This is a genomic window from Allomuricauda sp. M10 (genome assembly GCF_020782875.1).
GTDB lineage: Bacteria > Bacteroidota > Bacteroidia > Flavobacteriales > Flavobacteriaceae > Flagellimonas.
Window position 1 is genome coordinate 288,017 of the sequence record NZ_JAJGBN010000001.1, and the last position, 57,671, is coordinate 345,687.

The following is a 57,671-nucleotide window of genomic DNA, read 5'->3' on the forward strand; positions in this document are numbered from 1 at the left end:
CAACAAGGGTGGGTATGACGGGGATTATCTGTATGGATATTTGAACATTGGGGATAGCAAGGAAGTAGTGGTAAACCAAACGTTGATGTTCAATTTTAACCAGGATGTCATCAAAAACCTCAATTTGGATGCACAACTCGGCATCAACTCCCAATTGACCCGATATGCAGGGAATTCTTCCAACTCTGACGGACAAATTGTTTACGGATTTTTAAGACCGACCAACTACACTACTACCGAAGCCGATTATGGCACATCGGAAGAAAACTTAGCGGGTGCGTTCGGGCAGTTACAATTTGCTTACAAAAACTATTTCTATGCCACTTTTTCTGGAAGAAATGATTGGGGCAGTACCGTAGAAGTCGCCAACCGGACCTTGTTCTACCCAGGGGCTTCGTTTTCCTTTATTCCTACCTCCGCATTGAAATTTGGAGGGGAAACCATCAATTATTTGAAATTCAGGTATGCCTATGCTACCTCTTCTGGATATCCACCACCTTACCGCACCCGAAGCACCTTGGTCATCGATCCCTTACGATTTGCTGCCGAGGATGGTGTGTATCCCGTCACCAACCGATACAGTACCCGTTATGCCAACCTCAATTTAAAACCTGAGTTGCACAAAGAAGTGGAAGTTGGTATGGAGGCCAAGCTTTTCCATAATCGGGTCACTCTTGAAGCATCGGCCTACATGCGGGTTTCCAAAGACCAAATAGTGGAATCCCGTTTGGCGCCTTCTTCGGGATATGATGATCAGTACATCAATTTGGGAAGAATAGATAACGAAGGTGTTGAGGTGGACTTGGGCGTGGATATTTTTAAGGGTCATAATTTTAGATGGAACCTTAGGAATATTTTTACCGCCGATGAGTCCTTGGTCGTGCAGACTACCCCAACAGGTGCCGATATTTTTATCACCGAGGACCGATATGCTGTGGAAGGGCAACCCTTTGGGGTCATCAAGGGGGATTATGCACTTCGGGATGAGGAAGGAAACTTGTTGATCAGCGGTAATGGTTCCTCAACCCGGGTAGGGGAGGTTATCACAAGTGATGATGTTGGGTTGGACACTAAAGTTATAGGTGATCCCAACCCCGATTGGAAACTAACGACCATCAACACTTTTGGATATAAGGACTTTTATCTTTCCGCCCAGATGGAGTATACCCATGGTGGAGAAATTTATTCTAGCAGTGTGGTAAATATGCTGCAGCGCGGCTCCGCCAAAGAGACCGAGAACAGGGAAGGGACCTTTATCATTCCTGGATATTTGGCCGATGATGATACTGGTGAAATCTTGCTCGATGCCAATGGAGATCAAATCCCAAATACCATTCAATTGAATGCCAGTAGGGTGGGGTTTTCCAATTATTACAATGCAAATGACCTTGGCATGTGGGATACCTCCATTTTCAGATTGAGGGAAGTTTCCCTTGGGTATACCTTAAAACCCATTAAAGGTCAAAAACTGCCTTTTAAGAAAATGGACATTACCCTGTCAGGAAGAAACCTTTGGTACAGGGCTCCCAATTTTCCAAAGTATGTGAATTATGACCCGGAAAGTGATGGCTGGGAAGGAGATAGCACTGTGCCATCTACCAAAAGGATTGCCTTTGGCGTGTCGGTAACATTTTAACCCAATCAAAAGATTAAAAAATGCATAGAACAGGAAAATATATAGGAAAAATGGCTTGCGTGTCCCTTTTGGTTTTTGGGTGCGAGGTTTCCAACTTTGATTTGCAGGAGAATCCAAATTATTTGACTCCCGAAAGTGCCGACCCGGAATATCTGTTGAATGAGATTCAGTATCGATTCCAGCATTTTATGGGCAACATGATCGTGAATACCGATGATGTTATGCGCTACGAGGCCATGACGGATACTTACCCTTCCATTGTTTCAGTGGATGTGCTGGATGGCAGTACCAGCAAGGAATGGGAAGGGTATTTTGAAGCATTGAACAATTCCAGGACCATTTCCGAACTTGCCGAAGGGGACGAAACGCTGTTGCTCCATAACGCCATCAATAAGTTGTTGGTAGGGTATATGACCATCACCATGGTGGATTATGTGGGGAAGATACCCTATTTCCAAGCGGTGAATCCATCTGAATTTCCCAACGCACGATTGGATGATGGGGAAGATGTTTACATGAGCGTTTTGGAGGACATAGACCAAGCCATTTTGGATATTGAAGCATCTACTTTCAAATTTTCCACGGACCTATTTTACGATAGTGACAGGGACAAGTGGATTGCCTTTGCCCAGTCATTAAAACTGAGGATTTTGGTCCAGACTCGCTTGAGCAGCTCATCTATAGGTAATGCCAATCCGGTTGCAGAGATCAATGCGCTTTTAGAAGGAAATTTGATAGACACCGAAGAAGAAGATTTTCAATATACCTATGCCAACGTGGTGGAACCCGAAAGCAGGCATCCCTATTTCCAAAGAGGATATGTGAGCGATTTCGGTCAGTACATGGGCAACTATTTTATGTACATGTTGAAAGACTCCAAAAGCCAAAAAGATCCCCGAATTCGATATTACTTGTACCGACAGGCAGCTGCCGATCCATTGATTATTCCCTACAACACCTGTATGGATGAACCCAATGTGGTGTATTGCTATCTGGGGGAGTATTACAGGGGGTTAGATCACGGGGAGAGCCGCACAGGTTACGGCGACAACAAGGAAAGAACAGTGTATGGGCTATATCCAGCAGGTGGCGCTTTTGACGACGATCAATTTGTTACGGCATCAAAGAGTACCAATTTAAATGGGACAGGAATCCTTCCTTTACTTACTACATCCTTTGTCAAGTTTTTATCCGCTGAATCTGCATTGACCCTTGGAACCAACGGCGATCCGGCCGAACTTTTGGAACAGGCCATTCGCGCTTCCATGCATAAGGTTTTGACTTTTGAAGATATCAAATCGGATTTTTTGGCTACAGACGAGAGTGTGGATGCCTATGTGGAAGAAGTAATGACCAATTATGCCAATGCCGCGTCGGATGAGGAAAGATTGGACATCATCATTACCGAATATTATCTGGCAGCATTCGGGAATTCTATTGAGGCCTACAACTTTTACAGGCGTACGGGTTATCCTTCCAATATTGAAGTACCCATCGATGATAACAACCCCACTTTCCCCAGAAGTTTTCCTTATTCTGCAGATGAGGTGGAAGTAAACCCTTTCATAAAACAAAAGAAAAATACGGAGCGTGTCTTTTGGGACACCAATCCCGAAGGTTTCATTAAATGATCTGAAAAGTTATGACCATGAAGAAGAATTTGAAAATCATTATCGGTTTGGTATTGGCCTTGGGCTGTACAAACGAATACAATACACTGCAGGATATTACTTTTCAGGGGGGGTATGTGGCTTTTACTGAGGAGCCTGATTTAAGTTTTAATATTTTGAAACTAGACACGGAATCGTTCACAGGAACCCTCTATGATTCCAACGAAAATGCAACCAATTATACCTTAAAAGCTGCTTTTGGGGATTTGGAAACAGAAACCTTGGTGGATATCAGTTCCTTTCCGGCTACTATTTCATTTACCATTCCTGAGATCCTTGCAAAATTTGGGTTGACCATTGATGACGTTGACCTGAACGACAAAATCACCTTTACGGCCGTGGTGACTACTCCTACGGGAGTGTTCGATGGCCGGTCCCCAAATTATGACGTTAACAATATCAATCAGGGCGGTAATACTACCGATCGGTTGAAATTTCCTGGTCATTACAACGCCATGGATTTTTCCTTTACTTTTTTTCAACCTGAGGGAGTGAAAATCAGGGGAACCTCATTTGAAGAGGTTCCCATCGGTTTGGAAGATGCCGTTTATATACGGAATGGGGGTAATGATGAAACGATTGATCTTGTGAATGGTGAAAACCCACCTTTTGTGGATTATGTGGCAAAGGGAACGGGTAAGGAAGATGAACTGGGATTTGATTCCGAATACATCTCAATTACCAATATAAGTGATAACAGTTTAGGTTTTTCGGAAGAACGGATCGGGGTGTTTTCACTACTGGAAGATTATGAGGCATATCCTGATGGGGTTCAAGGGTTCCATTCCGAGGATGCCGATGGAGCCATAAGAATCACCTTTGATACAGTACATGTGCCAGCAGGACAAGAAAATTCTGGAGTTTCTTTTGAAATCTTTTTTGGGATTACTGGTTGGGAAGAATTGGATGGACTACATGCCTATGCCAATATTACCACCGACGAGGAAGAAGGGGTTTTGGAACTAGCCAGCATTTTCAGTAACGAAACAGAAAACACTGCTGGTCAGTGGCTAAAAATTGATAGTGGCTACCAAAAGGGGATACGTTCCTATCAGCTGGTCATCCAGATTCAATCAGGTGCCACCCCGGAATCCTTCGATTTGGACAACATCATTATCTATGAGGCTCAAGAAGAGCAATAGCTTAAATCCGCAAAATTGTGGATTCATAAAAATGAAAATACCAATACTAATATTGATTGCAACGGTTTGTTTGGGAGGATGTAAACCCAAGGATGAGGAAATGGATATCCTGATCAAAAATGGTATGGTATACGATGGACTGAACAAGGATCCACAATTGGTGTCCATTGCCATAAAAGAAGATACCATTGCTTATATCGGAAACCAAGATGAGGTAAAATTTTCAGCAAAAACTATAATTGATGCCACGGGATTGATCGTTGCACCTGGATTCATCGACCCACATACCCATGCCGATAGGGATTTGAAAAATTCAAAAGAATCCCATAATAAACCTTTTCTGTATCAAGGAATAACAACCGTGGTTGTTGGTAATGATGGTAGCAGTCCTTATCCAATTTCAAAATATGCAAACTTGTATAGGGAGCATGGCATTGGAACCAATGTGGTTTTCTTGGTGGGGCAAGGTACCATTCGGGAACAGGTAATCGGAAAAGTGGACAGGCAACCCAACCATGATGAATTGGAACGAATGAAAGCATTGCTACAACAGGAGATGCAATCTGGCGCATTTGGGATGTCCACTGGACTTTTTTATGCGCCGGGAAGTTATGCCACAACCGAGGAAATAATCGAGTTGGGTAAGGTGGTGGCCACCTTCCACGGTATTTATGACACCCATTTACGAGATGAAGGAACCTATTCCATTGGATTGGCAACATCAGTGAAGGAAGCCATTGAAATAGGCAAGGAGTCTGGGATGTCCGTACACATATCCCACATCAAATGTTTAGGGAAAAAGGTCTGGAAACAGAGTGATTCCATTATCCAAATTATCGACAATGCCATCAAGAGTGGATTGGAAGTAACCGCAAGTCAATATCCCTATTTGGCAAGTGCCACTGGATTGCAGGCGGCCGTTGTGCCTCGATGGGCAGAAAGTGGGGGAAAGGATTCCCTGTTCATTCGATATGAAGATGCCAATCAGAGGTCATGGATATTGGATGAGACGCAACAAAATATCGAACTGAGGGGAGGTCCTGAAAAATTATTGATTGTCAATGCAGGACAAAAGGATTTTGTGGGAAAAACAATAAAGGAACTCTCCGAGTCCATGGGATTGCCGCCCAATGAAACCGTTTTTGAAGTCCTAAAAAAAGGATATGCAAGGGTGGCCTCTTTCAGTATGGATCCCTATGATGTGGAAAATTTCATGAAACAGGAATGGGTAGTCACTGCTTCCGATGGAAACACGGGACACCCAAGAAAATATGGCACTTTTCCCAGAAAATATAAATATTATGTGAAGGGCGGGGCTATCAAATTGGCTGATTTCATTAATCGAAGCTCCTCAAAAACAGCCCAAATATTTCGGATAAAAAAACGTGGATCCCTTGTTTTGGGCAACTATGCCGATATCATCATTTTTGACCCGGAAACCTTCGGCGACAAGGCAGATTATGAAGATGCCTTTCAGTTATCCGAGGGATTGAAGTTCAGCATCATCAACGGAAAAATGACCATTGATAATGGAACTTTCACTGAAAATTTGAATGGAAGAATTTTAAAAAAGAATGATTATGAAAACAAATCCCAATTTTAAAAACCTATTGAAAACATATGTATGGTTCATGGCTATGGCAGCCATTTCCTGTTCCTCCAATAATGATGAAAGCCAAGTGCCGGAAGTGGATGCCGAATCACCATCAAAACCAACGGGATTAACAGCAACCAATATCACCCAGCGTTCTTTGGACCTGACTTGGGAACCCTCCACGGATAATGTAAAGGTGAAGAACTATTGGCTGTATCAGGACAACCAGTTCTTAGTAGGTTCAGGTAAGGCTTCCTACTATTTGGACGATTTAAAGCCTGGTCACAAGTACACCTATCAGATACAGGCCAATGATACTGCTGGCAACGCATCGGAATTGAGTGATCCCTTTGAGGTCTCCACCATGGATCTACTGACAGCCGAACTGCAATATGATTCCGGTAATCTGGAGGTTTATTTAGGCGCTTTGATGGATGCGGTGCCTGGTGTTTCTGGCAATAATTATAAAGTGCCCACTGATAATGATTTGGATCAATGGGGGCTAATTATACAGGCTATTTTGGACAACAATATCGAAGAAGCCGTGGCCCAAGCGGTGTATGTAAACTATCAACTGGTTGAATTTACGGATACTGAATCTACACCAAATCAGGTATACTATATTTTGAAGGAGTTCAGCATCAGGACGAATTATTGGGGAACCTTTGTTTTTAGTAAAACCCCTAAAAAACAGAATTTGGTTTTGGCCGCACCTCACATACTTCATGATCAGAATACGGGATATCAGGCGGCTTACGTATTTAGACAAAATGTGGCAAAAGCACTTTTCATCAGCGGCGCTCACCGGTGCAATAGGGAGGAGCCTACAGACTGTTCCGGGACTACTAGGGCATGTAGTTCCAATTACGCCCCATATCGCGTTTCGGATGTACCGCACAATATTTACTCGACATTCCAGAGAACAACGGAAATTATGTATGATGAATTACCGGGCAGTGTCTTTGTGCAGCTTCATGGATTTTCAAAAGAAGCCACCGATCCTTATGTGATAATTAGCAATGGAACCAATAAAACCCCGGCCAAGGACTACGTTTCCCTGATTAAAAATGCGCTGTTGGAAGAGGATAACTCCTTAACCTTTAAAATTCCTCATATAGATATCAATTGGACGCGGTATGCTGCTCTTGATAATACACAGGGACGTTTTATCAATGGGTCGCCAAACCCGTGTAATGTAGAGGCTACCAATGTTACGGGTAGATTTGTGCATATTGAACAGGAAAGTTCCAAACTACGTTCCAGTAAAACAGGATGGCAAAAGGTAAGTAATGCTTTAGGTAAGGTATTCTAATATAAAAGCCGCGGTGCAATTATGCGCTGCGGCTTTTTTACAGTTCATTTTTTTGAAGGCTTTAAAACTTTCAATTTATCCCTTCATTCCAGGTTGTAGGATCTTGTAATTTGATTTGGCTTTTGCCTCATCTACAATTTTTTTAACGTCCTCCAACAATTTCTTGGCATCGTAAATAATGCCATCTTTAATGGTATATTTTACGCCTCCTACCCGTTCCACGGTATTATCCTCCTGCAGTTTTATGGCTCCTGTGCCATACAATACTTTTAAATTCTCCAGTGGATTTTCCTCAAGAATTACAAAATCGGCCAATTTACCCACTTTTATAGTTCCGATTTGATCTCCCATACCCAAAGACTCGGCTCCGTTCAGGGTAGCGGCCTTGATCACTTCCAACGGATGGAAACCAGCCTCCCGCAATAGTTCCATTTCCCTAGGGTAGGCAAAACCATAAAGTTGATAGATAAATCCTGCATCGGTACCGACTGTGACACGTCCTCCACGGTTTTTGTACTCGTTCAAAAAGGTCATCCAAAGCTTGTAGTTTTCCTTCCAGGCAATTTCCTGTTCCGTTCCCCAAAAATGCCAGTACGAACCATGGGATTGTCGGCTTGGTGCGTAAAAATCCCAAAGCGTTGGCAAAGTGTAAGTTTCATGCCATTCTGCTCTACGGGCACGTTGCAGGTCGCGGTTGGCCTCATAAATGACCATGGTAGGTGATATGGAGAAATCAAGAGAAATAAGCTCGTCCATCACCTCGTTCCATTTTTTGGAATAGGGTTCGGCAGCTTGGGCCCAAAGTTGTCCGGCCTCCCCAAAACGATCCTGCTCATTCTGATAGTTGTAGTCCAAAGAATAGTTCTGTACCGTTCTATCATCGAACATGGCCTCTGGTAACCCATACCAGTGCTCCATTGAGGTTAAACCAGCTCGGGCACTGTTCAAAACATTCCATCTTCCAACATACAATTGGGCATGATGGGTTTTGGAACGAAGTCCCAATTTTTTGTTCTCTTCCAAGGCAGCTTGCATCACTTCGGGCAGTCCACCACCAAACTTGATGCCATCCGCCCCTTTTTTGGCATTTTCACGCACCCATTCACGGGCTGCCTCGGGAGAAGTGATGTCACCTCTACCGCGTTCCCCATTCAAACTGTTGCCAAACCAATTAAAGGCTTTTATACGTGGTGCCGTAATTTCATTCTTTTCACTTTTCTTCTTTTGATCCAATACCCAATCAATTCCATTTCCGCAACCTGGATCGCAAATGGTTGTGATTCCATGGGCCATCCAAAGTTTGAAAACATACTCTGCAGGGGTGCCTTGGGTGCCGCCACCAATATGGGCATGGGTATCCACAAATCCTGGTAAGAGATACATCCCCTCTGCATTGAGTTCCTTGCCACCTGGTTTCAATTTGGGTCGTCTTTCAGGGTTAATGTCCATCCCTGGAAACCCTACTACTTCCACAGAAGCAATTCGGTTGTTTTCCACAACAATATCGATTGGGCCAATAGGTGGGGAAAGGGTGCCATCGATTACAGTGACACCTCTAATAATGAGTTGTGACCAAGGTCCTTCGCCTTCGGTACGGGCAGGGGCTTTTTCAACTTGTGCTTGTGCAACGAGGTAAAACAGGACAAAGAAGCCCAATAAGAATTGAGTTTTGATTTTTTTCATGGGTGGGTGGTAAGGTTGATTATTAATTCAATAATGTTAATGCTTTCTTTTTGAACCATTCCGTTTAGGATTGTTAAAAATTAAGCTTAAATCAATAAATGCCAAGCTTCTGGTATTTATTGATATGCTAATTTAACCAACCTGAATGTTTTTTGTTAAATTGTTGTCAACTAAAACATTGCTAACCATTGAATTCTTGCTACAATCACTTTCATTTTTTAAAAGTGGGGATAAGTTTTGCGTTGCTCATCTTATGGTCTTCACTCGTATCCGCCCAAGATAACCGTATCGTCTTAACAGATGCTGAACGGACTCCTGCCGAGTTTTTCGCTGAATTGGAGAAACAATCAGGGTATTCCTTTTTTTATTTGAAGGAATGGATAGAAAATATCGATGTCAATAAAGCGTATTCCGGCTCTACAATAACCGAGGTGTTGGATGAACTTTTTGCCGATACCAACCTCAACTACTATACTCTGGAAGGGGAGAAACGCATTTTCCTTCTTCAGAATGGAATCATTTATGACGAATTGCCCACGGCTTTCTTAGGTTCACGGGATAGTTTGACTTCGAAAACGAACAATATTGTGGCGAAAAATATCCCTCCGCCTACCTTTTATGCAGAAACGAAGACCCAGGGTACGGACAAATTGCCACTGGTTCGCATTGGCAGGGCCGATGAACAAAATTTAAGGGAAACCTATACCTTATCAGGAAGGGTGGTCAACAACAGAACAGGGGAGCCCATTCCAGATTTGGCCATTAGGGTCAAGGGCAAGGGTATTGTGGCCGTTACCAATGAAGCAGGAAATTATACTTTGGAGTTACCTGCAGGTTATAACGTGATCACAACCAGCGCCATGGGAATCAAGGATTCTGAAAGAGAGGTGATCATGTATAACGATGGTATATTGAACCTTAATTTGGGAGAAAGCCTGGAACAATTGGATGAGGTAATCGTCGAGGCGGATGCCGTTAGCAATGTGGAAGAGGCCATAACCAGTAGCGAAGAAATTGAATCAGAAGAATCTAAGAACATTCCCTTGGTATTGGGGGAGCGCAATATTTTGGAAGTGGCCAAGGCACTACCTGGCATTTCATCGGCTGGCGAAGGAGCGTCCGGACTCAATGTGCGGGGTGGTAAAACGGACCAAAACCTTGTGTTGTTGGATGATGCGGTAATTTACAATCCGACCCATTTCTTCGGTATTTTTCAGGCCTTGAACCCTTTTACTACAGAAAAGGTCAACATTTATAAAGGAGCAGCACCTGTGGAATTCGGGGGTCGACTTTCTTCCGTATTCGACATTGAGACCAAAAACGGGAATGTGGAAAAAATATCAGGAGAAGGCTCCATAGGTCCTGTTACCGGCAATTTGGCTTTGGAAATCCCCTTAAAAAAAGAGGTGTCCTCATTGGTGGTTGGGGCAAGGGGAGCATATGCCGATTGGATTTTGCGCTCCTTGGATGATGAATCTTTGAGCAATAGTGAAGCTTCCTTTTTTGATGGAATTGTAAAATATCATCATCGATTCAATGAAAACAGCGAAGTGCGGGCAACTGCCTATTATAGTAAGGATAAGTTCAGTATCACCTCAGATTCACTTTACAATTATAGTAACCGATTGTTTTCGCTACGTTGGACACATCGGTTAAGCGATAAGAGTAGTGGGGTACTTACAGCGGGTAACAGCGATTATAATTTTGGGATCGATTACGAAAGTGAGGGTAACAATGATTTTGAACTGGATTATGCCATCAACGAATCGGAACTAAAATACAAACTGAGAACCCGTTTGAATGATGACCATGCCTTGGATTATGGTCTTTCGGCCAAATACTATTCCGTAAATCCAGGGGGCATTGCCCCTCAGGGCGATTCCAATGTGGCACCTATTGATATTGATCAAGAGCAGGCATTGGAGGGAGCACTTTTCCTTGGGGATGAGTTTAAGGTTTCCGATAAATTATTGTTGAGTTTGGGGGCCAGGTATATGTTCTATTCCGCCATGGGCAAGGCAACCCAGAACACCTATCAAGAAGGGGCTCCGCGCAATGAGGCCACCGTGCGGGATACGGTCAGTTATGACAGTGGCGAGTTCATCAAAATGTACGGTGGACCAGAAGCACGTATTTCTGCACGATATCTGTTGGCACCTGATTTTTCGGTCAAGGCAAGTTTCAACAACTCCTACCAATTTATCCATACCCTTTCTAACAATACAACAGTTTCCCCGATTGATACCTGGAAATTATCGGATTTGAACATAAAACCTCAAAAAGGGTATCAGGCCACTTTGGGATTCTATAAAAACTTTCAGGACAATATGTTCGAGCTAAGCCTAGAAGGGTATTATAAGATGATGGATGATGTGCTCGACTTTAAGACCGGGGCCGATCTATTGTTGAACGAGAATGTGGAGACAGAAGTATTGCAAGGGGAGGGAAAAGCTTATGGAGTGGAATTTTTGTTGAAGAAGAACAAAGGAGATTTCAATGGGTGGCTCAGTTACACCTATTCCAGGTCATTGTACAAATTTGATGGGGAATACCCTGAGGAGCGCATCAACGATGGGAAATTTTTCCCATCCAATTTTGATAAACCCCATGATGTAAGCTTGATTGCCAACTACAAATTGACAAGGAGGTTCAGCTTTTCCATGAACTTTGCCTATCAAACCGGAAGACCTATTACCTATCCTGTGGGAACCTACCGATTCAATAATGCAGACTATGTCATTTTTAGTGATCGGAACAAGTATCGGATTCCTGATTACTACCGATTAGATTTGGGAGTGAACATTGAAGGCAATCACAAAAAGAACAAATTGGCCCACAGTTTTGTCACCATACAGGTATACAATGTGCTGGGCAGAAACAACCCTTATTCTGTATTTTTTGTAACTGAAGATGGGGAGGTCAAAGCATTGCAAAGTTCCATTTTTGGTGTGCCAATTCCTTCCATAACCTACAATTTCAAGTTCTGATGAAAGCAAGGAGAACCATATATAGAATAATTTTCGGTCTTACCCTTTTAACGGCTTTGGGAGCTTGTATTGATGAGCTGGACATTGAAACCCTTGGAGGGGACGATGCTGATGGGATGCTCGTTGTGGAGGCTGTGTTCACCAACGAGATGAAGACCCAAGCAGTGTATTTGAGTAGGAGTGATGACCGATTGGATTTGGAAACCGATACAACCTATAATAAATATATTCCTGTGGGTACCCGGGCATATGATTCCGTGGTGGTTGAGACAGGGGCCTCGGTAAAGGTATTGGGGGGTAACGGTACGGAATTTGTTTTCACTGAAGGTCAAGGGGGTAGCTATTTTTCCAATGCCCCTTTTGCCCTTGAGATGGGTGTGGACTACTCTTTGGAAATAACGACCAATTCAGGAACGACTTATACCTCTGAAAAAGTAGGGGTAAAAGGTACCTCGGAAATCACTAATGTGTATGCAGAAAGAGCCACAAGCAATAGTGGTGTAGATGGTGTGGCCATCTATATCGACAGTGAGCCTGGGCTGGGCGCTTCGGAATATTATAGGTATACATACGATGAAACCTATAAGATTGTGGCACCGATGTGGAGCCCTGTCGATTTCAAACTAACCAATTACGATCCATGTGCGCTACCAGAACCCACCTATGATTTGGAAATCGTTCCTAGGGAAGTCCAGAATCAAGTTTGCTATAATACGGTATCCTCCAATACTATAGAATTGGCAAGTACTGCCGGAAATCCGGGCTCTAAGGTCTCCAAACAGATGGTTCGGTTTATTGGTAGGGACAATTTTATCATTTCACACAGATATAGTATCCTGGTAAAGCAATTGGTGCAATCGGCCGATGCCTATTCCTATTATGAAACATTGAAGAGTTTATCGCAATCCGAGGATATTTTTTCACAGGTACAGCCCGGTGCCCTATATGCCAATGTAAGTCGAAAGGATGGCAAGGATGAGAATGTATTGGGATATGTGGAAGCTGTGGGTGTTACCGAGAAGCGCTTGTTCTTCAATTTTGAGGATTTGTTCCCGGGAGAGGAACTTCCACCATACCCATATGGTTGTGGCCTTGAAACCGCTCGCGAGTCCCATCTGTCATATTGTTATGCAGGCGAGGGCCTACCAGAGGATTGCCCTCCGTCGGTTATTGAAAGAGTGGACCAAGGACTCATAAGCTATTATGCGCCGTATAGCGAATCACTTGTGCCGAACAGTTCCTGCCCAGGCCCTTATGTTTTTGTTACACGGGTTTGTGGGGATTGCACCTTGTTGGGTGCCAATGTGGTTCCGGAATTTTGGGAAGAATAAGAATGATTAACGGATTGAAACAATAATGACATTCGCCAAAGTAGAGATAGGATTACGAAGTGTAATGTACAGATTTGTCCTGGGGCTAATGATGGTTACGGTAATGAGTGCCTGCTTGGATGAATTGGATATAGAGACTTTGGCCGATGATGGTGCTAACAGAATGCTCGTGGTGGAAGCTGTGCTTACCAATGAACTGAAGACCCAAGAGGTGTTCCTGAGTAGAACGGATAGTAGGTTGGATTTGGAAACGGACACCATTTTTGACCGTAATATCCCAATAGGCATAAGGCCCTACGATTCGGTCAATGTAGAATCTGGAGCCATGGTAAGGGTCCTTGGAAGCAATGGCCAGGACTTTAATTTTACCGAGGGCCGTGAGGGAAGCTATTATTCAGATGAACCCTTTGCTCTACAAAAAGGGACTGATTATACCTTGGAAGTGACCTTGGCTTCTGGGGTATCCTACGTTTCGGACAATGTTGCGGTGTCGGGGACTTCGGATATTACCAATATCTATGCAGAGCGAACGAAAAGCGAATTGGGAGTGGACGGTGTGGCCATATATATAGATAGTAAGCCAGATTCCGGTGAAACGAAATACTATCGGTACACCTATGATGAAACCTATAAAATTGTGGCGCCTTATTGGTCACCTTGGGAGTTTAAGCTCACCAATTATGTTCCTTGTTCCAGTCCCCCCACCTATGATCTTGAGGTGGTACCCCGTGAGGTACAGAATCAGGTTTGCTATAATACGGTGACATCCAATGGTATTGTACAGAACAGCACAGTGGGTAATTCCGGTATCAATGTTTCTAAACAGATGGTGCGCTTTATTGGAAAAGACAACTATATTATTTCCCATAGGTATAGCATTTTGGTTAAACAACATGTGCAATCTGCTGCGGCCTATTCCCACTACGAAATATTAAAGAGTTTTTCACAGTCAGAAGGACTTTTTTCACAGATACAGCCAGGCGCCCTATATGCCAATATGCATAGAAAGGACGGGGCGACCGAGGAAATTTTTGGATATGTGGAGGCTACAGCGGTATCGGAGCGGCGTTTGTTCTTCAATTTTACAGACCTGTTCCCTGCTGAAGAACTTCCCCCATATCCTTATAATTGTGGCCCGTATTCCGCGCTTGAACCGCCACCTCCATGCGGGGGAGATGCAAGTGACTGCCCTCCTTCAGTGGTTGAAGGGGTGGATCAAGGTCTTATAACGTATTATGCACCGTATGATGATGGGATAGTGCCTGTTCCCTTTTGTATTGGCCCCTACGCCTTTACAGTACCTCCATGTGGTGATTGTACCTATTTAGGGAAGAATGTGGTTCCAGATTTTTGGGTTGAATAAAGAACAAATATGAAAAAACAACTGATTTTATTTTTGGCCTTGATAGGGGCGACCATGGCGGTCAGGTCCCAATATGTTATCAAAGATGTTGGCGAATTGATTGACTTGAAAAAACTTGCCCAAGAAAAGGTGTATGTCCATCATACAGGTCCCTTAGTATTTGCTGGGGAATATCTACACTATGCATTTTATTGTTTCAACGCGCAGACCAGTAGGCCTACCAATATAAGTGTTGTAGGGTATGTGGCTTTGGTGAGCGAAGAAGGAAAATATATTTTGGAACAAAAGATAAGGTTGGACAAAGGCCTGTCCCAAGGAGATTTCTTTATCAAAACCGATGTCCCTTCGGGAAATTACAAACTCCTTGGATATACCCAATGGATGAAGAACAATGGTGTTCAGCAAGTTTTTAAAGGTGATATTGTGGTCATCAATCCCTATCAGGTAGATCAAAGCAAGCTCTTGGAGGGCAATTCGCAAGGAGAGGAAACCGGGATATCCAATAAAGAAATGGAAAAACCCAGTGATAGCTCCATAGTCCAGTTGCACTTTGATAAGAAGAACTATGGAACAAGGGAGAAAATTCATTTAGCGGTAAAAAATTATAAAGGTCAGTTAGGGAATGGCAACTACACCGTTAGAGTTCAAAAAAAGGCAACCATACCAACTGCTTCGGCCATGAATGCCATGGAATATGGAACTGCTTATTTTAATGTGGACAAACAGATAGACAAAGAAGTGGGCGATAGCTTGTTTCTTCCTGAGCAAAGGGGGGAACTTTTTTATGGAAAGGCTATGGAAAGGGTTTCTGGAAAACCTGTGGAAGATGTTAGCCTGGCAATGTCCATTCCAGGGGATGAGTTCATACTCAAGTCCACAGTAACCGATAATAGTGGTAGTTTCTACACCTATGTTCGGGAAGAATATAAGGAGCCCAGAGTAATTGTACAGTTTATGGAAGACAGTCCGGGTTTGGAATTGGAATTGGACACGGTGCCCAAGTTGAATGTTTCAGGGGTCACTTTTGACCACTTTAGGCTAAAACCGGAATACGTAAGTGCCATTAAGGAAAGGAGCATTTACAATCAGATAGAGAACCATTTTTTTTCCGTAAAACCCGATTCCGTATTGCTGGGTGATCCCATAGATCCTTTTGGGGGCGCCATACCCGAAGTGATATCTTTGGATGATTATACCCGTTTCCCGACGTTACAGGAAACATTGGTGGAAATATTGGGCTATGTTGGATACCGAAACAATGGAAAAGGGGCAGATTATATCCACATTAATCAAGATGTGAAAGGGTACCAAAAGGAATATGACCAATACCCTGCCATTGTATTGATAGATGGGGTTTTTATTCCAAACCACGAAAGAATTAAAACTTTTGATGCCCGTTTGATCAAATCCATCAGTTTGATCAGGGACAAGTTTAGGCTTTCGGGAAAGGACTATCAGGGAATGATGGAGGTCACCACCTTCGATGGCAATTTTTACGAAACTTACGCGCCTGAATTTGGAATAAATGTTCCTGTCGGAAAACCCTTGCCCAAGAAGAACTATTATCGCCAAAATTATGATGGTGTCGATGCTGGATATCAAAAAATCCCGGATTACCGTTCCTTATTGTTTTGGGAACCCCATGTGGAACTGGAAGGTGATACTTTGGAGTTCGGATTTTACACTTCGGACCTTACTGGGGATTTTGATGTCATCTTGGACGGATTTACCACCTATGGCAAGCCCATAACCGTTTATAAAAGTATTTCGGTACGGGATGAAAGTCAATAACCTATCTTTGGTATATACTCAACCATTATTAAAAATAACATCATGAAAAATCCCTTTCGCGTTCTCGTTTTTAGTTTGATGATAGGAATCACCACCACGACCTTCGCCCAGCAAAAGTTGGATGCTTCCGTCGTGTCGGACCTGCAAAAAACACCAAAATATGCTTTTGGGGTCACCGATGATTTTCATTTTAGGGGTGTTTTGGGAATGTATGACACCTTGGTGGAAAATGGTGTGGAAATTGAGGCTTTCGAGATTGTGGTGAAGGGTAAAATTGTGTCTGAATTGGTCAAGGGATCCGAGTTGGAAACCTTTTTTGAAAAATATCAAGGTAAAGTTCGCGTAAGTGTCTGTAGTATGGCCATGAAGAAATTGAATGTTTCTGCGGACCAATTGTTCAAAGGATTGATTCCGGTGCCAACGGCTTCCATTCGGATGCTACAGTTGCAGGCCAATGGATACAACAGCCTATCTTACTAAGTAATTTATACAACAAAATAAAAAACCTTGCACATTCATGGAATGGCAAGGTTTTCTACTTTTTAGTGACTTATGTCTTGTGACCTCGGCAGGATTCAAACCTGCAACCTTCTGAGCCGTAATCAGATGCGCTATTCAGTTGCGCCACGAGGCCTTTTTAATGGGCTGCAAATATATTTCTTTTTAACTTTATCACAAAACCTTAGCGTACAAAAAAATGGATTTTGCCTCATACATTCGTGATATAGAAGACTTTCCAAAGCCTGGTGTTGTTTTTAAGGACATTACGCCTTTGCTCAAAGATCCACAGGTGTTCCAAAAAGCAGGCGAAGCTTTGTTGGGATTAACCTCTAACATGAAGATCGATAAAGTGGTAGGGGTAGATAGTAGAGGTTTCATTTTTGCGCCTCTATTGGCTACACGTTTGGGCGCAGGTTTCGTTCCTGTACGCAAATCGGGCAAACTCCCCTTTAAGACCTTGTCCGAAACCTACGCCTTGGAATATGGTGAGGATACCTTGGAAATGCATACCGATGCCATCCAGAAGGGAGAAAAGGTGTTGGTCCATGATGATGTTTTGGCAACCGGCGGAACCGCCAGTGCCGTTTGTAAATTGGTAGAAAAATTAGGTGGGGAAGTGGTACAGTGCAATTTTTTGATAGAGCTTACCTTTTTGAAAGGAGCCGAAAAACTGAACGGTTTCCCTATTAAGGCATTACTGCAATATTAACGTTCGTCCAAGGCCTTTGTGGTCACAAAATAACGCCAACCTATAATGGCCAATTGCATTTTGGTCGCCTTGGATAGGTCCAACCCCTTTTTGGAATAGGAAGGCAGTATCGCCTTATTGATCTTAGCCAGTGTCTTGTAGAGCATAGTATCCAAACTAGACTACAAATATAGTCAGGATGATCCTAATGGTCCCAAACACTGTCCGCCGGTTCCGATAATCCAAAAAATGGTTGGCCCAAAGCTTGACATATATAGGGAGGTTTAAATGAAAATAATGGCTATGATGTGGATGAGAATCATAACAAAAAACTTAACAATTGCGATCATGGTTTGATTGATTTAATGGTTAAAAAAACAACTATAAACCGGTTATATTTTTTGAAGATATAATGATAAAAGTCAAGCTTCCAAACATTTAGGCCAAAATCTATACAATTGCATACAAGATTGTAGTTAAAAAAACACTTAGCTCCTACGATAGTAATGTTATTCCTTGTAAAAAGTTATAAAATATAATTTTAAAATGTAATATCTATTACAGATTGATACATTTGTAGGAGTGTTTTAGGGGTCAATTTAAAAACCAAGGGACGTTTCGTTTAAAAATGGGGCATTTTTGGCCTTTCCGTTTTTTTGAGACACAAAAAAACCGCCAGATTTCTGACGGTTCCAACTCAAATTTTGGGTCGTTTAAATCAAGTTTAGTTGCCTTTTTTGGTCGTGATCACCACAACACCATCCTTGGCTTTTTTACCATATTTTTTGATAGCTTCATCTCCTTTGAAAACTTCCATGCTTTTAATGGTATCGGGGGAAAGTTTTCTTATTTCCTCAGCTTTCACTTTTTTGCCATCCAAATAATAAAGAGGTTCTTCACCATCATCAGTATTAATAAAAAAGAAACTACCGTTATTTCCCATAACTTCAATGTCATCCTCGTCATCGGAGTCTTTTACGATAAAAACATGCTTTCCTTTTTTAACCACACTTTTTTTATCCGTATCCCTGATCACCATGAAATTTTTCCCATCACCATCTTCCTCAATCTGGATTTCAACTTTCTTTTTTACATGACCATCTTTTGAATGGATTATAATTCCGTTTTCATCTTCCCCAAATTCGTCAACATCCACATTAATTTCCATTTCTTCAAATTCTTCAGGGCTGACCTCTTTACCATTGACTATGATTTTTTTGGTACCATCCACTTTTTTAATGATAATATCTTTTTCATCATCAGTGGTCCAATGGATTTTGTCCCCGTCCATTTTGTGGATTTTAATTTTCTTATGTGCCATGCTGCCAAAGGACACCAGATTGGCATCATCATCGTACAAAACAGCCACAGGATCAATAGGGCCATCAGAATTGGTGGTATAGTTGCCACTGAATTTCTCCCCTTTGCCGTTCTTACCGCTTAGTTGCAACGAAAGTTCCACAATTTCCTTGTTGTCGTTCCTAACTGCGGTGTAGCTAAAGTCTATACCATCCTTGGCCAGGTCGCTTTTGATTTTGTCCAACTCGTCATTGGAGGTATCCTTATCAATGGTAAGTTCCACTGATTTGTCCTCCAACGCACTTTCAATGCCGTCCTCGTTGGTGTACTGGTATACGTTTTCTATACTGAAACTGACAAGGAAAAGTCCCAACAAGGGTAGCACCAATAAAGTTTTAAAGACACTGATTCTTTTTGATTGATTTTGATTTAACATGACTATTCGTTTTTTGATTAATGAATTATAGAATGAATTGGTAAGCCTAAAATTTTGATGGTCCACAGCCTGTTTCAACATGAGGTACTGGTAGTCCTTTTTGTCGGCAGCATTTTCAAGCGTGTGCTTATCCGCTAAAAACTCCAGATTTTGTTTAATGGCCGGTTTGTAGAGCCATAATACCGGGTTGAACCAGAATACGATCTTTAATAGTTCCAACAAAAGAATATCTAAAGTGTGGAATTGTCTGGCATGTACTTTTTCATGGGCCAACACCGTATTCAATTCTGTTGGACTGAATAACTTCGGATTATAAAACAAGTAGTTGAAGAATGAAAAAGGGGTAATCTTTTTCTCTGTTTCTACATGTAGATATGGATGTTCCCGCCACATTTTGGCTTGGGCTGCCAGTTTTTTTAAGGAGCTCAACTGTAAAAGAAAACGAACCAAAAGTACCAAACAGACCAAAAGGTAGATGCCGAGCAAAATATTTTCAAGTGTGAAAGCAGTTTCCACAGGGTTTGCCAATGTGTTGGTTTGATTTCCTGTTGAAGCATTGATGATCAAAGGTTTAGTGGCAACAATGGTTCGTTGGATCTTAATCAAGGGAAAAATCAAGGATAACACCAAACCGGACAGAAGGAACAGCCTGTTTTCAGTAAAAAAGGTATCCCGCTTCAGGAACAGATGATAAATGGCCAAAAATCCACCGGAAATCAAGACTGACTGCGCTAAATAGGTAAATATGGACTCCATTACTTCTTCTTTTCGATTAAATCAATGATTTCTTTCAGTTCTTCTACCGAAATTTTTTCCTCGTTGGCAAAATAGGATACCAAACTTTTATAGGAATCGTCATAATAATCGGCAATGGCGGCGTTCACATACTTTTTCCGATAGTTTTCCTTGGTAACGGTTGGAAAGTAGCGATGGGTGTTTCCAAAAGCCTCATACCCTACAAACCCTTTTTCCTGTAGGTTCCTTACAATAGTGGAAAGGGTGTTGTAATGGGGCTTTTCCCCTTCAATTTCTTCAAGGATTTCTTTTACGAAGGCTTTTTTCATCTTCCAAAGAATCTTCATTACCTCCTCTTCCTTGTTGGTCAATTTTTGCATGTTCAACAATTTGATGACCCAAACATAGTACTAATAACATAGTTAAACAACTATTTTTGTAGTTTGTTAACTATTTTTATAGTTTTCATTGTGAAATGGTCCTTTTTTTAGACGGTAATCTTCCGTTATCTTTGTGCCAAGTTATATTCTTTGGGAAATCTACTATTTATTGTTTTGGGCCTTGCACTCCTGATTTTTGGGGGCAATTGGTTGTTGAAATCAGCTGTGGCCCTGTCCCTGAGACTGGCCATACCCAAAATCGTGATTGGTATGACGGTGGTTTCCTTTGCCACCTCTGCCCCTGAACTTATTGTAAGTGTGAAGGCTGCGCTGGACGGTTTTCCTGATCTGGCCTTGGGCAACGTAGTAGGCTCCAATATTGCCAATTTAGGGTTGGTGCTGTCCATAACGGTGATTATGGGAAGTATTGATGTTCGGAAGGGATTCTATGCCACGGACTGGCCCATGATGATGGTTTCTTCCTTCCTGTTTTTTGGCTTTATTTATTTTGATGGTGTTCTGCAACGCTATGAAGGCATCATCATGGTGGCTTTGTTGTTTGTTTTCCTGGTTTATTTATTAAGGTATCAAAAGCCAGCTGTTGTGGATGAAATGCCAGAAGACGATGTAATCCTGCCTTTGTATAAGATTGCCTTGTTTTTGGGAGTGGGAGGGGTAGCGCTTTGGGGAGGCTCCGAATTACTCATTAAAGGAGCGGTTGGCATGGCCTCTACCTTTGGTGTCAGCGATCGGGTCATTGGAATTACCGTGGTTTCGGTCGGCACCAGTATACCAGAGTTGGCTGCTTCCGTTATTGCCGTGTTGAAAAAGGAAAAAGCCATTTCGCTTGGGAACCTGATAGGTTCCAACATCTTCAATTTGCTGGCTGTTTTGGGTATTACCTCCATCATCACACCCATTACTGTAATGGATCAAGGGTTATTGACCAGTGATATTTTCTGGATGCTTGGGATTTCCTTCCTGATTTTACCTTTGGTATTCTTTCCGAAGGGACTTCGTTTGGGTTGGAGGGATGGGATATTTTTGTTGGCGGTCTATGCCGTTTTCGTCTATATGACCCTAAAATAAAAACCGCCCCAGTGAGCGGGACGGTTTTCATCTATAATCAACAACTAATTTATTTACAACTTATACTTTGGCGGATTTTACCGTTTTGATGATACGGGCCGCAACTTTGTATGGATCGGCGTTAGAAGCAGGTCTTCTGTCTTCCAACCAACCTTTCCATCCTTTTTCAACGGTCATGATAGGAATCCTGATAGAAGCACCCCTGTCGGAAACACCGTATTTGAAATCTTTGATGGAAGCGGTTTCGTGTCTTCCGGTCAAACGCTGATCGTTATAGGCGCCGTAAACGGCAATGTGCTCAGCGGTAACAGGTCTGAATGCCTCACAAATTTTCTCATATGTTTCTTTGGAACCACAAGTTCTCAAAGTAGTGTTGGAGAAGTTGGCGTGCATACCGGAACCGTTCCAATCCCCTTTGATAGGTTTTGGGTGGTATTCAATGTAGAAACCATAATCTTCGGTCAATCTGTCCAAAAGATAACGGGCGGCCCAAACTTGGTCACCAGCAGATTTACCACCTTTAGCAAAAATCTGGAATTCCCACTGTCCACAGGCAACTTCTTGGTTGATACCTTCAAAGTTGATTCCAGCTTCAAGGCACATATCGGCATGGCGCTCAACCAAATCCCTTCCGTGTGTATTTTTACCACCTACGGAGCAATAGTATAAACCTTGGGGGCCTGGGTACCCATTGATGGGGAAACCAAGTGGCAATTGGGTTCTAGTGTCCATGATGAAGTATTCTTGCTCGAATCCGAACCAGAAATCATCATTTTCATCATCGATGGTAGCCCTAGAGTTGGTCTCGTGTGGGGTCCCGTCTGGGTTCAAAACCTCGGCGATTACCAAATACCCATTGATCCTTCCTGGATCTGGGAAAATGGCAACAGGCTTAAGCAAGCAATCTGAAGAACCTCCCTCTGCTTGTTCAGTGGAACTTCCGTCGAATGACCAAATTGGACAATCTTCCAACTTTCCGCTGAAATTATCTTCAATCTTTGTTTTGCTCCTCATGTTGGCGGTAGGTTGATAACCGTCCAACCAGATATACTCTAATTTTGATTTGCTCATAATTCTGGTAGTTAATTGTTCTCAAAAGTAATGAGCCACAAAAATAAATTTTTCATTTAATTATCAATGTTTTAAGGGGGTAAAATCACAAACTTATCTTTATTATTTATATTACCCCTGTTTTAAGTGGGGATCAATGAAAAAAAAGTAAATTTTACTCTTTATATTATTAAATTGTTAATTGTAGTTTTGGAGTTTAAAACATTTAGAAATGCCGAAGATCAGATTTCAAGCTTTGGAAGAGAGCCGAAAAAGGGAGCATACCGTTATAAGTGAAACAGGGAAAAGGTCGGAACTGTTTGGTAAATATGTTTTCAATGAAGAGAAAATGCTCCAGTTTCTGACTAGGGATGCTTTCGAAAACGTAAAATCTGCCATTTTTCAAGGCAACAAGATCGATAGAAAAATAGCCGATCAAGTGGCCGAGGGCATGAAGGCTTGGGCCTTGTCCATGGGGGCAACCCATTATACCCACTGGTTTCAGCCACTGACAGGAGCTACTGCGGAAAAGCATGATGCTTTTTTTGATATTCTCCCAAATGGTCGTGCCATGGAAAAGTTTGGAGGGGCCCAATTGGTGCAACAGGAGCCGGATGCTTCCAGCTTTCCAAGCGGTGGTATCCGAAACACATTTGAGGCCCGTGGTTATACCGCTTGGGACCCGACTTCACCAGCATTTATATACAAGACAACGCTCTGTATTCCCACCATTTTTGTGGCCTATACGGGTGAGGCATTGGATAACAAAGCTCCATTGCTAAGGGCATTGCACGCCATTGACCAAGCAGCTACAGGAGTGGCACAATATTTTGATAAGAACGTACGGAAGGTCTATGCTACTTTGGGGTGGGAGCAGGAATATTTCTTGATCGATAAGGCCTTGGCCAAATCCCGTATTGATCTTTCCACTACGGGTAGAACATTGGTTGGGAGTTTTTCCGCCAAGGGACAACAATTGGACGATCACTATTTTGGGGTGATTCCACCAAGGGTGTTGAGCTTTATGAGCGACCTGGAAAAGGAATGTACCCAATTGGGGATACCTGTAAAAACCAGACATAACGAGGTGGCTCCCAACCAGTTTGAGTTGGCTCCCGTCTTTGAGGAGGCCAACCTTTCCGTAGACCATAATTTATTATTGATGGACGTGATGGAAGAAATTGCGGACCGTCATAATTTCTCTGTGCTTTTTCATGAAAAACCCTTCGCGGGCATCAATGGGTCGGGCAAACACAATAACTGGTCATTGGCTACCGATACTGGGGTGAACCTGCTCAGTCCTGGGACCACACCCATGAAAAATCTTCAGTTTTTGACCTTTTTCGTGAATACCATCAAGGCGGTGGATACCTATGAGGAATTGTTGCGAGCCTCCATTGCATCCGCCAGTAATGATCACCGATTAGGAGCCAATGAGGCGCCTCCGCCCATTATTTCCATATTTATAGGAAAGCAATTGAATGATGTGCTTGATGAATTGGAAGGTGTTTCCAAAGGAAAACTTTCCCCTGAGGAAAAAACCGAACTCAAACTGAACGTGGTAGGCAAGATTCCGGAAATTTTGCTGGATAATACGGATAGAAACCGTACTTCGCCCTTTGCCTTTACTGGGAATAAATTTGAAATGAGGGGAGTGGGTTCCAAAATGAACTGCGCCAAACCCATGACCATTCTCAACACCATTGTGGCCAAACAGCTTACCGACTTTAAAAAGGAAGTGGATGCGTTGATCGACAAGAAAAAGTTGAAAAAGGACGAGGCTGTTTTCAATGTGCTGCGTGAATATATCAAAACTTCCAAGCGTATACGGTTTGAAGGGGATGGCTACGGAATGGAGTGGCAGGAGGAGGCACGCCGACGTAAGTTGAGCATCAACAAAAATACGCCTGAGGCCCTACAGGTAATCACTGCTAAGGAAAGCGTGACCCTATTTAAGGAAATGGATGTGATGAACGAGGTGGAGCTTACCGCCCATCAAGATGTGGAACTTGGTGCCTATATCTTTCATATTCAGATAGAAGGCCGTGTTTTGGGTGAAATGGTGTACAATCACATTATACCGGCTGCAGTTAAATACCAAAATCTATTGTTGGAAAACATCAACGGACTACGAGAAGTGTATGGAGCTGCCCATAAAAAGGTGGCCGAGGCCCAACTCAACATTTTGGAGCAGATCGGGGAACACATCATCGAGATCAAAAAGCTTACCGATGAAATGACCGATGCCAGAAGACGGGCCAATGGCATGTCCATGCGGAACAAAAAGGCGCAGGCCTATTGCAACAACGTTAAACCTTATTTTGATTCGATACGGGAACAGTCCGATACCTTGGAGAAATTGATTGCCGATGAATTCTGGCCGTTCACCAAGTATAGGGAAATGCTCTTTTCCAAATAATACTTTTAGTTGAAAAGAAGAGGTTCCGTATCCATAATTTGAAGGGTTTCCGTTATTTTTGCCCAAACCTAATTTATGTCGTCCGACTCCAGTAAAAGATATGCGCAACGAGGTGTTTCTGCCTCTAAGGAAGATGTGCACAATGCCATTAAGAACATTGATAAAGGTCTTTTTCCCAAGGCTTTCTGCAAAATAGTGCCCGATTTTCTCACCGGTAGCGAAGACCATTGCTTGGTCATGCATGCCGATGGTGCAGGCACAAAATCTTCCTTGGCTTATATGTATTGGAAGGAAACTGGGGACATTTCAGTTTGGAAGGGAATAGCTCAGGATGCTTTGATCATGAACGTGGACGACCTGATCTGTGTAGGTGCCACGGATAATATCATGCTGTCCTCTACCATAGGTAGAAATAAAAATTTGGTGCCTGGGGAAGTGATTTCTGCCATCATCAACGGTACCGAAGAATTGATTTCCGATTTGGACAAACACGGCATTACCATCCATTCCACAGGGGGTGAAACGGCCGATGTGGGTGATCTGGTCCGCACCATCATTGTGGACTCCACGGTTACAGCACGTATGAAACGCAGCGAGGTCATCGATAATGCCAATATCAATGTTGGAGACGTAATCGTTGGCTTGGCTTCTTATGGACAGGCAACTTACGAAAGCGGTTATAATGGTGGTATGGGGAGTAATGGACTTACCTCTGCCCGCCATGATGTTTTCGGAAAATATCTGGCCAAAAAATACCCCGAAAGTTATGATGCTTCGGTCCCCGAAGAATTGGTTTATTCTGGAAACACAAAATTGACGGATTCGGTTCCCAATGCTCCTTTGGATGCGGGAAAATTGGTATTGTCTCCGACTAGGACCTACGCTCCGATCATCAAGAAAATCTTATCAAAATACACTTCCAAAGATATCCATGGAATGGTGCATTGCAGTGGCGGTGCCCAGACCAAGATCCTGCACTTTGTAGATCGTTTCCACATCATCAAGGACAATATGTTCCCGATACCTCCACTGTTCAAATTGATACAGGAGCAATCCGGTACCGATTGGAAGGAAATGTACCAAGTTTTCAACTGTGGTCATCGCATGGAAATCTATGTGAATGAGCAGGTTGCTGAGGATATTATCTCCATTTCAAAGAGTTTTGGCGTAGATGCCCAGATCATTGGTAGGGTGGAATCCTCCGAAACCAAAAAATTAACCATCCAAAGCGAGTACGGTAAGTTTGAATATTAGCATACGAATCTCCCTGAAATAGCGTTTTATTATAAACCTCACGCTATGGAAAGAAAGGAATTTTTGAGGAGTTTGGGTGCCGGTGCAGCTTTCGCCCTAATTTTTCCCTGTCTGCAAGGATGCTCCAAGGACGAAGTCGATGGGAATATTGTGGAAGAACCTACGGGCGTTGATTTTACAGTCGACCTTAATTCTGCCGAATCGGCAAACCTTGCCAATAATGGTGGTTTTATCTTAAAAAATTTGGTGGTGATCGCCAAAAACTTGGAAGGCGAATTTATTGCCGCAAGCCAAGTGTGTAGCCATCAATCCTATGATCAAGTTCGATTTGTGAACCAGAATGGGGGTATATTTTATTGTGATGTGCATGGTTCCCGCTTTGACCAAGATGGAACCCCTTTGAACCAAGTGGATAGTGCTCCTGCAAAGGCCATCAAAGTATACAATACCGAATTGAACGGTTCCATTCTGCGGATTTTTGAGTAAACCTTTTTGTCCCGAATTCATGAAAAAGATATTGTTCCTACTACTTTTTATCTGTGGCACTGTACTTCAGGCCCAAGAATGGCAGCCTAGTTTTTCTGATGCCGTTTCCAAAGCCGCTGAAGAGGACAAACCCGTTGTTTTGGTGTTTTCCGGGTCGGATTGGTGTGCGCCCTGTATCCGATTGAAGAAGCATATTTTTGATAGTGAGGCGTTTAAGGATTATGCTAAGGAACACTATGTGCTGTACAATGCAGACTTCCCTAGAAAGAAGCAGAACCAACTGCCTGAACCCTTGATGACCATGAATAAATCCTTGATTGAGAGGTATAACCCAAAGGGTTATTTTCCGTTGGTGGTGGTTTTGGATAAAAATGAAAAAGTATTGGGAGAAACAGGTTTTGTGGCCCGTTCTACCCCGGAAAAATATATTGCGACCCTCAACAAGTTCATCAAATGAAAAAGCTATTTGCTCTTTTGTTCAGCCTCTTCTGTATGCTGTCCCAAGGGCAGATGCTACAAAAAGATGTGACCGTTCGGAAAGTGCTGAAGTTGATGGGAACCCGGTTCGAGATTACCGTGGTGGCCCCCAATGAGGAAATCGGGTACATCAATATAGATTTGGCCGTTTCTGAAATTGAACGCATTGAAAAAATCATCTCATCTTGGGATGAGAACTCTGAAACTTCCTTGATCAATAAAAATGCAGGTATAAAACCCGTAAAGGTGTGTCCTGAACTTTTTGGATTGATAGAGCGTTCCATGAAAATCTCTGAAATTACCGATGGAGCTTTCGATATTACCTATGCCTCCATGGACAATATTTGGAAGTTTGATGGTTCCATGACCACCCTTCCAACCAAAGAAGAAATCCAGAAATCCATCGCCAAGATCGGCTATCAAAAAATTGTTCTGGATGCTGAAAAGGAAACCGTGTTTTTGCCCGAACCTGGCATGCGCATCGCTTTTGGTGCCATCGGAAAAGGATACGCTGCTGATCGCGCCAAGGAACTTTTGGTTTCCAAGGATGTGAAAGGGGGAATTATCAATGCATCAGGGGATTTGACCACATGGGGAACCAAGGCAACTGGTGAAAAATGGTTGGTGGGTATCGCCAATCCTTTAAGCAAGGATAAGGTTTTTAGTTGGTTGCCGATCATTGAATCCTCCGTGGCCACTTCAGGCAATTATGAAAAGTTCGTGACCCTTAACGGTAAAAAATATTCCCATATTATCGACCCACGGACTGGTTATCCCACTACAGGAATCAGTAGTGTTTCCATTTTCGCCAAACAGGCGGAACTTTGTGATGCCCTCGCCACTGCTGTTTTCATCATGGGAAGGGACGTTGGCCTACACATGATCAACCAAATTGATGGGGTTGAGGCAGTTGTGATAGACTCGGACAATAAAATTCACAAGACCACAGGTATTATGTTCGAAGTGAATCCGTAAATTTACAACATGCGAAAACCTCTATTTTTACTGCTCCTCTTGATTTTTTCAAGCTCTTGCGTCGCCGTTCGGGAATATGACAAGGTATATTTGAACGATGTGGAAATGCAATTGGGGGCTAGGGCCAACGAACGTTTTGAAACCAATTTCCATATTTATAGGGAGGCATCTTCTGGTGCCAATGGAGGAAAAACTGGTGGCGGTTGTGGCTGTAACTAACTCAATAATCATGAAGAGCAAGCCACAACAAATCAAAAGCATATTCTTTTTAGGAAATGTTCTGTTCATGGTTTTCATGTTGATGGGATCCATCGTTTTTGCCCAACAAAATGATACCTCTTACCAAAAACGGGTGTTGGAGACCAGTGAGGTGGATTTGTTGTTCAGTTATTACAATCAAAATGGAACCCACGCGGCCGTTACAGGTGGTGAGGGCACTGAGGAACTGACCGATGCCACTTCAACCATTGTGTTGCGCATGCCCATGAACGAGAATGATGTGTTGACCATAGATGTAGGGCTTTCGGCCTATACTTCGGCATCTTCCAGTAATATCAATCCGTTGGATGGCGGAATTAATGTAACTCCTTTTGATGCTTCTTCTGGGGAATCCAGAAAGGATTTGTTGGCTTATATCAACCCAACGTATTCCCACAGTTCTGAAGACCGAAACACCATTTGGAGTGCCAATGCCTATGTGTCATCTGAATACGATTATTTTTCCATCGGTTTTGGCGGTAGCTATACCAAATTGTTCAACGAGAAGAATACGGAAATTACGTTGAGCGGTAAGGTGTTTTTGGATAAGTGGAATGCCATTTACCCCATTGAACTTCGGGATGGATTTTTTGATAATCGCATCACGGGAAATGGAACCTATAATCCTATTTTTTCTGAATTCGATAAGGAAACTAGAAACTCCTATTCCTTGTCCTTGAGCTTTTCCCAAATATTGACGGAAAAACTGCAAGGAGCACTTTTTTTGGATTTGGTTTCCCAGAATGGCTTGCTCAGTACGCCTTTTCAAAGGGTTTATTTTGCTGATTTTGAGGATTTTTATATCGATGATTTTCAGTTAGCGGACAATGTGGAGCAATTGCCGGATACTAGGTTGAAGGTTCCATTTGGGGGACGATTGAACTATTACCTGAACGATTTGATCGTATTGCGTACCTATTATCGCTACTATTGGGACGATTGGGGCATAACCTCCCATACCGCAAGTTTGGAAGTGCCCTTCAAAATGACCGATAAATTCACCTTGTACCCAACTTATCGCTACTATACCCAGACCGCGGCGGATTATTTTTATCCGAAGGAAGTTGCGCTTTCTTCTTACTCCTTTTACACTTCGGACTACGACCTGTCGGATTACAGTTCCCATCAATATGGTATGGGTGTACAGTACCGTGATATTTTCACTACGGCACGAGTACTCAATTTTGGTTTGAAGACCATCGACTTGCGTTTTAGCCAGTATGATCGTAGTGATGGCCTCAATGCGTTCATCATCACATTGGGAACCACTTTTGTGGGCAACTGACCAAATTTTCTTAGAAAACAATCCAACTAAAAAATCGTAAATTCGCAGTCTTAAGGAGGACAGGTTTATGCTAGACAAACTGAATATCGTAAAGCAACGTTTTGACGAGGTTTCCGATTTAATCATTCAGCCCGATGTGATTGCCGATCAGCAACGATACATCAAGTTGAACAAGGAATACAAGGATTTAAAAGTCTTGGCCGCAAAACGCGATGAATATGTAACACTTACCAATAACTTACAGGAAGCGGAGGAGATCATTTCTGATGGAAGTGATCCGGAAATGGTGGAGATGGCCAAAATGCAGATGGACGAGGCCAAAAGTGCCTTGCCCAAATTGGAGGAAGAAATCAAATATTTATTGATTCCGAAAGACCCCGAAGATGCCAAGGATGTAGTGATGGAAATCCGCGCCGGAACGGGTGGGGATGAGGCCAGTATTTTTGCAGGGGATCTCTTCCGTATGTATACCAAATATTGCGAATCCAAAGGCTGGCGTACCAATGTCATCGACCTTAATGAAGGAACCAGTGGTGGTTACAAGGAAATCCATTTTGAGGTTTCCGGTGAGGATGTGTATGGAACTTTAAAATTTGAAGCAGGGGTGCACCGCGTACAACGTGTTCCGCAAACAGAAACGCAAGGAAGGGTGCATACCAGTGCCGCAACCGTAATGGTAATTCCGGAAGCGGAGGAATTTGATGTGCATATTGAACCCAAGGATGTCCGAATCGATTTCTTCTGTTCATCAGGACCTGGAGGACAGTCGGTGAACACCACCTACTCCGCGGTACGTTTGACCCACCTTCCAACGGGGATTGTGGCCCAATGTCAGGATGAAAAATCGCAGCACAAAAACAAGGATAAAGCCTTTAGGGTACTGCGAGCCAGGTTGTACGATATGGAGTTGGCCAAAAGACAGGCCGAGGATGCGGCAAAACGGAATTCGCAAGTAAGCAGTGGCGACCGTTCAGCCAAGATCCGTACCTATAATTATCCCCAAGGTAGGGTTACTGATCATAGGATTGGCTTGACCCTTTATGATCTGCAAAACATCATGAACGGGGATATCCAAAAAATCATCGACGAGTTGATGTTGGTGGACAATACCGAAAAACTAAAAGAGGCTTCGGAGATTTTCTAAGTCTTTGTTTTGTGAAATAGATTTGTTGGAACGAGTCAATTTGAGAACCGTTTAGCATGAAGATAGAACACCTTATTGCCGAAATACGAAAAAAGAAATCTTTCCTATGTGTGGGATTGGACACGGACTTGGAAAAGATTCCGGAACATCTCCTAAAAGAAGAAGATCCCATTTTTGCGTTCAATAAGGCGATCATTGATGCTACCCATGAGTATTGTGTGGCTTACAAACCCAATATTGCCTTTTATGAGGCATATGGTTTGCCCGGATGGAAATCCTTGGAGCGTAGCATGGATTATTTGAATACCAACTATCCTGAAGTTTTTACCATTGCAGATGCCAAACGGGGCGATATCGGGAACACTTCCACCCGTTACGCAAAAGCCTTTTTTGAAACCATGAATTTTGATTCCATCACCATTGCACCATACATGGGTAAGGATTCAGTGGAACCGTTTTTGGAATTTGAGGATAGGCACACCATTTTGTTGACATTGACATCCAATGAAGGTGCCTTCGATTTTCAAACCAAAAAACTGGAAGGGGAAGAACTCTATAAAAAGGTTTTAAAGACTTCCAAGACCTACAAGGGCTCTGAACGGTTGATGTATGTGGTAGGGGCAACCAAGGCCACTTATTTGCAGGAAATAAGGGAAATAATCCCAGATAGCTTTTTACTGGTGCCTGGTGTAGGGGCGCAAGGGGGCAGTTTGCAGGACGTGTGCAAATACGGCATGACCAAAAACATCGGGTTGTTGGTCAATTCTTCGCGCGGCATATTGTACGCCTCCACGGGAAGCGATTTTGCGCAAATAGCTGCTGTTAAAGCGGAAGAAGTTCAAAAGGAAATGGAACACGAGTTGGAAAGGTATTTCCAATCTTAGGATAGACTTTCCAATACTTTTTTAATTCCTTGAGCTTTTCTTTTGAAGAATTCACCCAAGCGTGTATCTACGTGGGCAACCTCGGAGGCTTTCTCCATAAAATTGTTATACATAACTTCCAAAACGGAAATTGCCTCACTTCCACTGGTGATCGGGGTTACTGTTCCGACTCTGCAATATTGATTGTTCATGATTTCCAAGATTTGTTAATATCAAAGATACGTTGAAATGCTGCCCATGGATTATGGCCTGGATGGGTATACATCTAGAAATCAGGTCTTTTATCTAAAATTTAACGTATGAGGCCCAAAATGAGAGGTATTCTTACAAAGGGTTAGGATAAAATTAACGAAGTCCAATTGCCTAATATCAACCAATGAAAGGCAGGTGGGTTAGTGTGGAAGTTTCTCCAAAAAGGGGATTGGGGAAGAAGGAAATAAAAAAAGCCAGTGGGAACACTGGCTTTTTAACTAACTAACTCAAAAAAATGCTAACTCAGATAACTCGTTACAAAATTCTCTTTAAACCTTCATGTCAAGGTTAACTTAACTTTAGGTTTTTGTTATAATTATTTCATTTCATTGAGTATATAACGGACATATTTTCAACTTATTGCGTAATTCTAAAAAAATTATAATTAATCTTGTAAGGCAAATACTTTTTTTAACAAATCTGTTGTACGGGACGAAACCTTTGTCCTAATTTCCTTCTCTTCCACTGCGATCATGGTGTATACCCCTGCCAAGGCTTCGTTGGTAGTATAATCGGTCAGATCTGGATTAACGTCATTGGTAAGGGGTAGGTTGTTGTACTTGGTGATGATGTTGGTCCAAATCTTATCCGCACCTACTTTTTGGAACGAATTCTTGATGATGGGGTTGAATTTATTGTACAACTGTGTCTTGGTGGCTTGTTGTAAATATTGGGTGGCCGCATTATCGTTTCCCAGCAAAATCTGCTTGGCATCGTTGAAGGTAATTCCCTTTACTGCATCCACAAAAATGGGAGTGGCTTCGCCCACTGCATCCTCGGCTGCACGGTTAAGAATTTTTAGACCTTCGTCCGCAAGGCTAGACAATCCAATATCCCGTAAGGTCTTATCTACTTTTTGAAGCTCTTCAGGCAACAAGATTTTAACCAATTCATTTTTGAAGAATCCGTTTTCAAGGGCCAATTTGTTCACTTGTTTTTCAATGCCCATGTTCAAGGCTTCTCGCAATCCTTGGGCAATTTCGGCATTGCCAATTCCAGTTCCTTGGGGCAATTGGTTTACAACCTGTTGTAGTTCGGCACATCCTACCAATTGGAAAAATAGAATAAAGGCTAGTATTCGTTTCATGATAAATCTTTTTGGTTAAGGTGAAATTACTGCGAAACCATCAAAGGACGACTTCGTTCTTCTGTTTTTTAGATAAAATCACGCTTATCATTTTTGATGAACTGGACTTTTGAATGGATACGAGGAGTTAATTCAATTCCAATACCAGACTCGATTTTGCTTTGATTTCCAACATAGTGCCTAGTGAAACTGTTTCATCAGTAATCGCGTTTTTTCCATTCTGATGATTCTGAATTCCCTCTTTAAACCGTGTGAGGTCAATTTGTTGGTCTTTAAGGGAATTGTTCAAAACTACCATGACCGCATCTTTCGGATTTTCGGGAAAATACCTGAAGTAGACGTACACATTGTCCACTGGAGAAAAGTGAAGGGTCTTTCCTTTGTGGATCACCGATTTACTTTTACGCCAGTTCAGCAGTTTTTTGGTGTAATCGAAATACGCTTTTTGATTTTCTGTCCTTCCAGATTCCAAAAAGGCATTTTGCGGATCACCAGACCATCCGCCAGGAAAATCCCTTCGGATATCCCCATCTCCTTTACTTTTTTCACCTAACATCCCAATCTCGTCTCCATAATAGATTTGGGGAATGCCCCTCAAAGTAGCCAGTAAGGTGATGGCCAGCTTGTACTTGTCCACATCCCCATCAAAAGCCTGATTGATGCGATTTACATCATGATTGCCCATCATGATCAAGAGGTTATTAATGTTCGGATAGAGAAAATCCTGTGTCAAGTGATCATAAACCTTAAAAAGGCCATCTCCCCAATTCTGTTCTGATTGATTAAATACTTCAGGGAAAATATCGTGAAGAGGAAAATCCATCACCGAAGGTAAATTGGAATTGAATCCTTGGATTGCGCCAATGGCGCTGTCTTTCTGCCAAAAGGCGATATGTGGTGTTTCGTGCATGAAAATTTCTCCTACAATGTTCAAGTTGGGGTATTCTTCCATCACCCGAGTAACCCATTCGGTAATGCCTTCTTTATCATTGTAGGGATAGGTATCTACCCGCATGCCATCCAAATGGGCACTCTCGATCCACCATATGGCATTCTGCACTAAATAATTGATGACCATCGGGTTGCTTTCATTCATATCGGGCATGGTATAGTCGAACCAACCGTCCATGCAGCCTTCGGCATCATATGTTGATGCATACGGATCCATTTGGCTTGTTTGGATGTAATTACTTCGCTTGAAACCGTTTTCACCACCCTCCCAATAATGCAACCAATCTTGGGCGGGCAAGTCTTGAATCAACCAATGGCTTAATCCCCAATGGTTGGGTACGTAATCCATGATATGTTTCATGCCCCGTTGATGCAATTCCTCGGTCAGTCGGACAAAATCCTTGTTGCTGCCATAACGCGGATCCATTTGATAAAGATCACTACAAGCATATCCGTGATAGGAATAGGTCTTTTCATTATCCAAGGTAAGTGGAGTGCTCCAAAGGGTGGTGGCCCCGAGTTCATCAATATAATCCAGATGGTCAATGATTCCTTGGATATCTCCCCCGTGCCTTCCACCTTGTTCACCGCGATTGGCGAGTTCGATGGTTTTGGAATGGCTGTCATTTGAAGGGTTTCCGTTGGCAAACCTATCTGGCATTAAAAGATAGATCACATCGGAAGAGTCAAAACCTTTTCGGTCTGCAGAGCCTTCCCTTCGCTCCAAGAATTGGTAATCTATGGATGAGATGGTTCGCTTTCCCTTTTTGAACTTGATTTTGTAGTTGCCTGGTTGCACATTCTTGGTGTCCAGCGTAATAAAAAGGTAGTTCGGGTTTTCGGTCTTTTCAATTTTTTTGACGGTAATTTCAGGAGTGAATTCAGGTTGAAGTTCACTGATTTGGTTTCCATGTACCAACAATTGGAGTTCAGAGTTCTTCATGTCGGTCCACCAATAAGGGGGTTCTACACGTTGCACTTGGCCCATGCTGCTGGTCAAGACCATCAACATCAATAGTAAAATGTTGTATTTCATGCGTTTGAATATTTTATGAGCCAATTTCAAGTTTGAAAAGGATCAATTTTCTAGGGTAATAATTTTTGAATAGGGGATAAATCCCAATTAAATGGTTACGACTTCGTCATCTTTGTCATCCACCCTTGCCACCAATAGTGCGGCGATCAAAAAGGAAATTCCACTTGTTACGAGGGCAAAAATGGGTTGTTCGTTGTACAGGTATTTTACCATGGGGCCTCCGATCAAAGCATTTATGATTTGGGGAATCACAATGAAGAAATTGAAAATACCCATATAAACACCCATTTTTTGTGGAGGAATGGACCCTGCAAGAATAGCGTAGGGCATGGCCAAAATACTGGCCCATGCCACCCCGATTCCGATCATGGAGAGGATAAGCCAATTTTCATCCGGCATGATGTAAATAGACAAAAACCCGAGAGCACCAATAACTAAGGAGATGGCATGTGTTTTTTTACGTCCTACCTTTTTGGCAATAGCTGGGAGAAAGAAGGCAAAAATGGCCGAAACGCCATTATAGATCCCGAAAAGAATACCTAGCCAATCTCCTGCATTTTGATAGGCCATACTCTGGTTATCATTGGGATCTAGACCGTAAATGTGCTGCGCAATGGCGGGAAGGGCAAAGACCCAGAGTCCAAAAAGCCCAAACCAAGAAAAAAACTGTACCCAACTCAATTGTCGCATCGTTCGTGGCATTTTCTGGAAATCGGTAAAAATATCACTGAGTTTGCCGGGAGATTCCTCCAAATTCGCGGCACCTTCCGCTTGGTGCAATTGGGCCATTTCTTCTGGGTTGTATTCCTTTGTCGTGAATACTGTTACCAAAACACTGGTAATGAGCACAATGGCTCCAATTACAAACGAAAGCAAAAGGTTAACGGGAACTTCGCCAACACCAGCGGTATTTTCCAATCCGATCCAATTCGTCAAAACATAAGGAAGCCATGAACCCACAACGGCCCCAATTCCGATAAGTACGGTTTGGAGGCTATAACCCAAGGTACGCTGGTCAGATGGTAAAATATCTGCGATCAAGGCCCGAAAAGGTTCCATGGCCACGTTAAAGGATGCATCCATAATCATGAGCATTCCGGCCCCCACCCAAAGAGCGGGCATAAAGGCTGTGAACATATCTGCATTGGGCATTAAAACAAGGCCCAAAGAGGCCAGCAAGGCTCCAGTGAGGAAATAAGGTCGCCTTCGCCCTAAACGGTTCCAGGTCCTATCGCTATAATGACCTACGATGGGTTGTACAATGAGACCGGTGAGGGGAGCCACGATCCAGAACCAAGAAAGTTCATGGATGTCTGCCCCAAAAATCTGTAGAATTCTACTTGCGTTGGCATTTTGAAGGGCAAAGCCCATTTGAATGCCAAGGAACCCGAAACTTAGGTTCCAAATTTGCCAAAAACTTAGTCGACGCTTTTCAAACATTGTGATTTTCTATTGGATCAACAATTTTACGGTTGTTAGACCGCCTATTTAACTTTTAGGGAAAGTAAAATATAAGCGCTGATAAAACCAAAGATATGTTTTTTTTGAAAAAGGGATTCACTTCACACTATTTGGAAACCATTCACAAAATACTAGCTTGTTTTTCAGTTGTTTTTGATTTGGATGGAGCCAGGTCTCGTAGAGTCCCGTATAATCAATTCGGTTTTGACCAATTGTGTGGTAAACGGTGTGTCCTCTTCCTTTTCAAGTCTGTCAATCAGGGTTTGGGCAGCAAGTTCCCCAATCTGAAATCCATGTTGGTTGACCGTGGTTAAATGTGGTCTGGCATATTTGGAAAGGATACCATCGGAAAAACCTATCACGGAGAGTGCTTCGGGAACATTCAATCCTCTCGTTCGGGCCACATTCAAAGCAGTAACAGCGTAAATTTCGTTCACTCCAAAAATACCATCGATATCCGGATTTTCATCAAAAACCTTGTTGATCCGATCTTCCAAACTTCTTTGTTCCTGATCGGAATCACCAAGTTCCCCAATTTTGATTACCAGCCCCTCATCATATTCCAGGTTGTTCCATTGAAGTGCATCCTTGTAGCCTTCGGTACGCAAGCGACCAATAGTGAGGTAGTCCATGGTGGTCAACAGTAATATTCTTTTGCACCCTATCTGAATGAGCTTTTGAACTGCCATTTGCCCGGCTTCACGATCGTCAATAATAATCTTGTCACAATCGATATCGTCCACTACACGGTCAAACATGACAATAGGGATATTTCTGTTCTGGATTTCTTGAAGATGGATAAAGTTATGTTTCAACAAGGTTTCCTTGGATAGCGAAATGATAAAACCGTCAATGCTTCCATCTATAAGCATCTCCATGTTTATGGCCTCTTTGTCCAAGGATTCATTGGTAACCCCAATGATAACATTGTATTCCTTTGAATTCGCCACTTCTTCGATCCCCGAAATCACTTTCGCAAAGAAATGGTGAACGATCTCAGGTATGATCACCCCTATGGTCTTGGTTTTTTTGTTCTTAAGGCTAAGGGCAACACTATTGGGGCGATAGTTATAAAATTTGGCGAAAGCCTGGACCTTATCGCGATTTTCCCTACTGATATCCTTGTCGTCTTTCAAGGCCTTGGATACAGTTGAAATGGAGAGCCCAAGTTCGGAAGCAATCTTCTTAAGTGTCATTTTTGGCTTCATACTGTAATGGATTTCTGGTGGGGCGGCCAGTTTTGTGTCAATTAAGAACTAAATATACTTTGATCGTTACAGTACACTAAAAATTTGTCAACCTGAAAACGTTATAAGTGCCCAAACATGATAAATGTCAAAAAAAAGGAGGTCTCAATTTACATATTTTAGCAAAAGGGAAGTGAAATATAACAAAATCTTAAAAATTAACTCTAACAAACTTTAATATGAAAATTAGACGGATGCACCTTTTCTGGTGCATGTTTCTGGTTCCTTTCCTACAGTTTGCCCAAATAACTGTTCAGGGTGTCGTGACAGACGCGACGACTCAGGAGCCATTGCCCGGTGTAAGTATTCTACTTAAGGGAACAACACAGGGGACCGCCACGGATTTTGATGGAAATTATATTCTTCAAGCCAATATGGGCGATACCTTGGTTTTCTCGTACATCGGATTTCAAAGTAAGGAAGTGGTCGTATCAGGTAGTTCAATGAATGTTGTCCTATTGGAAGATACCACTGCCCTGGATGAGGTGGTCATCATCGGTTATGGTACCACTACGGTAAAGGATGCCACAGGTTCTGTGGCCTCTGTTACAACGGAAGATTTTAACAAGGGCGCTATTGTAAGTACCGATCAATTGTTGACGGGTAAAACTGCAGGTGTCCGTATTACAAACAATGGTGGACAGCCTGATTCTGCTCCAAACATTAGGATTCGTGGAGGATCTTCGCTGACCGCGAACAACAATCCATTGATCGTTATTGATGGTATCCCAGTGGACAATACAAATCCTGCCGGGGTAAACAACCCATTGACACTGATCAACCCAAATGATGTTGAAAGCTTTTCCATATTGAAAGATGCCTCCGCCACTGCCATTTATGGCTCAAGGGCCTCTAACGGTGTAATCATTATTACGACGAAAAAAGGGATGTCAGGGGAGTTCAAGTTTAATTTTGCCTCAAACACTACGGTGAGCAGAGTGGGTAAAAAAATTGAAATGATGGATGGTAATGCCTTCACAAGGTTTATCCAAGAGTATCATCCCGATTTCACCAATTTTTTAGGAATCGATGATCCAACAACCGATGCCGTTGACGATTTGAGCACCGATACAGTTGAAGGCCGGATTTTATCCGACACCGATTGGCAAGATGCCATTTATAGGACCGCCATCTCCTTTGATCATAACTTGAGCGCACGGGGAAGTATTTTAAAAATGGTGCCTATTCGTATGTCATTGGGATATACGGAAAGTCAGGGTTTGGTAAAGACCAGTGATTACGAACGTATCACCGGATCTTTGAAATTGACCCCACGTTTACTCGACGATCACCTAAAAATTGATCTCAATGCCAAGGGCATCATGTCCAAAAAGAATGCCATTGATGAAGGTGGTGCTTTGGGCGGAGCCGTCAACATGGACCCTACCAAACCCATATACGACACTTCCTCAGATAATCGATTTGGCGGATACTATCAAAACACCGTTTTGGATGGGGATTTTGTAAAGCTAGATGGACAGTGGAATCCTGTTGCCATTTTAATGCAACGTTACCGTCCGGAAAGAGTGAGCAAGGTATTGGCCAATGTGGAGCTCGACTATAAAATGCACTTTTTGCCCGAACTGCGTGCTGTGGCCAATGTGGGTATAGAAGCTTCCAAAGCAAAGGTTAAGGAAACCTATACCGACAATTCTTTGGCGACCTATAAGCAAGATGATACCGCTACCGACCCAGCCAATAATTACCGGTTCAACCCCGGTGTAAATTATAGGGAAAACCAAGACATCGTAAACCGTACCATGGAGGGTTATCTGTCCTATGCGAAAGATTTGGGTGGTGCCATCAAAAATTTTGATGTGCAGGCAGGTTACTCCTATCAAAATTTTAAGAACGATGGAAACAAGGAAGAATACCAATATAATGAGGAAACGGGTATCAGGGAATTGATAATAGATGCCCAAAATCCTACCAACAGGTATTATAACGAGCTCAATCTACAGTCGTTCTTCGGTCGTAGCAACATCAATTTTTACGATAAATATTTACTTACGATATCCTTTCGGGCCGATGCATCTTCCCTATTCTCCAAAGAAAACCGTTGGGGATACTTCCCAGCAGCGGCATTGGCCTGGAAGGTGAAAGAGGAAAGCTTTTTGAAAGATGTGGATGTGGTGAACAATTTAAAGCTGCGTTTAGGTTGGGGTAGAACAGGTCAACAGGACATTACCGGTGCCGTAGGCTTCTATCCTTCACTTCCGTTGTTCGAGGCCGGTTCCGCTACCAGTCAATATTTGAGTGGCTATGCCCTTTATTCTGCAAAACCATATAACTCCGACCTTACTTGGGAAAAAGCGGAAACGTTCAACGCGGGTCTTGATTTTGGATTTTTTCAGAACAATGTCCTTAGTGGATCCTTTGACGTGTACTACAGAACCACCAAGGATTTGTTGGCTACTGTTCCCGTAGCGCCTGGTCAAGCACTTACTTCATCCTTTGTGAAGAATGTTGGCGAGACAGAGAGCAAAGGTTTTGAGGTGAATTTCAACGTTAAGGCGCTCAGCCAAGATAACATGTCATTAGAGTTTTATGGAAACACCTCATATAGCAGGGCAGAAGTGACCGATCTCCAGGATGTAAGCCGAATCAGTGCCAGCGAATCGGGTATTCCGACCGGCACAGGTGTAAGGCTCGCCTATCACGCTGTGGGATATCAACCCTATTCTGCTTGGGTATTCAGACAATTGTATGATGCCCAAGGCAATCCTATTCATGGTGCTTTTGCTGATTTTAATGGCGATGGCATCGTGGACAACGATGACAGGTATTACAAAACCCTTCGTCCTAACTGGACTTTCGGTTTCGGATTCAATTACAACTACAAGAATTTTGATTTGAGCTCCAGCTTCAGAGGGCAAATAGGGGGACAGGTCTATAACTCCCGAAGATTGACTTCGGGGTGGGTTGATAAGGCTATTCCCAACAATTCAAACAGTTTGTCCAATGTTCTTGATTTTTACAATGGGGCGGCCAACTTCAACTTTGTTGATGTACAGGGCAATGTGCCTTTTTCTGATTACTTCTTGGAAGATGCAACTTTCCTAAGATGTGAGAACATTGTGTTGGGCTATCGTTTGAACGACGCCATTCCAAATGTATCCATGCGTTTTTATGGAGCTTTGAACAACCCGTTCATCATTACCAAATATGATGGACAGGATCCTGAAAATTTCAATGCAATCGATAATAATTTCTACCCTAGGCCAAGGTCTTTTACCATTGGGGTGAATGTGGATTTTTAAGCTATTCGACATGAAAAAAATAATACCGATATATCTCATACTGTCCCTGATATTTCTGATTCAGGGATGTACCAGTGATCTGGACACAGAACCCCAGGTAGAACTTACCTTGGATGAATTGTTGGACCAAGATCCAGATGCCGTGAACGGAATCCTTTCCAGATTATATGCCTCATTTGCCCTTTCTGGGCCGGATGGTGCCGGAAGCTCCGATATTGACGATGACGCCGGGGAATCCCCATTCCTTAGAGGGATTGTGAACCTTCAAGATTTTACGGCGGATGCCATGAAAAACCGATGGGGGGATGATGGTCTTGATCAGTTGACCACCACATCCAATTGGGATGAGAACAATAAGTTTTTCCGCTACCTCTATAACCGAATCTATTATACCATTCCACAAGCGAATAACCTACTTTTGGTCTTGGGTGCCGTGGATCTGGATAACAAGGATCAGATTGAAGGAGAGGTAAGGTTCATCAGGGCATTGGCCTACTATTACCTAATCGATTGTTTTGGAAAAGGGGTATTGGCTACCGAGGAAAATTACGGTACATCAGAACCATTGCCAGAAGTCGATAGGCAAGAGCTTTTCACTTATGTGGAAAATGAATTGTTGGCTGCTGAAGCGTTGCTGCCAGATACAAACGAATATGGCAGGGCAAATAAAAGTGTGGGCCGAATGCTTCTTGCCAAACTTTATATGAATGCCGGGGTCTACACCGGAACAGAACGTTTTGATGATGCCGCAACCTACATAATCAAGGTTATTGATGAAGGAGGCTATTCGTTGGATGCCGATTTTGTGGGCTTGTTCTCTGGAGACAACAACCTTTCCAACGAAATCATTTTTCCATTGTTGGCCGATTCACAGACTAGCCAAAGTTATGGTAACACTACTTATATTGTAAACGGTAGTTTGGGTACCGAGACCATGGTATTGAGTGATTATGGTGCCGAGGATGGATGGAGCGGACACAGGGCCACTAAAGCTTGGTACGGACTGTTCAACAATGGCGATTTGGCCAACAGTACCGATGATCGTGCAGCACTTTTCTGGACCGAAGGACATAGCTATGAAATGACGGATTACAAAAAATGGACCGACGGCTATCCTTCCATCAAGTTTAGGAATACTTATTTCCATAGTGCTTCCAGTCCCACTTATTTTTCCAGCACCGATTTTCCTTTGTTCCGATTGGCAGATGCCTATCTGATGTATGCGGAATGCGCTGTTCGTGGTGCAGCTGGTACAACCTTGTCAACCGCTTTGGGATATGTGAACGCGGTAAGAACCCGTTCCGGTGCTGTTTCAGTTGCCCAATCTGATCTAACCCTCGATTTCATTATGGATGAAAGGGGAAGGGAACTGAATCTGGAAGGACACCGCAGGAGCGATTTGATTCGCTTTGGCAAGTTCACGGGAAGCAGCTATTTATGGCCATGGAAAGGGAATACCTTGAATGGTACTTCCATTCCGGATACCTATAAATTATTTCCAATACCATTGACCGCTTTGGAGGCCAATGAAAACTTAACTCAAAACCCAGGATTCTAATTAAAACGACTCTCATGAAAAATATAAAATCATTTATTGTTCAGGTCTTAGGGTTAGTAACGACCCTGGCATTTTTCACTGCATGTGAGAATGATGACCTCGTGCCAGAATTTACATTGCAGGCTGCCTCTGAAAATGTGGCCTTTCAAAATACCTTTTTGGAAGAATACCTGCTCTCAGGTGAAACTGCAAACAACATTGCTGAGCGTTTTGTCTGGAATCAGGTAGATTTTGGGGTTCAGACCCAGATTTCCTATCAATTGGAGGGTTCCATATCAGAAAACTTTGATGCTGAATCGGATTATCAATACGATTCAGGGACCCTTTCTGAGACCAATGCATCCGTAACCATTAAAAATCTTTTGGCCATGGCTGCAGGATTGGGATTGGATGATGACCCATCTACTACAGATGATGATGGCAATCCAAACAATACCGGTACGGTATATTTCAGGGTAACTGCCTTCGCAGGAAGTGGAGAGGGTACGGATGCTATGTCCACTACTTCGGATGTTGAACAATTGACCATCACTTTGGTTGAAAAATCAGATGAAGGTAGTTCTGGCATTCAAATATCCAGTTGGGGTGTTGTGGGATCAGGATATAACAATTGGGGTGCCTTTGCGGATGCACCTTTTTATACAACTAACACAGATGGTGTATATATTGCCTATGTAAATCTGTTGGATGGTGAAATCAAGTTCCGGGAAAACAATGATTGGACCAATAATTTTGGTGATACCGGAGTAGATGGTACCCTGGATGCAGGCGGGGATAATATCGTGGTAACAGCAGGAGACTACAAAATCACTTTGAATTTGAACGACAACACCTATTCCATCGATGCCTTTACTTGGGGAGTTGTTGGATCTGGATATAATGATTGGGGCGGAGCAGGTCCTGATGCCAAGTTCTTCTACGACTATACTACTGATACTTTTAAGGTGGGCGTTAAATTGATAGACGGAGAAATAAAATTCAGGTTGAACAACGATTGGGGAACCAATTATGGTGATACTGGAGTTGATGGAACTTTGGATAATGGTGGTGATAATATTGTGGTTACTGCCGGCTTCTATATGATCACATTGGATTTTAATACCAATACCTATACCATGGAGGAAGCCAACCTTTGGGGTATTGTTGGTTCAGGTTACAATGATTGGGGGGCAACTCCCGATTTTATCTTGACGGAAGTAAATCCAGGTATTTGGGTTGCTGAAAATGTGACATTGCTAGATGGTGAGATCAAATTTAGGGTCAATGAAGATTGGGGAACCAATTATGGTGATACAGGAGTGGATGGAATTCTGGACAATGGAGGTGACAACATTGCTGTTACTGCCGGAAATTACATCATATTCATGGATCTTACAGATGAATCATCTCCAACCTATACTATCAATGCAAGGTAGAAAATGCTAAAATAAATAATTGTGGAGGGAAACGGCTACGCCGTTTCCCTCTATTTGTTAATAGATACTATGAAGAAATTCTACTTGATATTAGGGCTTATTGTTTGGACATGTACTGCATGGTCCCAAGTAACTATTACGCCCTTTCCTTTTTCGGTAAGTGAAGAAATCACTGTCACTGTGGATGCCAATAGTACCGATACCGATTGTAATGGATTTTCGAACCCTTCAAAAGTGTACCTTCATTCAGGTATAGGAACCATTTCAGATGCATGGGGATTGGCTGTAGTGGGTAATTGGGGTCAGGATGATGGTATTGGGCAAATGACCAGTAATGGCGATGGAACCTGGAGCATCACTTTTGTGCCTGAGGATTATTACGGCTTAACTACTACGGAAGCACAACAGGCCGCCAGAATGGGTATGGTGTTCCGTAATGAATCGGGAACACAGGAATTCAAGGACAATGGCTGCTCCGATTTCTTTTTTGATGTCGGTACTTTTCAATTGACACTGAACAACCCAACTGAGAATCTTACTCTTTTATCACCAGGAGAAAGTTTGTCCATTTCGGCAACTTCATCGTTGGCTGCAGATTTTACCTTGACTGCAAACGGCAGTTTGTTGGACAGTGCCAATGGGATTACCTCCTATTCCTTCAACCATACCAACATTACAGAAAATACCCAATATACCTTGACTGCTACTAATGGGACAGATATCTTATCCCGGGATTTCATGGTGGTGGTCAATGTGGTGGAAGAAGCGGTGCCGAACGGAATGCTGGATGGCATCAACCTAGACCCCTTGGATGACACTCACGCCACGTTGGTGTTATATGCCACTGGTAAAGAGGTGGTACATCTGATCGGGGATTTCAACAATTGGACCTTGGACGACAATTACCTTTTAAAAAAAGATAGTGCCCAAAATCGGTTCTGGATCGAGCTCACAGGATTGACTCCTCAATACAACCACATGTATCAGTACGTGGTGGATGGGTCAATAACCATTGCCGATCCTTATTCCACCCTGATTTTGGATGAGAACAATGACGTTTATATTGACGATGTCACTTTTCCGGATATGCCTGCATACCCAAGCGGCGATACCAACCATGCCGTTACCGTTTTACGAACAGGAGACCCTGAATATGTATGGACAAATAATGGTTTTGTGTCCCCGGCCAAAACGGACTTAGTCATCTATGAGCTATTGGTACGTGATTTTGATGTGCTACATAGTTTTGATGCCATCCGTGCCCGATTGGATTATCTGCAGACCTTGGGCATAAATGCCATCGAACTGATGCCGGTTTCAGAATTTGATGGCAATGAAAGTTGGGGCTACAATCCATCCTTCCATATGGCTTTGGACAAATATTATGGGACCCCCGATGCTTTAAAACAATTGATAGACGAATGCCACGGTAGGGGTATGGCCGTTTTCTTGGACGTGGTGTACAATCATGCCTCAGGGCAGAACCCATACTATCGCCTTTGGAATACGGATAACGGGGGGTATGGTGGACAAGCCGCCGATGATAGCCCATTCTTCAATCCAGTGGCCACACATACCTATAGTGTTTTCAACGATTTTGACCATAGCCAACAGGCCACCCGCGACTATGTGAAACGTACTTCCCAATATTGGATTGATGAGTTCCATGTGGATGGATTCCGATGGGACCTTACCAAAGGGTTTACCCAAAACTGTACCTCTTCCGATGAGAGTTGTACAGGGAGTTATCAGGCCGATCGGGTTGAGGTCTTGAAGCTTTATGCCGATTACCAATGGGAAGCCGATCCCGATTTTTATGTGATTTTTGAACATTTAGGCACCAATGAGGAAGAGACCGAATGGGCGGAATATCGCTTGGATGAAGGGAAAGGAATCATGCTCTGGAACAATCTGAACGGTGTCTACAACGAGGCGACCATGGGTTGGAACGACAGTTCCGATTTTTCCCAAGTATCTTATTTGGAGCACAACTGGACTACACCATCCAATATTGCCTATATGGAAAGCCATGATGAGGAACGGTTGATGTACAAAAACCTGAATTATGGAAATGCCTCAGGGGACTATGACATCCAAACTCTTTCAACGGCCTTGGACCGTATGGCCTTGGCAGGTGCATTCTATTTTACGGTTCCCGGGCCAAAAATGATTTGGCAATTTGGTGAATTGGGCTATGATTATTCCATTGAATACAATGGCCGTACGGGCAACAAACCCATTCTTTGGGAATATTTTGATGATGCCGACCGAAAAGCACTTTACGACACTTGGAAAGATCTCATTGTGTTGTCAGTTGGTGAGAATATTTTTGAAACATCGGACTTTACATTGGATGTTGGCAATTCCTCAGGTTTGAAGGCCATCCATCTCACGGATACATCCGCGGGAACCGATGAAGTTGGGTATGTCACCATTATTGGAAATTTTGGTGTGGAAACCCAACAAATCAACCCAGCATTTCAAGAAACAGGGGTTTGGTACGAGTTTTTGGAGAACAACCTTAAATACGTAGTGACCGATGTGAACAAAGTGATAACGCTTGCGCCTGGGGAATATCGCATTTTTGGGAATAATCCTTCCAGTCTTTTTCCTAATGATAATCCACCAGATGAAGATTCCGATGGCGTAGTGGATGCCAACGATATCTGTCCAGGCACCACTTTAGGAGCTACCGTTAACGTAGATGGGTGCGAGGTGTTTTCCCTTCCGGAAGATAATTTTACCGTGATTGCCAGTAGTGAAACTTGCAGGGGCAGCAATAACGGAAGCATTGAAGTAACGGCATTGGAAGCATTGAGCTATACCGCATCTTTATCGGGAACTTCGGTGGAGTTCAGTCAGTCCACCATATTTGAAAATCTTTCTGCAGGCACTTATGAGCTTTGCATTACGGTGGCCGGACAAGCAGATTACGAACAGTGTTTTGACCTGACCATAACGGAACCTGAGGCGCTTTCGGTGTACTCGAGTCTGGATAACAGTACCAATTTGCTCACTTTGGAACTCAATGGAGGTACTTTTTATAAAGTTCAGCTCAACGATCAATCTTTTTTGACGGATAACAGTTCCATCGAACTAAAACTGGACCAATCCGTGAATAAAATATCGGTCAGTACCGATGTCGATTGCCAGGACAAGTTTGAAGAAACTTTTTTGCTTTCGGACAGGGCATCTGCCTATCCTAACCCTATTGTTAATTCGGGAATGGTGTCCTTGGATTTGGGTAAGGAAGTTGAAGCGCCCATGACCGTTCAAGTGTTCAATTTGAGTGGTAGGCTTTTGTATTCATCCCAAAGGGATGTTTTATATGGAAAGCTTGATGTTGACCTATCACCTTATTCCAATGGGATGTATTTGGTGAAAGTATTTGGTAGGGATGTTGCCCATGAATTCAAAATCATAAAACAATGAAGACATTATATAGATATCTTTTTCTAATACTTGTATTGCCATTTATTTCATGTGGTGGGGGAAGTGATGATCCGGATCCAGAACCGGAGGTGCCAGCACCCTCGGCAACTACGTTGATCTATCCTGATAATAATGAGGAGTGTACGGAGGGCAGTATCCTTTCGGATACGGAAAGTCAGGTGACATTTCAGTGGAACGCCTCTACAAACACAGATTCCTACACCTTAAAGTTGAAGGATTTGGAATCTGGTACCAAAAGTTCCTCCAATACGACCAATACCACTTTGCAGGTGACTTTAAAAAGGGGTAATGCCTATTCTTGGTCCGTGGTCTCCAAAGCCACGGGAACTTCCACTACGGCGGAGAGTGATACCTGGCGTTTTTACAATGCTGGGGCAGCAGTGCAAAATTATGCACCATTCCCAGCGTATGACCCTACACCGGCAATGGGACTGTCAGTAGATTCAGGGAGTATGACCTTGAAATGGTCTGGATCGGACCTTGATGGGGATACTTTGTCCTATGCCATTTATTTGGATACAGCAACACCGCCGATTACTTTGCTTGGTGAAACAAACGATAATAGCTATACGACCACACTAAACACGAACACCATTTACTATTGGAGAGTTGTCAGTTCCGATACGTCGGGCAACAGCTCCCAATCCGAAATTTTTGAGTTCAGGACCAATCCATAAGGTCTATGGAAATTGGTTTTTGAGGTTTGTAGTTAGGAAAATAGGGGCTTTTGTCCCTATTTTTTTATGAAAAGATGACAGTTTTGTTATTGTAGACCATGGTCTTTCTTGCCACATGAAGCTGAACGGCTCGTGAGAGCACAATGCGTTCCAAATCCCTTCCTTTGGCAATAAAATCGTTAACGGAATGCGTATGGGAAACCGTGGTTACATCCTGTTCTATGATGGGCCCCGCGTCCAAATCCGCAGTAACATAATGGCTGGTGGCCCCAATGATTTTTACCCCACGTTCAAAAGCTGCATGATAGGGTTTGGCACCCATAAAGGCGGGTAGGAAGGAGTGGTGGATATTGATGATTTTTTGAGGATACACATCAATCACCTTTGGAGAAACGATCTGCATATAACGGGCAAGGACTATAAAATCCACTTGATGTTGTTTCAATAACGACAATTGTTGATTCTCCGCCTCGGTCTTGTTCTGTTTGGTAACAGGAATATGGTAAAAAGGTATGTTGAACTGCTCCGCAACGTATTCCAAATCTTTATGATTGCTCAAAATAAAGGGAATATCCACCGAAAGCTCTCCAGAGTTGTATCGGCTCAATAAATCGTAGAGACAGTGGTTGTATTTGGAAACGAAAATCGCCATTTTAGGTTTGTATCCATCCAAATACACCTCCCATTCCATTTTGAATTGATCGGCCAATTCGTTTTGGAACTCTTTTTTGAATGTATCCAAAGGCAACTCTTTTTCAAACTCACTTTGCAGGCGCATAAAAAATACTCCTGCCTGCTTGTCCACATGTTGGTCCAGATAAACAATGTTTCCTTCCTGCTGATGAATAAAGGTGGTCACCGATCGGATGATACCTGCTTGATCGGGACAATGTATAAGAATGGTAAGCTTCATGTCCAATATTTGACCGGGTAAAATTATAGGTTTCAGAAAGTGAAGCCTAAACCTTCAGCGGTTTTTGTAAAATCCTAATCAAAATACATTTTGATTTGCATTTTCTGTAAATTGCAGGGCAAATTCAGACCTTTTATTGCAGATGGAACAAACAACGCCCTACAAACCCAAGAACAAGATTAGGATTGTGACCGCGGCATCGCTCTTCGATGGGCATGATGCGGCCATCAATATCATGAGGAGGATCATACAAGCTACTGGGGTTGAGGTGATTCACTTGGGGCATGATAGGAGTGTGGCCGAAGTTGTGGATTGTGCCATTCAGGAAGATGCCAATGCCATTGCCATGACTTCCTACCAAGGAGGGCACAATGAATACTTTAGGTATATGTTCGATTTGCTGAAGGAAAGAGGTGCTGGTCACATCAAAATTTTTGGTGGTGGGGGTGGTGTTATCCTTCCTGAAGAAATTAAAGAATTGATGGATTATGGTATCGAACGCATCTACTCGCCCGATGATGGTAGGGAAATGGGGCTACAGGGGATGATCAATGATTTGGTACAACGTTGCGATTCGGCTGTCCCTGACTTATTTATCCCAAAAGGAACAAGCTTGGCGTCGTTGTTGGATCAACGAAATCCGAATACGCTGGCAAGGCTGATTTCCTTGGCAGAAAATAGACATGATGCATTTGAGCAATACCAACCTGAAATAGAAAAAAAGGAAAGGAACGTTCCGGTGCTTGGAATAACGGGTACTGGTGGTGCTGGTAAATCGAGTTTAGTGGATGAATTGGTGCGCCGATTTTTGATTGACTTTCCAGAGAAACATATAGGGATCATTTCAGTGGACCCTTCAAAAAGAAAAACGGGTGGAGCCCTTTTGGGCGATCGCATCCGGATGAATGCAATCAACAACGAAAGGGTTTATATGCGTTCCCTGGCTACCCGTCAATCCAATTTGGCCCTCTCCAAACATGTATCTGAAGCGGTACAAGTGCTCAAGGCGGCTCATTTCGACCTGATTATTTTAGAAACTTCAGGAATTGGCCAATCCGATACGGAGATTTTGGAGCACAGTGATGTTTCCTTATATGTGATGACTCCCGAATTTGGAGCGGCTACCCAATTGGAGAAAATTGACATGCTCGATTTTGCGGATATCGTGGCCATCAACAAGTTTGATAAACGTGGTGCTTTGGATGCGCTTCGTGATGTAAAAAAACAATACGCCCGAAATCACGGGTTGTGGCATGCCAAGGAAGATGAACTTCCCATTTTTGGTACCATTGCCTCCCAATTCAATGATCCGGGGATGAACAGCCTGTATAAAAAGGTGATGGATACCCTGGTGGCAAAAGCAGGCGCTCCTTTGGATTCAACTTTTGAAGTATCTGGGGAAATGGCTGAAAAAATATATGTGATCCCACCAGCCAGAACCCGATACCTTTCAGAGATAGCCGAAAACAACCGTTCTTATGATATTAAAGCCAAGCAACAATCCGAGATAGCACAAAAACTGTACGGTATTTTCCTGACCCTAGCCTCTGCTTTGGGATTGGAAACCGATAATGCAGAAGCACTTTTGTTGGATAAGTCCGGGTTGAATGAAATGGAAATCCATAAACAGACTTCCAATCAATCAACTAAGGAACTGGTAGGTTTGTTGATCAAGGAATTTGATAAGGTGAAAATGCAGTTGGTGCCCCAACATTGGGATACCCTTTTAAAATGGAACGACAAGATAAGTCGTTATAAATCTGAATATTACAAATTCAAGGTTAGGGATAAGGAAGTGAAGATCAAGACCCATACAGAATCCCTTTCCCATAGTCTGATTCCGAAAGTGGTATTGCCCAAATACAAGGCTTGGGGCGATAACCTTCAATGGATTTTACAAGAAAATGTTCCTGGTGAATTTCCATACACGGCAGGGCTATACCCTTTCAAACGGGAAGGGGAGGACCCCACCCGAATGTTTGCGGGAGAAGGTGGTCCGGAGCGAACGAACAGACGTTTCCATTATGTGAGTATGGATATGCCGGCAAAGCGCCTTTCCACAGCCTTTGATTCGGTAACTTTGTACGGAAACGATCCCGATCATCGTCCTGATATCTATGGAAAAATCGGGAACGCAGGGGTTTCCATTTGTTGTTTGGATGATGCGAAGAAATTGTATTCTGGATTTGACCTAAGTGACCCGATGACTTCGGTAAGTATGACCATTAATGGCCCAGCGCCTATGTTGTTGGCATTTTTTATGAATGCGGCCATTGACCAGAATTGCGAAAAATACATCCGTGAAAATGGACTGGAAAAGGATGTGGAGCAGCGCATCAAGGAAATGTATAAAAATGCCGAACGCCCTACTTATTTTGGACAACTCCCAGAAGGGAATGGTTTGGGATTACTATTGCTTGGCGTTACCGGTGACCAGGTACTTCCAAAGGAAGTATATGAGAGGATCAAATTGGAAACCTTGGAACAGGTTAGGGGAACTGTACAAGCGGATATCTTAAAGGAGGATCAAGCGCAGAACACTTGCATATTTTCTACTGAGTTTGCCCTTAAATTGATGGGAGACGTTCAGGAATATTTTATTGACCACAACGTACGTAACTTTTATTCGGTTTCCATTTCAGGGTATCATATTGCCGAGGCTGGGGCCAACCCCATTACCCAATTGGCGTTTACGCTTTCCAATGGATTTACCTATGTGGAATATTATTTAAGTAGGGGGATGGACATCAACAAGTTTGGTCCCAATCTGTCTTTCTTCTTTTCCAATGGGGTAGATCCTGAATATGCTGTTATCGGAAGAGTGGCCAGAAGAATTTGGTCCAAAGCACTCAAAGAAAAATATGGGGCCGATCCAAGGGCCCAGATGTTGAAATACCATATCCAGACTTCAGGAAGGAGCCTTCATGCCCAAGAAATTGATTTTAATGATATTCGTACCACATTGCAAGCATTGTACGCCATATATGATAATTGCAATTCCCTACATACCAACGCCTATGATGAAGCCATTACCACCCCTACCGAAGAATCCGTGCGCAGGGCCATGGCCATCCAATTGATTATTAACAAGGAATTGGGATTGGCCAAAAATGAAAACCCATTACAGGGATCGTTCATCATTGAGGAGCTCACTGATTTGGTCGAGGAAGCTGTCTTAATGGAATTCGACAGGATTACGGAACGTGGGGGAGTGTTGGGTGCCATGGAAACCATGTACCAAAGATCAAAGATTCAGGAGGAGAGCCTTCATTACGAAACGTTGAAACATTCTGGAGAGTACCCCATTATTGGGGTAAATACCTTTTTGAGTTCCAAGGGGTCTCCAACTATTTTGCCTGCCGAAGTGATTCGCGCCACTGAAGAGGAAAAGCAAAACCAGATCAAGACTTTGCAACATCTTCACGAAAGGGAAAGCGATCGTTCAGCCAAACAACTGAAAGAATTGCAAGATGTGGCCACCAACAATGGTAATATTTTTGAAAAACTGATGGAGGTGGCCAAAAGTTGTTCACTGGGACAGATTACCGAAGCTTTGTTCCAGGTCGGGGGTCAGTATCGACGAAATATGTAAGGAAAAATGAATGGAGTTAGTTGGATAGTGACTTTCTCCACTTTTTAAAAGTGATTCGGAAGGTTTTGATTTCCCTACGCAGAAGGTTCAAATATTCTTTTTCTTTTACACCATCCCTTTCAAGACCATTGCAGTAGGCCAAAATGTTACGGGTCATGATGTTGACAAAGGAAAGACTCCTCATACGAACGGAATAGGAGTTGCTCAATGCAGCCTGTTCCACTTCCTGTGTGATCAAAAGGGCATCGGTCACCAAGGATTTGGTGATGTCGTCACGAAAACTGTCTATTTGACGAAAAGACAGCATTTCCCTATTATGTGCAAAATAGGAGGCAACCGCTTCGCTCAAATCGCGTAGAGCCAAGGATTTACGGTATACAAGCAGGGTATTTAGAGAACTTCTCTCCATCTTTTCAAAAGCAATTTTGTACCATAAAATTACGGACGATTGAAAAATTCTTACTTTTGTTTTTTAAGTAATGATTTCATTTGGCTTTAAAAAGCAAAATTTATCGCCTTATTTTCTTTTCAAATGAAGATAGATGATCTGAACTGGCAAATCCTTGGGCACCTGCAGCGCAATGCAAGGGAGTCTTTCGCCAATATTGGCCGTAAGGTAGGACTTACTTCCCCTGCGGTAGCGGAGCGTGTAAAGAAGATGGAAGATATTGGAATTATTGAAGGGTACAGGGCCAATATCAGTTACGTGGAGGCCGGTCATCAATTAAAGGCTATCATCATGTTAAGGGCCTTTATGGGGAAACTTAAACCCTTTTTGGACAAGGTGAAATCCTTTCAAGAAGTGGTCAATTGTTATAGGATCACGGGTAACGAGAATATCATAATGGAAGTGGTATTGCGTGACCAATCGCATCTGGAAAAATTCATTGATGAGCTTATTGTTTATGGGGAATGTAGGACCCACATTGTATTATCCAATGTTGTGGCCCATGCTCCCATTAAAAAGGGTAAGGTCTCAAAATAGGTTTCGTCAAAAAATTAAAGGCCAAATGGTTTTGGCTAGATTTTTGTACAACAATTGCTATGAAGAAAATTTATTTTACCGCCATTCTGTTCGCCATTTTAGGACCTTTCATCTACGCCCAAAAAATGGTTTTAAAAAAGGGTGAAATCATTGAGAACCTGATGGTCAATGACTCCCTAAAAAGCACATTTTCCCTTTACTTGCCCACTAATTTCAACACGGATGCCCAATGGCCCTTGCTGATGGTTTTTGATGTGCATGGAAAGGAAAAACAGGCATTGTCCATGTTTGTTCTGGCCGCCGAAAAGGAAGGCTACGTTTTGGCCGCCCCAAAGATGTTAGATACACTTTCGCTGACCAACAACATGCTTTTAACGGGGAAGACCATTGAAGAGGTGGTGAATATTTTACCGATAAGAAAAGGTAGGGTCTATGCTGCTGGTGAATCTTCAGGTGGCCGATTTGCAACCTTGGTGCCTATTTTTATTCCAGGGGTAAAAGGAGCCATTTCTATTGGATCGTCGCTGGCGAACAGGGAGTTGTTGAATATCAAGAGTCCTTTTCATTTCATCGGGATGGTCAGTAAGGATAATTTTGAATACATATCGATGTTGACCGATACCAAATTACTGGATAAGATGAAGTTTCCGAACCAAATGTTACTGTTTGATGGAACTAAGGATTGGCCCGGTGTTGAATATCTGGAAAAAGGAATGCAACTTTTCACCTTGGATGCCATGGGGCGTAACCTGATTCCCAAGGATTCCAGCTATATAAACAATGCATACAAGGAAGATTTGGCCAAGGTAAACCATCTTCAAAGTATAGGGGATTTACTTTGGGCGGAACAGTATATGACCGAAATGATGTCCATTTACGGGGCCCACAAAAATTTGGATTCCCTTAGATTGGTCCAGAAGGAATTGAGAAAGGATAAGCAGTTCAGGGTTATGAGTCGAAATGAAAATTCGGCATTTCTCAAGGAGTCCTTGTTGAAAGAAGACTTCCAATATTATATGGAAGAAGATTTGTACACCCACAATTTCAATAATTTGGGTTGGTGGAACCATCAAATGGGGGAAATTCAAAAATATAAGAATGCAACGGATCCTTTTGAAAAGGAAATGGGCCATCGGTTGTTGGGATTTGTTAATGCCCTGGCCGAGGATAACATCGATTTGATACAAAACAACGATGTAATCGATGAGGATGCCCTAGCATTTCTGTACATGTTGAAGACCATTTTGGAACCCGATAATTTTGAGTACTATCTGAAAACCATTTCCTTGAGTGCCAAAAACGAGGATTTTGGTACTTCGTTGTTCTATTTGGAAGAAGCCTTTAAAAAAGGGTTCAAGGACAAGGAAAAGCTGTACAACTTGGAGGGTACGGCCTTATTCCGTATTACCCCTGAGTTTAATGACTTGGTATCCAAATATTTGAAGGATGCTCTATATGAAATCGATGAAAATTGATTTTCCGCTTACCTTTGCGTAAAATCCTTCAGATGAAATATGTAAGTCTGTTTTGCCTTTTGTTCCTATTCTCTTGCGGACAGGGAAAAAGATATCATGAAGAATCCACCGAAACACCAAAATCTGCCCTAATCGCCGATATTTTAAAGTTTCAGGAAGAATTGGATGCCAGTTTTAAAGATCCAGAGGAATCCCCGCTACCGGATAAATATAAAAAGGATTTTGAGGGGTTGGACTATTTTGAACCCGACACTACCTATGTGGTAAAGGCAAAGTTGGTGCGCACCCCAGATGCTGAACCTTTTTTTATGCCCACCACGACGGATAGGAAAACCCATGAGGTTTTATATGGTATTGCCCATTTTACCTTAAACGGCGAAGAACGCCAATTGGAAATTTATCAAAGTCTGGACTTGATCCAACAGGAACAGTACAAAGATTATTTGTTTTTACCTTTTAATGATGCCACCAATGGGGAAGAAACATATGGCGGGGGTCGTTACATCGATTTGTCCATTCCTGATGGGGATACGTTGGTGATCGATTTCAATAAGGCTTATAATCCTTATTGTACCTATAATAAAAAGTACTCCTGCCCTCTAGTGCCAAGGCAAAACTATTTGAGAACTAAGGTGAGAGCAGGAGTTAAAGACTTTCATAAAGACTAAAAAAGCCTTAGACCAACGGAATAAGGCTCTTTAGTTTTTACATATGCTTTGTTTCTAGAAAGAATAGATGGCTGCGAATAGTACAGAAGCCAAGCTTTTGGTTGGAGCCAAATCATTGTCGATAAAGGTATCTTCCGATGCACTATCCAATCTGATTTCGGGCTTTAAGATTAAATTCCCGATGGTTGCACTACCAGTAAGGGTCAAAGCTAGAACACTTGCATCTCCATCAGCGTCAAATACATCACCAATGGCACCGAATTCGTCTGTTTCCATGAAATATTCACCCCGTAGCCCTAGGCTGAAGGTTTCGGATACCGCATATTGTGGATAAAGGGCTACACCTGTGAAAGAACCACCATTGTCTTCAATAGAGAAGTGGGCCGCGTTCAATCCCAAGTAGAAATCCTCGGAAAGATCGAATCCACCGGTGAAGTCGATTTCATAGCTGCTTTGGCTGTAAACAAAGTTCAAGAACTGACCGGAATATCCCAATTGGGCACCAACGGCATAATCCCCGGTTGGGTTGAACTCGGTAAGGTCGGTTGGGTTCATCACGGCCAACATGGCTGACCAATCGCTACCAAGATCAAAATCAGCTTTCAAACCGGTATGGCTAAAAGGTCCATAAGAGAATAGGTAAGAAGTACTGTAGTTAAAGTTGGCTACAGGAGAAATCACTTCGTATCCCAAGAAAGTGTTGAAGTTACCAAAGGTAAGGGTTACCTTGTCACTAACATTCCAGTATACATACAATTGGTTCACAATGTCACCGGTTGCAGAATACATGGGAGAAGCAAAAACGGCATCCGTACCACGTGGGCCAAATACCAAATCGGCCACAAAACCTACTTTTTCACCTTCATAAGCGGCAACCAGGTTGGCCATGCCCAAGGAAAATCCTGGCAAGTTGGCAAAAGAGGAACCTGGAGCAATGGCATCCTCGTCATTTGGAGCGGTCATGTTGGCTCTGTAATAGGCATCTACCGAACCGCTGAAGCTGAATTTTGGTTTTTCTTCCTCTTCTTCTTGTGCAAAAGCAGAAATTGATACCAGAGAAAGTATGGCAAAGGCCAAATTTTTTACGAAATTTGTATTTATAATCGCTTTCATATCATAATCATTTTGAGTTGTCCCATTGGGACAAATTGTTGTTTAAATTGTGAGTTTTTGATTGAAAAGGTTATCAACGGAGCGTTTGGCAGAACGCTCCGTTTTCTTTTCTTGATGTTGTGAGTTTTTATTTGTTCTGTGAGGAAATATGCTCTGGATAAGCTTCCACACCGTGCTCGTGAATATCGAGACCTTCGATTTCTTCTTGTTCTGATACGCGAAGACCGATAGTTTTCTTCAAGATGAAAAGGATCACAAAAGTGCCAAGGGCTGCCCAGGCGATATAAGACAAAGATCCGTAAGTCTGAACCCAAAGAAGTTTGGCACTTCCTCCGTATAGCAAACCACCATCCAAAGCGAACAATCCGATCAAAACGGTTCCTAGGAATCCACAAACCCCGTGTACGGAAATAGCACCAACCGGGTCATCGATTTTGAACTTTTTGTCGATAATCTCAATGGAGAATACCACGGCCAATCCACAAATGAGGCCAATAGCAAGACTTCCTACGGCGCTAACGGCACCACAACCAGCGGTAATACCCACCAATCCGGCCAATGCACCGTTCAGGGTCATGGAGATATCAGCTTTTCCGTAACGGATCCAAGTTAAAAGCAATGCGGCGATGGCACCCATGGCAGCAGCCAAGTTGGTGTTG

44 protein-coding genes and 1 tRNA gene (2 of these 45 running past the window's edge) are annotated in these 57,671 nt (G+C 42.8%); 30 read left to right on the plus strand and 15 right to left on the minus strand.

The features are described 5' to 3' along the window. The 5 genes in view from LKX84_RS01370 to LKX84_RS01390 are tightly spaced (at most 31 nt apart) and all read left to right on the plus strand, a layout consistent with a single transcriptional unit that may run on beyond the window. Positions 1-1,636 carry the 3' portion of a SusC/RagA family TonB-linked outer membrane protein gene (locus tag LKX84_RS01370; protein ID WP_228235272.1) on the plus strand. It extends 1,442 nt beyond the left edge of the window, so 1,636 of the gene's 3,078 nt are visible here — the last part of the coding sequence; its start codon lies off the left edge, out of view; the stop codon is at positions 1,634-1,636. Positions 1,637-1,656: 20 nt separating this feature from the next. Beyond that, a complete protein-coding gene (locus LKX84_RS01375) occupies positions 1,657-3,267 on the plus strand; it encodes a SusD/RagB family nutrient-binding outer membrane lipoprotein (RefSeq protein WP_228235276.1) in 1,611 nt (536 codons plus the stop codon). Between the two features lie 17 nt (positions 3,268-3,284). Next, positions 3,285-4,448: a hypothetical protein gene (locus tag LKX84_RS01380; RefSeq protein ID WP_228235278.1), complete on the plus strand. Its 1,164-nt coding sequence runs from the start codon at positions 3,285-3,287 to the stop codon at positions 4,446-4,448. 31 nt (positions 4,449-4,479) lie between these two features. Then, positions 4,480-6,051 (plus strand): N-acyl-D-amino-acid deacylase family protein, encoded by a 1,572-nt coding sequence (locus LKX84_RS01385; protein WP_228235280.1) that lies wholly within the window; start codon positions 4,480-4,482, stop codon positions 6,049-6,051. Next, a complete protein-coding gene (locus LKX84_RS01390; RefSeq protein WP_228235289.1) occupies positions 6,029-7,354 on the plus strand; it encodes a fibronectin type III domain-containing protein in 1,326 nt (441 codons plus the stop codon). The genes LKX84_RS01385 and LKX84_RS01390 overlap by 23 nt, the downstream gene beginning before the upstream one ends. A 75-nt stretch (positions 7,355-7,429) precedes the next feature. Here LKX84_RS01390 and LKX84_RS01395 read toward each other — a convergent pair whose 3' ends face one another. After that, on the minus strand, positions 7,430-9,037 hold the full coding sequence (locus tag LKX84_RS01395) for an amidohydrolase family protein (protein WP_228235291.1): 1,608 nt from the start codon (positions 9,035-9,037) through the stop codon (positions 7,430-7,432). A gap of 224 nt (positions 9,038-9,261) precedes the next feature. Here LKX84_RS01395 and LKX84_RS01400 point away from each other — a divergent pair, with 224 nt between their 5' ends. The 5 genes from LKX84_RS01400 to LKX84_RS01420 all read left to right on the plus strand — a co-directional run bounded on the left by LKX84_RS01400 (position 9,262) and on the right by LKX84_RS01420 (position 16,989). Beyond that, positions 9,262-12,024 carry a TonB-dependent receptor gene (locus tag LKX84_RS01400; RefSeq protein WP_228235293.1) on the plus strand — a complete coding sequence of 921 codons (2,763 nt, stop codon included), beginning with the start codon at positions 9,262-9,264 and terminating at the stop codon, positions 12,022-12,024. Next, positions 12,024-13,355, plus strand: coding sequence for a DUF4249 domain-containing protein (locus LKX84_RS01405; protein WP_228235295.1), 1,332 nt, complete (start codon positions 12,024-12,026; stop codon positions 13,353-13,355). Before LKX84_RS01400 ends, LKX84_RS01405 begins: the two co-directional genes overlap by 1 nt. 64 nt (positions 13,356-13,419) lie before the next feature. Then, positions 13,420-14,718, plus strand: a complete 1,299-nt coding sequence (locus LKX84_RS01410; RefSeq protein ID WP_228235297.1) for a DUF4249 domain-containing protein — start codon at positions 13,420-13,422, stop codon at positions 14,716-14,718. 9 nt (positions 14,719-14,727) lie between these two features. Continuing rightward, positions 14,728-16,509 (plus strand): hypothetical protein, encoded by a 1,782-nt coding sequence (locus LKX84_RS01415; protein ID WP_228235305.1) that lies wholly within the window; start codon positions 14,728-14,730, stop codon positions 16,507-16,509. Positions 16,510-16,551: 42 nt separating this feature from the next. Then, entirely contained in the window at positions 16,552-16,989 is a 438-nt protein-coding gene (locus LKX84_RS01420) for a DsrE family protein (RefSeq protein WP_228235307.1), read from the plus strand. 80 nt (positions 16,990-17,069) lie between these two features. Here the strand turns inward: LKX84_RS01420 and LKX84_RS01425 are convergent. After that, positions 17,070-17,143, minus strand: a tRNA-Arg gene (locus LKX84_RS01425). 63 nt (positions 17,144-17,206) lie between these two features. Between LKX84_RS01425 and LKX84_RS01430 the strand changes: the two genes are divergently transcribed. After that, entirely contained in the window at positions 17,207-17,719 is a 513-nt protein-coding gene (locus LKX84_RS01430; protein WP_228235309.1) for an adenine phosphoribosyltransferase, read from the plus strand. On the opposite strand, the gene LKX84_RS01435 is transcribed toward LKX84_RS01430, so the two are convergent. From LKX84_RS01435 to LKX84_RS01445, 3 genes are all read right to left on the minus strand, one after another. Further along, positions 17,716-17,865, minus strand: a complete 150-nt coding sequence (locus LKX84_RS01435; RefSeq protein WP_228235310.1) for an SsrA-binding protein — start codon at positions 17,863-17,865, stop codon at positions 17,716-17,718. The two genes, LKX84_RS01430 and LKX84_RS01435, sit on opposite strands and share 4 nt — an antisense overlap. Before the next feature lie 557 nt (positions 17,866-18,422). Then, entirely contained in the window at positions 18,423-20,189 is a 1,767-nt protein-coding gene (locus LKX84_RS01440) for a M56 family metallopeptidase (RefSeq protein ID WP_228235311.1), read from the minus strand. After that, positions 20,189-20,548, minus strand: coding sequence for a BlaI/MecI/CopY family transcriptional regulator (locus LKX84_RS01445; protein WP_228235312.1), 360 nt, complete (start codon positions 20,546-20,548; stop codon positions 20,189-20,191). Before LKX84_RS01445 ends, LKX84_RS01440 begins: the two co-directional genes overlap by 1 nt. A 150-nt stretch (positions 20,549-20,698) precedes the next feature. Here LKX84_RS01445 and LKX84_RS01450 point away from each other — a divergent pair, with 150 nt between their 5' ends. Next, entirely contained in the window at positions 20,699-21,637 is a 939-nt protein-coding gene (locus LKX84_RS01450) for a calcium/sodium antiporter (protein ID WP_228235313.1), read from the plus strand. Between the two features lie 60 nt (positions 21,638-21,697). Here the strand turns inward: LKX84_RS01450 and LKX84_RS01455 are convergent, their stop codons facing one another. After that, complete coding sequence (locus LKX84_RS01455; protein WP_228235314.1) at positions 21,698-22,708, minus strand: glutamine synthetase beta-grasp domain-containing protein; 1,011 nt, start codon at positions 22,706-22,708, stop codon at positions 21,698-21,700. 211 nt (positions 22,709-22,919) lie between these two features. Between LKX84_RS01455 and LKX84_RS01460 the strand changes: the two genes are divergently transcribed. The 9 genes from LKX84_RS01460 to pyrF all read left to right on the plus strand — a co-directional run bounded on the left by LKX84_RS01460 (position 22,920) and on the right by pyrF (position 31,869). Then, positions 22,920-25,106, plus strand: a complete 2,187-nt coding sequence (locus LKX84_RS01460) for a glutamine synthetase III (RefSeq protein ID WP_228235315.1) — start codon at positions 22,920-22,922, stop codon at positions 25,104-25,106. A gap of 75 nt (positions 25,107-25,181) precedes the next feature. Next, positions 25,182-26,360, plus strand: a complete 1,179-nt coding sequence (locus LKX84_RS01465) for an AIR synthase related protein (protein WP_228235316.1) — start codon at positions 25,182-25,184, stop codon at positions 26,358-26,360. Positions 26,361-26,405: 45 nt separating this feature from the next. Continuing rightward, positions 26,406-26,846 (plus strand): ubiquinol-cytochrome c reductase iron-sulfur subunit, encoded by a 441-nt coding sequence (locus tag LKX84_RS01470; protein WP_228235317.1) that lies wholly within the window; start codon positions 26,406-26,408, stop codon positions 26,844-26,846. A gap of 19 nt (positions 26,847-26,865) precedes the next feature. Continuing rightward, positions 26,866-27,303 (plus strand): thioredoxin family protein, encoded by a 438-nt coding sequence (locus LKX84_RS01475; protein WP_228235318.1) that lies wholly within the window; start codon positions 26,866-26,868, stop codon positions 27,301-27,303. After that, complete coding sequence (locus LKX84_RS01480) at positions 27,300-28,298, plus strand: FAD:protein FMN transferase (protein ID WP_228235319.1); 999 nt, start codon at positions 27,300-27,302, stop codon at positions 28,296-28,298. Before LKX84_RS01475 ends, LKX84_RS01480 begins: the two co-directional genes overlap by 4 nt. Positions 28,299-28,307: 9 nt before the next feature. Continuing rightward, positions 28,308-28,517: a DUF4266 domain-containing protein gene (locus LKX84_RS01485; protein ID WP_119647114.1), complete on the plus strand. Its 210-nt coding sequence runs from the start codon at positions 28,308-28,310 to the stop codon at positions 28,515-28,517. A 10-nt stretch (positions 28,518-28,527) separates the two neighbouring features. Further along, positions 28,528-29,841: a DUF3570 domain-containing protein gene (locus LKX84_RS01490; protein WP_410548860.1), complete on the plus strand. Its 1,314-nt coding sequence runs from the start codon at positions 28,528-28,530 to the stop codon at positions 29,839-29,841. Between the two features lie 67 nt (positions 29,842-29,908). Beyond that, complete coding sequence (gene prfA, locus LKX84_RS01495) at positions 29,909-30,985, plus strand: peptide chain release factor 1 (protein ID WP_228235320.1); 1,077 nt, start codon at positions 29,909-29,911, stop codon at positions 30,983-30,985. A gap of 56 nt (positions 30,986-31,041) precedes the next feature. After that, positions 31,042-31,869, plus strand: coding sequence for an orotidine-5'-phosphate decarboxylase (gene pyrF, locus LKX84_RS01500; RefSeq protein ID WP_228235322.1), 828 nt, complete (start codon positions 31,042-31,044; stop codon positions 31,867-31,869). Here the strand turns inward: pyrF and LKX84_RS01505 are convergent. From LKX84_RS01505 to LKX84_RS01525, 5 genes are all read right to left on the minus strand, one after another. Further along, positions 31,866-32,060 (minus strand): hypothetical protein, encoded by a 195-nt coding sequence (locus LKX84_RS01505; protein ID WP_228235324.1) that lies wholly within the window; start codon positions 32,058-32,060, stop codon positions 31,866-31,868. The two genes, pyrF and LKX84_RS01505, sit on opposite strands and share 4 nt — an antisense overlap. 446 nt (positions 32,061-32,506) lie before the next feature. Continuing rightward, positions 32,507-33,208: a DUF4197 domain-containing protein gene (locus tag LKX84_RS01510; protein ID WP_228235326.1), complete on the minus strand. Its 702-nt coding sequence runs from the start codon at positions 33,206-33,208 to the stop codon at positions 32,507-32,509. A gap of 127 nt (positions 33,209-33,335) precedes the next feature. Next, complete coding sequence (locus LKX84_RS01515; protein ID WP_228235328.1) at positions 33,336-35,195, minus strand: glycoside hydrolase family 13 protein; 1,860 nt, start codon at positions 35,193-35,195, stop codon at positions 33,336-33,338. A gap of 87 nt (positions 35,196-35,282) precedes the next feature. Further along, positions 35,283-36,635: an MFS transporter gene (locus tag LKX84_RS01520; RefSeq protein WP_228235330.1), complete on the minus strand. Its 1,353-nt coding sequence runs from the start codon at positions 36,633-36,635 to the stop codon at positions 35,283-35,285. A gap of 164 nt (positions 36,636-36,799) precedes the next feature. After that, positions 36,800-37,852: a LacI family DNA-binding transcriptional regulator gene (locus LKX84_RS01525; RefSeq protein WP_317206451.1), complete on the minus strand. Its 1,053-nt coding sequence runs from the start codon at positions 37,850-37,852 to the stop codon at positions 36,800-36,802. A 230-nt stretch (positions 37,853-38,082) separates the two neighbouring features. Here LKX84_RS01525 and LKX84_RS01530 point away from each other — a divergent pair, with 230 nt between their 5' ends. The 5 genes from LKX84_RS01530 to LKX84_RS01550 all read left to right on the plus strand — a co-directional run bounded on the left by LKX84_RS01530 (position 38,083) and on the right by LKX84_RS01550 (position 48,266). Then, complete coding sequence (locus tag LKX84_RS01530; protein WP_228235332.1) at positions 38,083-41,163, plus strand: SusC/RagA family TonB-linked outer membrane protein; 3,081 nt, start codon at positions 38,083-38,085, stop codon at positions 41,161-41,163. A 10-nt stretch (positions 41,164-41,173) separates the two neighbouring features. Beyond that, entirely contained in the window at positions 41,174-42,721 is a 1,548-nt protein-coding gene (locus tag LKX84_RS01535) for a RagB/SusD family nutrient uptake outer membrane protein (protein ID WP_228235336.1), read from the plus strand. Between the two features lie 14 nt (positions 42,722-42,735). Beyond that, on the plus strand, positions 42,736-44,136 hold the full coding sequence (locus tag LKX84_RS01540) for a SusE domain-containing protein (RefSeq protein WP_228235338.1): 1,401 nt from the start codon (positions 42,736-42,738) through the stop codon (positions 44,134-44,136). Between the two features lie 69 nt (positions 44,137-44,205). Then, positions 44,206-47,568, plus strand: a complete 3,363-nt coding sequence (locus LKX84_RS01545) for an alpha-amylase family glycosyl hydrolase (protein WP_228235340.1) — start codon at positions 44,206-44,208, stop codon at positions 47,566-47,568. Continuing rightward, positions 47,565-48,266 (plus strand): hypothetical protein, encoded by a 702-nt coding sequence (locus LKX84_RS01550; RefSeq protein ID WP_228235341.1) that lies wholly within the window; start codon positions 47,565-47,567, stop codon positions 48,264-48,266. Before LKX84_RS01545 ends, LKX84_RS01550 begins: the two co-directional genes overlap by 4 nt. Before the next feature lie 64 nt (positions 48,267-48,330). Here the strand turns inward: LKX84_RS01550 and purU are convergent, their stop codons facing one another. After that, positions 48,331-49,179 carry a formyltetrahydrofolate deformylase gene (gene purU / locus LKX84_RS01555; RefSeq protein ID WP_228235342.1) on the minus strand — a complete coding sequence of 283 codons (849 nt, stop codon included), beginning with the start codon at positions 49,177-49,179 and terminating at the stop codon, positions 48,331-48,333. Between the two features lie 142 nt (positions 49,180-49,321). On the opposite strand from purU, the gene LKX84_RS01560 reads away from it, so the two are divergent. Next, positions 49,322-52,771 (plus strand): methylmalonyl-CoA mutase family protein, encoded by a 3,450-nt coding sequence (locus LKX84_RS01560; RefSeq protein ID WP_228235343.1) that lies wholly within the window; start codon positions 49,322-49,324, stop codon positions 52,769-52,771. A 16-nt stretch (positions 52,772-52,787) separates the two neighbouring features. Here LKX84_RS01560 and LKX84_RS01565 read toward each other — a convergent pair whose 3' ends face one another. Next, positions 52,788-53,180, minus strand: a complete 393-nt coding sequence (locus LKX84_RS01565; RefSeq protein ID WP_228235344.1) for a hypothetical protein — start codon at positions 53,178-53,180, stop codon at positions 52,788-52,790. 123 nt (positions 53,181-53,303) lie between these two features. Between LKX84_RS01565 and LKX84_RS01570 the strand changes: the two genes are divergently transcribed. The 3 genes from LKX84_RS01570 to LKX84_RS01580 are packed head-to-tail and all read left to right on the plus strand — an operon-like array spanning position 53,304 to position 55,899. Next, positions 53,304-53,756, plus strand: coding sequence for an Lrp/AsnC family transcriptional regulator (locus LKX84_RS01570; protein WP_163635777.1), 453 nt, complete (start codon positions 53,304-53,306; stop codon positions 53,754-53,756). Positions 53,757-53,815: 59 nt separating this feature from the next. Then, entirely contained in the window at positions 53,816-55,231 is a 1,416-nt protein-coding gene (locus LKX84_RS01575; protein WP_228235345.1) for an alpha/beta hydrolase, read from the plus strand. A 32-nt stretch (positions 55,232-55,263) separates the two neighbouring features. Next, positions 55,264-55,899 (plus strand): DUF1684 domain-containing protein, encoded by a 636-nt coding sequence (locus tag LKX84_RS01580; RefSeq protein ID WP_228235346.1) that lies wholly within the window; start codon positions 55,264-55,266, stop codon positions 55,897-55,899. Positions 55,900-55,953: 54 nt separating this feature from the next. Here LKX84_RS01580 and LKX84_RS01585 read toward each other — a convergent pair whose 3' ends face one another. Then, positions 55,954-57,012 (minus strand): porin, encoded by a 1,059-nt coding sequence (locus LKX84_RS01585; protein WP_228235348.1) that lies wholly within the window; start codon positions 57,010-57,012, stop codon positions 55,954-55,956. Between the two features lie 127 nt (positions 57,013-57,139). After that, a protein-coding gene (locus tag LKX84_RS01590) for an ammonium transporter (RefSeq protein WP_228235350.1) crosses the window boundary here: on the minus strand, positions 57,140-57,671 show its final stretch. The gene runs 752 nt beyond the window's last position; only the last 532 of its 1,284 coding nucleotides appear in the window; its start codon lies beyond the right edge, outside the window — the gene reads right to left on this strand; it ends in the stop codon at positions 57,140-57,142.

What these genes read in the sequence shown, in the direction of transcription:
- LKX84_RS01375 (WP_228235276.1), top strand. Translation starts at nt 1,657, where the DNA reads ATGCATAGAACAGGAAAATATATAGGAAAAATGGCTTGCGTGTCCCTT.
- LKX84_RS01380 (WP_228235278.1), top strand. Translation starts at nt 3,285, where the DNA reads ATGAAGAAGAATTTGAAAATCATTATCGGTTTGGTATTGGCCTTGGGC.
- LKX84_RS01385 (WP_228235280.1), top strand. Translation starts at nt 4,480, where the DNA reads ATGAAAATACCAATACTAATATTGATTGCAACGGTTTGTTTGGGAGGA.
- LKX84_RS01390 (WP_228235289.1), top strand. Translation starts at nt 6,029, where the DNA reads ATGAAAACAAATCCCAATTTTAAAAACCTATTGAAAACATATGTATGG.
- LKX84_RS01395 (WP_228235291.1), bottom strand. Translation starts at nt 9,037, where the DNA reads ATGAAAAAAATCAAAACTCAATTCTTATTGGGCTTCTTTGTCCTGTTT.
- LKX84_RS01405 (WP_228235295.1), top strand. Translation starts at nt 12,024, where the DNA reads ATGAAAGCAAGGAGAACCATATATAGAATAATTTTCGGTCTTACCCTT.
- LKX84_RS01410 (WP_228235297.1), top strand. Translation starts at nt 13,420, where the DNA reads ATGTACAGATTTGTCCTGGGGCTAATGATGGTTACGGTAATGAGTGCC.
- LKX84_RS01415 (WP_228235305.1), top strand. Translation starts at nt 14,728, where the DNA reads ATGAAAAAACAACTGATTTTATTTTTGGCCTTGATAGGGGCGACCATG.
- LKX84_RS01420 (WP_228235307.1), top strand. Translation starts at nt 16,552, where the DNA reads ATGAAAAATCCCTTTCGCGTTCTCGTTTTTAGTTTGATGATAGGAATC.
- LKX84_RS01430 (WP_228235309.1), top strand. Translation starts at nt 17,207, where the DNA reads ATGGATTTTGCCTCATACATTCGTGATATAGAAGACTTTCCAAAGCCT.
- LKX84_RS01435 (WP_228235310.1), bottom strand. Translation starts at nt 17,865, where the DNA reads ATGCTCTACAAGACACTGGCTAAGATCAATAAGGCGATACTGCCTTCC.
- LKX84_RS01440 (WP_228235311.1), bottom strand. Translation starts at nt 20,189, where the DNA reads ATGGAGTCCATATTTACCTATTTAGCGCAGTCAGTCTTGATTTCCGGT.
- LKX84_RS01445 (WP_228235312.1), bottom strand. Translation starts at nt 20,548, where the DNA reads ATGCAAAAATTGACCAACAAGGAAGAGGAGGTAATGAAGATTCTTTGG.
- LKX84_RS01455 (WP_228235314.1), bottom strand. Translation starts at nt 22,708, where the DNA reads ATGAGCAAATCAAAATTAGAGTATATCTGGTTGGACGGTTATCAACCT.
- LKX84_RS01460 (WP_228235315.1), top strand. Translation starts at nt 22,920, where the DNA reads ATGCCGAAGATCAGATTTCAAGCTTTGGAAGAGAGCCGAAAAAGGGAG.
- LKX84_RS01465 (WP_228235316.1), top strand. Translation starts at nt 25,182, where the DNA reads ATGTCGTCCGACTCCAGTAAAAGATATGCGCAACGAGGTGTTTCTGCC.
- LKX84_RS01470 (WP_228235317.1), top strand. Translation starts at nt 26,406, where the DNA reads ATGGAAAGAAAGGAATTTTTGAGGAGTTTGGGTGCCGGTGCAGCTTTC.
- LKX84_RS01475 (WP_228235318.1), top strand. Translation starts at nt 26,866, where the DNA reads ATGAAAAAGATATTGTTCCTACTACTTTTTATCTGTGGCACTGTACTT.
- LKX84_RS01480 (WP_228235319.1), top strand. Translation starts at nt 27,300, where the DNA reads ATGAAAAAGCTATTTGCTCTTTTGTTCAGCCTCTTCTGTATGCTGTCC.
- LKX84_RS01485 (WP_119647114.1), top strand. Translation starts at nt 28,308, where the DNA reads ATGCGAAAACCTCTATTTTTACTGCTCCTCTTGATTTTTTCAAGCTCT.
- LKX84_RS01490 (WP_410548860.1), top strand. Translation starts at nt 28,528, where the DNA reads ATGAAGAGCAAGCCACAACAAATCAAAAGCATATTCTTTTTAGGAAAT.
- prfA (WP_228235320.1), top strand. Translation starts at nt 29,909, where the DNA reads ATGCTAGACAAACTGAATATCGTAAAGCAACGTTTTGACGAGGTTTCC.
- pyrF (WP_228235322.1), top strand. Translation starts at nt 31,042, where the DNA reads ATGAAGATAGAACACCTTATTGCCGAAATACGAAAAAAGAAATCTTTC.
- LKX84_RS01505 (WP_228235324.1), bottom strand. Translation starts at nt 32,060, where the DNA reads ATGAACAATCAATATTGCAGAGTCGGAACAGTAACCCCGATCACCAGT.
- LKX84_RS01510 (WP_228235326.1), bottom strand. Translation starts at nt 33,208, where the DNA reads ATGAAACGAATACTAGCCTTTATTCTATTTTTCCAATTGGTAGGATGT.
- LKX84_RS01515 (WP_228235328.1), bottom strand. Translation starts at nt 35,195, where the DNA reads ATGAAATACAACATTTTACTATTGATGTTGATGGTCTTGACCAGCAGC.
- LKX84_RS01520 (WP_228235330.1), bottom strand. Translation starts at nt 36,635, where the DNA reads ATGTTTGAAAAGCGTCGACTAAGTTTTTGGCAAATTTGGAACCTAAGT.
- LKX84_RS01525 (WP_317206451.1), bottom strand. Translation starts at nt 37,852, where the DNA reads ATGACACTTAAGAAGATTGCTTCCGAACTTGGGCTCTCCATTTCAACT.
- LKX84_RS01530 (WP_228235332.1), top strand. Translation starts at nt 38,083, where the DNA reads ATGAAAATTAGACGGATGCACCTTTTCTGGTGCATGTTTCTGGTTCCT.
- LKX84_RS01535 (WP_228235336.1), top strand. Translation starts at nt 41,174, where the DNA reads ATGAAAAAAATAATACCGATATATCTCATACTGTCCCTGATATTTCTG.
- LKX84_RS01540 (WP_228235338.1), top strand. Translation starts at nt 42,736, where the DNA reads ATGAAAAATATAAAATCATTTATTGTTCAGGTCTTAGGGTTAGTAACG.
- LKX84_RS01545 (WP_228235340.1), top strand. Translation starts at nt 44,206, where the DNA reads ATGAAGAAATTCTACTTGATATTAGGGCTTATTGTTTGGACATGTACT.
- LKX84_RS01550 (WP_228235341.1), top strand. Translation starts at nt 47,565, where the DNA reads ATGAAGACATTATATAGATATCTTTTTCTAATACTTGTATTGCCATTT.
- purU (WP_228235342.1), bottom strand. Translation starts at nt 49,179, where the DNA reads ATGAAGCTTACCATTCTTATACATTGTCCCGATCAAGCAGGTATCATC.
- LKX84_RS01560 (WP_228235343.1), top strand. Translation starts at nt 49,322, where the DNA reads ATGGAACAAACAACGCCCTACAAACCCAAGAACAAGATTAGGATTGTG.
- LKX84_RS01565 (WP_228235344.1), bottom strand. Translation starts at nt 53,180, where the DNA reads ATGGAGAGAAGTTCTCTAAATACCCTGCTTGTATACCGTAAATCCTTG.
- LKX84_RS01570 (WP_163635777.1), top strand. Translation starts at nt 53,304, where the DNA reads ATGAAGATAGATGATCTGAACTGGCAAATCCTTGGGCACCTGCAGCGC.
- LKX84_RS01575 (WP_228235345.1), top strand. Translation starts at nt 53,816, where the DNA reads ATGAAGAAAATTTATTTTACCGCCATTCTGTTCGCCATTTTAGGACCT.
- LKX84_RS01580 (WP_228235346.1), top strand. Translation starts at nt 55,264, where the DNA reads ATGAAATATGTAAGTCTGTTTTGCCTTTTGTTCCTATTCTCTTGCGGA.
- LKX84_RS01585 (WP_228235348.1), bottom strand. Translation starts at nt 57,012, where the DNA reads ATGAAAGCGATTATAAATACAAATTTCGTAAAAAATTTGGCCTTTGCC.